Raw genomic sequence first — 55,939 nt, 5'->3', positions numbered from 1 at the left:
ACAGCGGCGCCAGTTGCTCACGCCAGACGACCTCGTCGATCACGCCGACGAACTTGTGGCGGATGACGCCGTCCTTGTCGATCAGGAAGGTCTCGGGGGCGCCGTAGACGCCCAGGTCCAGACCGAGGCTGCCCTGCTCGTCACGGATATCCAGCCGGTAGGGGTTGTGGAACTCCTTCAGCCATTTGAGGGCGGCGGCGTTGTCGTCCTTGTAGTTGACGCCGTAGATGGTCACGCCCATCTGCGACAGCTTGTTCAGCACCGGGTGCTCGACCCGGCAGGAGATGCACCAGGTGCCCCAGACATTGACCAGCGCGGGCTTGCCCTTGAGGTCGGCCTCGCTGAGGGTACGCGAGCCATCCACGGCCGGCAGGCTGAACGCGGGGAAGGGTTTGCCGATCAGCGCCGAGGGAAGCTCGGCGGGGTCGAGGAACAACCCGCGGTAGAGAAACACGGCCACGCCGAGGAAGATCGCCAGCGGCAGCAACAGGATCAGGCGTTTCATGCTTGAGCTCCAGCCAGGCCCAGGGCGTCACGCACCCGGGTCTTCACCTTGACCCGGTAGCGCGGGTCGAATGCCGCCAGAACGCCGCCCAGGCCCATCAGCAAGCCGCCGAGCCAGATCCAGCGGACGAACGGCTTGACGTGCACGCGCACGGCCCAGGCGCCATCCCCCAGGGGCTCGCCGAGGGCGACGTAGAGGTCGCGGGTGAAGCCGGCGTCGATGCCGGCCTCGGTCATCATCGACTGCTGCACGGTGTACAGGCGCTTTTCCGGGTGCAGCACGGCGATCTGGCGGTCACCGTCGATGACGCGGACAGTGCCTTTGTCAGAGGTGAAGTTGGGGCCTTCGTGGTGGGCAGCGCCCTCGAACACGAAGCGATAGCCCCCCAGCTCGACGGATTCGCCCGGGGCCAGGCGCAGGTCGCGCTCGGCGCTGTACTGGCTGGAAAGCACGACGCCGAGGGCACACACGGCGATGCCGGCATGGGCTAGCTGCATGCCCCAGTAGCTGCGGGTCAGGCTGCGGGCACCCTTGAACAGACCCTTGTGACGAGTCTTGTCGAGCAGGTCGCGGACGCCGGCCAGCAGCACCCAGGCGGACAGGCAGCCAACCGCCAGCACCGCCCAGTGGAAGTCACCCAGGACGAACGCTGCGAGCACGCCCAGCACCAGGCTGCCGATCAGCACCGGGCCGAGCATACCCATCAGCCATTTCACCGGGGTGTCCTTCCAGCGCACCAGCACACCCACGGCAATCACCACCATCAACAGGGCCATGAGCGGCAGGAACAGGGCGTTGAAGTACGGCGGGCCGACGGAGAGCTTGGCGCCGGACAGCGCGTCGAGCACCAGCGGGTAGAGGGTGCCGAGCAGGATCATGGCGGCAGCCACAATCAGCACCAGGTTATTGACCAGCAGCAGCGTCTCGCGGGACCAGAGGGCAAAGCCCACCTGGCTCTTGACCACCGGTGCGCGGATGGCGAACAGGGTCAGCGAACTGCCCACCACGGCCAGCAGGAAACCAAGGATGAACACGCCCCGCTCCGGGTCGGCGGCAAAGGCGTGCACCGAAGTGAGCACACCGGAACGGACCAGGAAGGTGCCCAGCAGGCTGAGGGAGAAGGCGGCGATGGCCAGCAGCACGGTCCAGCTCTTGAACACGCCGCGTTTCTCGGTGACGGCCAGGGAGTGGATCAACGCGGTGCCCACCAGCCAGGGCATGAAGGAGGCGTTCTCCACCGGGTCCCAGAACCACCAGCCACCCCAGCCGAGTTCGTAGTAGGCCCACCAGGAGCCAAGCACGATACCGACGGTGAGGAAGGCCCAGGCGATGATGGTCCACGGCCGCGACCAGCGCGCCCAGGCGGCATCCAGGCGGCCGCCGAGCAGCGCGGCAATGGCGAAGGCGAAGGCCACCGAGAAGCCGACGTAGCCCATGTAGAGCATCGGCGGATGGACGATCAGCCCGAAGTCCTGCAGCAGCGGGTTGAGGTCGTTGCCGTCGGCGGGCATGTTCGGCAGCAGGCGCTTGAAGGGGTTGGAGGTGATGATCAGGAACGACAGGAAGCCGATGCTGATCATGCCCATCACGCCCAGGACGCGGGCCAGCATCACTTCCGGCAGTTGCCGGGAGAACACCGAGACGGCGAAGGTCCAGCCGCCGAGAATCAGCGCCCAGAGCAGCAGCGAGCCCTCGTGGGCGCCCCACACAGCGCTGAATTTGTAGTACCAGGGCAGTGCGCTGTTGGAGTTGCTGGCGACGTAGGCGACCGAGAAATCGTCGCTCATGAAAGCCCAGGTGAGGCAGCCGAAGGAGAACGCCAGGAAGGCGAACTGCCCCCAGGCAGCCGGTTGCGCCAGGCTCATCCACTGCCGGTCGCCGCGCCAGGCGCCAATCATCGGCAGGGTGGCCTGCACGGCAGCCATGCACAGGGCGAGGATCAGGGCCAGGTGGCCGAGTTCGGGAATCATCGATCAGCCCTCTTTCTTCTCAGGCAGGTTGCCGCTTTCCTTGAGGGCTTTGGTGACCTCCGGCGGCATGTACTTCTCGTCGTGCTTGGCCAGCACCTCGTCAGCCACCAGCACGCCCTGCCCGTCCAGCTTGCCCAGGGCGACGATGCCCTGCCCTTCGCGGAACAGGTCGGGGAGGATGCCGTGATAGCGGATGGTGACGCTCTTGGCGAAGTCGGTGACCACGAACTCCACGTCGAGGGAGTCGCCGGTGCGCTTGACGGAGCCTTCGGCCACCATGCCGCCGGCGCGGATGCGGGTGTCCTGGGGGGCTTCGCCGTTGGCGATCTGGGTGGGGGTGTAGAACAGGTTGATGTTCTGCTGCAACGCCGACAACGCCAGCGCCACGGCGATCCCCACCCCGGCGAGGATGGCCAGGATGATGAACAGGCGCTTCTTGCGGATCGGATTCACTTGCCTTCCTCCCGGCGCAGACGGCGCGCCTCTTCTTTCAGGTAGCGACGCCGGGCTGCGACCGGCAGCGCGACATTGAGCGCCAGGACCAGCAGGCTGATGCCGTAGGCGCTCCAGACGTACAGGCCGTGGTGGCCCATGGCGAGGAACTCGCCGAACGATGCAAAACTCACGATGCCTTCTCCACCAGGGCCTTCACCTCGTTGCGCACCCAGGAGGCGCGAGCCTCGCGACGCAGGACTTCGAGGCGCATGCGCATCAGCACCACGGCGCCGAAGAAGCAGTAGAAGCCCAGCACCATCAGCAGCAGCGGCACCCACATCTCGGCGGGCATGGCCGGCTTCTCGGTGACGGTGAAGGTGGCCGGCTGGTGCAGGGTGTTCCACCACTCCACGGAGTACTTGATGATCGGGATGTTGATCACCCCGACGATGGCCAGCACCGCGCAGGCCTTGGCGGCGCTGTCACGATTGCTGATGGCCTGGCCCAGCGCAATCACACCGAAGTACAGGAACAGGAGGATGAGCATCGACGTCAGTCGGGCATCCCACACCCACCAGGCGCCCCAGGTGGGTTTGCCCCAGATGGCGCCGGTGAGCAGGGCGATGAAGGTCATCCAGGCGCCCACCGGCGCGGCGGCCTGCAGGGCAACGTCGGCCAGCTTCATCTTCCAGACCAGCCCGACCACGCCGCACACGGCGAGCATGACGTAGCAGGACTGGGCCAGGAAGGCGGCCGGTACATGGATGTAGATGATCCGGAAGCTATTGCCCTGCTGGTAGTCCGGCGGCGCGAAGGCCAGGCCCCAGATGGTGCCGACGGTAAGCAGCAAGCCGGCGCCGATGGCGAACCAGGGGAGCCAGCGACCGCTGATCTCGTAGAACCATTTCGGCGAACCCAGCTTGTGGAACCAGGTCCAGTTCATCGGGCCCACCTGCTGGGCACGGCGGCCTGTGCGGACATCGGCAGTTCTCTCATCAAGGCAACTCTTGTTCGTTATTCGCCGACGCTGATGGTCAGGCCAGCGGCTATGGCAAAGGGAGTCAGGGTCACCGCCAGGGCGGTGAGGCAGCCCAGCCACAACAGGTGGCCGACAGCCGGCAATCCTTGCAGGGCCGCTTGCAGGGCCCCGCTGCCGAGAATCAGCACGGGGATGTAAAGCGGCAATATCAGCAGCGCGAGAAGCAGGCCACCACGCTTGAGACCAACGGTCAGCGCGGCGCCCACCGCCCCCAGCAGGCTCAACACCGGCGTGCCCAGCAGCAGGGAGCCGAGCAGCACCGGCAGGCAGCGGGCGGGCAGGCCCAGCATCAGCGCCAGCAGCGGCGCCAGCAGGACCAGCGCCAATCCGGAGAAGAGCCAGTGTGCCAGCACCTTGGCCAGGACCAGAAGCGGCAGGGGGTGCGGCGAAACGACCCACTGTTCCAGCGAGCCGTCCTCGAAATCACTGCGGAAAAGCCCGTCCAGCGAGAGCAGGACGGCCAGCAGGGCCGCTACCCAGACCAGCCCCGGTGAAAGGGTTTGCAACAATTGGCTCTCGGGACCGACCGCCAGGGGGAACAGGGCAATCACGATGGCGAAGAACACCAGGGGGTTGGCCAGCTCGGCAGGGCGACGGAACAGCAGGCGCGCTTCGCGGGCCATGACCAGGGTGAAGACCGATCTCATGCCGCACGTCGTCCCAGATCCAGTTCACGGTAGCCCGCCGGCAGTTGGGTAGGGCTGTGGTGGGTGGTGAACACCACCAGGCCGCCACGCTCGCAGTGCCCGGCCAGGTGTGCCTCGAGTTGGGCGACGCCCTGCTTGTCGAGGGCGGTATAGGGTTCGTCAAGAATCCACAGCGGCGGCGGATCGAGGTAGAGCCGTGCCAGGGCGACGCGGCGCTGCTGACCGGCAGAGAGGGTGTGACTGGGAACGTCCTCGAACCCACGCAACCCGACGGCGGCCAGCGCCTCCCAGATCGCCTCGCGCTCGGCGCTCTGGTGCAGGGCGCAGAGCCAGGTCAGGTTCTCTTCCGGGGTGAGCAGGCCCTTGATGCCGGCGGCATGGCCGATCCACAGCAGCTCGCGGGCCAGTTCGGCACGTTGCTGACCAAGGGCGACGCCCTTCAGCAGGATCTCACCGGAGGTGGGTTGCATCAGGCCGCAGAGCAGGCGCAGCAGGCTGGTCTTGCCGCTGCCGTTGGGTCCGCTGATCTGCAGCATTTCCCCGGGTTCGAGCGCCAGGTCCAGCCCTTCGAAGAGCATCCGCCAATCACGCTCGCAGGCGAGATGGAGGGTCTGGAGGTAGGGACTGGTCACGTCAGCGGATACCCTGCGGGGAACTCAAGTGATGGGGTCGCCGGCCGCTATACTGGAAACGCGCTCCACCGCCAGCCCGGACGGGGCGGCATTATACATGTCATCCCCAGCCCCGAAGGGGGCTTTTTCAACAGGTTGTAACCCTTTGATGACCGAGATCAGCACTTCGCGCCCCGTCGCTTCTGCGCCCACCACCAATCGTGCGGCGCAGACCGTGGCGGATGCCGCGCTGAAGCTGCTGCAGCCTGCAAACGGCCTGCTGGCGGCCGGCGACAGCGCCGAGGCCGAGGTGGTCAGCGTCAAGGAAACCGCGCAGAACAGTTTCCAGGTGATGCTGCGCTTGAGCCTGGGCAGCGGCCAGCAGGCAACACTGGAGGCCACCAGCACGCGCCCCCTGAGCCAGGGTTCACTGGTGAACGTCACGGCCCTTTCGGACAGCCGTCTGATGGTGGCCGTGCAGCCGCCCGGCGCCCTGCCGCTGAACAGCCTGGACCTGGAGCAGGTGCCGGTCGGGACGCTGATCCAGGGCAAGGTGGTCGCCAGTGAGCAGCTCGCCGAGGCGAAGGCGACCGTCTATCGCACCCTGATCAACCTGATCAACACGCCGCTGGCAGGCCGCCAAATGGCTGTCGACAGCCCGCAACCGCTGCCGATCGGCAGCCTGCTCAGTGCCCAGGTCCAGGGCGACCAGTCTCTGCGCTTCATTCCACTGAGCAATCGCCTGGACCAGTTGGTCCTCAGCCAGCAGTTGAACAGCCAGGTGTCGCGCCAGGGCTCTCTGGAGGGTTTGTTCGGCGCCCTCGCCGAACTCGATCCGAACCTTCCGCCGAACCTGCGCAATGCCGTGGAGCGACTGCTGGGCTCGCTGCCAGACCCTGCTCAACTGAGCGACGCCAAGCAGCTCGCAAAGGCCATGGAGAACAGCGGTGCACTGCTGGAGGCGCGCCTGCTGGCCGGTCATGGCGTCGCAACCGGTCAGGACCTGAAGGGCAATCTGCTGCGCCTGATCGCCCAGTTGTTGCCCGATCTACCCAACGCACCTGCGGCGCTACCCACCGCAGGCGCCAGCAACGCCATGGCACAGGCCCTGCCGGCCTTCATCCGCAGCGCACTCGGCTCCCTCGGTCAGGCCAGCTCGCGCCTGCAGGCACTGAGTTTCCCCCTCCCCTCCCGCCTGGCTCAGGCCGCAGAGGAGGAAGGCGACCTGGAAACCCTGCTGAAGCTGGCGGCAGCAGCGGTCTCGCGCCTGCAGACCCACCAGCTCTCCAGCCTGGCGCAATCGCAGATGACCCCGGATGGAAACCTGCTTACCACCTGGCAATTGGAGCTGCCGATGCGCAACCAGCAGGAAATCGTCCCGCTGCAGATCAAGATCCAGCAGGAGGAGCGCCAGGCCCAGCAGCGCCGCAAGGACGAGCAGAAGGAAAACCTCTGGCGTATCGAACTGGCGTTCGACATCGCCCCTCTGGGCCCGCTGCAGGTCCAGGCGCAGTTGCTGCGCGGCGCTATCTCCAGCCAGCTATGGGCAGAGCGAGCCGCCACGGCGCGGTTCATCGACAGTGAACTGGGCAATCTGCGGGAGCGGCTGGTAGCCGCGGGCCTGGAAGTGGGTGAACTGGCCTGCCAGCAAGGCACTCCACCACAAGGCCCACGCACAACCTTGCAGCAACGCTGGGTGGATGAGACGGCATGAAACAGACCGAACGCCGCCAGGCGATTGCCCTGTCCTATGACGGGGTCAGCGCACCGAACCTGACCGCCAAGGGTGACGACGAGCTGGCCGAGGCGATCCTCGCCATCGCCCGCGAGTACGAGGTGCCGATCTACGAGAACGCGGAGCTGGTCCGCCTGCTGGCGCGGATGGAACTGGGCGAGGCCATCCCCGAGGCGCTGTATCGCACGCTGGCCGAGATCATCGCCTTTGCGTGGTACCTGAAGGGCAAGTGCCCAGCGGGCTTCGCCCCCGACGCTACTCGGGACGTGACGCCCGACCTGCCATTACTGGAAGGCCCTAGGGGTTGAGCGCCAGCACCTCACCCTCCATTCCTTTGCCCTGGGGGAAATCCAGCAACTGCCAGGCGAAATAGCCGTCACGGAAGTAGAAGACCTGGCGATACCCCCATCTCACCGCCAACTGCGCCGCCAGCGCACTGCGCGGGCAGACGTCGCTGTCGCAGTAGATCACCAGCGGCACATGCCGCGGCCACTGGGGCATGGCCAGGCCGGCGAATCGGTCGGTCAGGTCCAGGTGCACAGCGCCGTGCACATGCCCCCAGCTCCACTCCCGGTCCGGCCGGACATCGATGAACAAGGCGCCGTAGTCGAACAAGCGTTTGGCCTGCAGCACATTGACGGTCGTGGCCCCGGCTACGTGCAAGGGCGCCTCTTCAGCCTGAGCCAACGGCAACAGGAACAAGAGCAACAGGGGAGCCAGGCGCATGGGCAACTCCGCTCGGTGGGCCTGATTAGAGCCTAGTCCGGGACGGAATGCCGACTTGGAGTGATTGGTTAGATGGCAGGCGGGGCTTAGAACCGGGCGCGCGTCAGCTCTGGGCCTGCTTGCGTGCCAACTGGAGCTTGCTGACCAGCTCCGCCTCGGCCTTGCTGAGCCCACAGGAATGGGTGAGGTCGTCGACGCTCGCCCCCATGCCTGCCAGACGCGCGGCCTGGGTGAACGAGATACTGCTGGGGTCGCGCTGCTCGATCTGGCTGACCTTGTCGGGCAACGGCGCCACCACCCGGCGCAGCTCGTGCAACTCCTCCCCCATGCGGATACTGCCGCTGAGGTAGGCGTCGAGACGACGAGCCAGTTCCTTCAGCCGCTGGTCTCGAGCCGCCTCGCGCTTGGCCTGTTCCTCGGCGAGCTCCAGCTGCTGCCGGCGCAATCGCACGCAGGCGAAGGCGAGCGCCGCACAGGCGACCGCCAGGACCAGCAGCGCGATCTCGATCAGCACGTCAGATGCTCTCCAGCTCCGACCACTCTTCTTCGCTCATCATCTTGTCCAGCTCGACCAGGATCAGCAGCTCGCCGTTCTTGTTGCAGACGCCCTGGATGAACTTGGCCGACTCTTCGTTGCCCACGTTGGGCGCGGTCTCGACCTCGGACTGACGCAGGTAGACCACTTCGGCGACGCTGTCGACGAGAATGCCCACTACCTGCTTGTCCGCCTCGATGATGACGATGCGGGTGTTGTCGGTGACCGGCGCGGAATCCAGGCCGAAGCGCTGGCGGGTATCGATCACCGTCACCACGTTGCCACGCAGGTTGATGATGCCCAGAACGTAGCTGGGAGCCCCCGGCACCGGCGCGATCTCGGTGTAGCGCAGGACTTCCTGCACCTGCATCACGTTGATGCCGTAGGTTTCATTGTCCAGGCGGAAAGTCACCCACTGCAGGATGGGATCTTCGGAACCTTGCCCTGACGATTTCTTCATGTTCCCTAGCCTCTTCTTGTACCGCGCGGGGCGGCGAATGCGGGTTGACCGCCTTGTTGCGAATCCGGCGCCCCGGCGTGCAGGGCCTGCCTTTTCATTGTTCAGTTAAGCGACATGTTCTTGACAGCGCCACTGGCAATCAATTCGGCCAGCGCGGCGACGTCCAGCAGCGCACACATGTGCTCGATCACCGTGCCGGCCAACCAGGGACGCTGACTGCGCTGGCTGCGCCACTTGATCTCGTTCGGGTCCAGGCGGATGGAACGGCTCACCTGGTGCACGGCAAGGCCCCATTCGTAGCCCTGGACGGAAATAACGTACTGCAGCCCCTCGCGGAAATCATCGCGGTAACGGTCCGGCATTACCCATCGTGCCGTATCCAGCACCTTCAGGTTGCCTGCCTGGCACGGCAGGATACCGAGGAACCATTCTGGCTGGCCAAACAGGGGCGTCAGCTCCTGGCCGGTAAGCGGGTAGATGGAGCCCAGGCAAACCAGGGGTACAGCCAGGGTCAGCCCGGCAACGTCGAACAGCAGGCATTCAAAGGGCTCTTCGGCCCATTGAGGGCGCCCCTCAAAGCTGGGTGGCGAGGGTTCACGGGGCTCGTGGCTTGCGACCTGCAACTGGGCAACCGGCTCCACCAGTGCGGGCTCCAGCTCTGGCTCCGGGATCGCCGGCACCAGCACGGGCTCAGCGATCACCGGCGCAAGCTGTCGCACCCGGTGCTCCTCCAACTGGACCGCCACAGGGGCAGCGCGCACCACGCGCGGAGCCGCCTCCTGCGCCGCGACCAGCACCGGGCGCGCCTGGTTCAGCCGTGCATCGCGCACCTGCTCCTCGAGCACGGCCGCCTCGAACTCCTCCAGGCTCACGCTGTCGGCAAGTTCGATGGCCGCTTCCTGCAGGAGTGAGTCCAGGTAGGACTGCAACGCCAGTTGCGGTCGGGTGGTGGTGGCGAGGGTACGGCTCATGGGTGGGACCTGCGACGTTGGGCTCGACAGTCTATCGGCACTGGGCGTGCCGGACTTGAGGGCACCTGTAGCTCAGCATAGACGCTCATCTCAGGCGACCTGTGCGGCGAGCTGCTGACTCAGCAGGTGCTTGAGCAGCGCACGATAGGCAATCACGCCCCGGCTGTTGCCGTCGTACTGCGACGGGGTCACACCGGCACGACTGGCATCCCGCAGGCGGGTGTCCACGGGGATATAGGCCGGCCAGAGGTGCTCTGGGTAGGTATTGCGCAGCACACGCAGAGTATTCAGGGACGCCTGGGTGCGACGGTCGAACAGGGTCGGCACGATGGTGTAAGGCAGCGCCTGCTTGCGCGAGCGGTTGACCATGTTGAGGGTGCTGACCATGCGCTCCAGGCCCTTAACCGCCAGGAACTCGGTCTGCACAGGGATGACCAGTTGCTGGCTGGCGGCCAGCGCGTTGACCATCAACACGCCCAGCAGCGGTGGACTGTCGATGATCGCGTGGTCGAAGTCCTGCCACAGCTGCGCCAGGCTCTTGGCGATCACCAGCCCGAGCCCATTCTGCCCGGGCGACTGGCGCTCCAGGGTGGCCAGGGCGGTGCTGGAAGGCAGCAGCGACATGCGCTCGTGGCTGGTCTGCAGCAGCAGTTGCCGGGGAAGCCCTTCCGGCACGCCCCCCTGGTGAAGGAACAGGTCGAAGGAGCTGTGCTCCAGGGTATCGGGGTCGTGGCCGAAATAGCTGGTCATGGAACCGTGGGGATCGAGGTCCACGACCACGACGCGCTTGCCGGCGTCGGCCAGCAAGCCTGCCAGTGCGATGGAGGTGGTGGTCTTGCCGACACCACCCTTCTGATTGGCTACCGCCCAAACTCTCATGCTCTTCGTCCTCCCGGCGAAACCACAGCCTTGCCGAGGATCATTGTCCACCCGCTGGCGCGGGCGACGGGGAATTGACGGCCCCCGCTGCGGAGGGCCCCGGTGCAGGCGCTGGTGCAGTTTGCGTGCCAGCACGCCGCAATGCGTCGTCCGCCTTGGCTTTGCCCGCCCCTACCCCACTCACCGCTCGCCGCACGTCGAGGTTTCGCGAAACAACCAATACCACACGGCGGTTGCGTGCGCGCCCTTCCGCCGTCGAGTTGTCCGCCACCGGCTGGAATTCGCCGTACCCCACCGCGGCGAGGCGCGCCGGATTGACCCCATCCATGGAGAGCATCCTCACGATGCTGGATGCACGGGAGGCGGAAAGCTCCCAGTTGGAAGGATAGGCGGCGGTGCTGATGGGCAGGTTATCGGTGAAGCCTTCGACGTGCACGGGGTTTTCGTAGGGGGCGAGGATCTTCGCCACCTTCTCGATGATGGTGAACGCCTCGTTGGTGGGAATGGCATCGCCACTGGGGAACAGCAGGCTGGAATTCAGCTCGATCTCCACCCAGAGCTCGTTGCCGCGAACCGTCATCTGTTCGTTGGAAATCAGGTCGCCAAACGCTGCCTGCATGCTTTCGGTGATGCTTTGCAGGGGGTCGGCCTGGGCATCGCCAGGCCCGCCCTGCTCTGCAGACGTCTGCTCTGCCTCGGTGGTACGAGGCCGCTCTTCACCGATCGGGATCGGCTTGATGGAGCGTTCCGGCTGATTGAATACGCCGGTCAGGGTATCCGAGAGAATCTTGTACTTGCCCTCGTTGATCGAGGAGATCGAGTACATGACCACGAAGAACGCGAACAGCAGCGTAATGAAATCAGCGTATGAAACGAGCCAACGCTCGTGGTTCTCATGCTCTTCGTGCTGACGCCTGCGAGCCATGCCATACCTCCATCAATCCACGAAGCCTTGCAGCTTCAATTCGATGGAGCGGGGGTTCTCACCCTCGCCGATGGAGAGGATACCCTCCAGCAGCATTTCCCGATAACGCGACTGGCGCATGGCGATGGCCTTCAGCTTGCTGCTCACTGGCAACAGGAGCAGGTTGGCGAAACTCACACCGTAGATGGTGGCAACAAAGGCAACCGCAATGCCGCCCCCTAACTGACTGGGATCGGCCAGGTTGCCCATGACGTGGATCAGCCCCATCACCGCACCGATGATGCCGATGGTGGGGGCATAGCCACCCATGCTCTCGAACACCTTGGCAGCCTGCAGATCGCGGGCTTCCTGGGTGTAGAGATCCACTTCGAGAATGCTGCGGATGGACTCCGGCTCAGCGCCGTCGACCAAAAGCTGCAAACCCTTGCGGGCATAGGGGTCTGGCTCAGCGTCGGCAATGGGCTCCAGGCCCAGAAGCCCTTCCTTGCGTGCAGCCATGCTCCAACCCACCACACTGCTGATGCCACCGTTAAGGTCGATTCTGGGCGGGAAGATGATCCAGCGGAGGATCGCCATAGCCCGCTTGAGCACATTCATGGGCGTCTGGAGCAAAGCGGCACCCACAGTACCACCGATGACGATCAGGGCAGCCGGGCCATTCAGAAGGGCACCGGCATGCCCTCCTTCGAGGTAATTGCCTCCAACGATGGCGACCAGTGCAAGGATGATCCCTACGATGCTCAACGCATCCATTTACCGCACTACTCCCATCACAGGCACGCTTCGGCGATGTGCCTGCCAATGTCATCGAGACCGTAGACCGCGTCCGCCAAGTTGGCCTTCACGATCGCCATCGGCATACCGTAGATCACGCAACTGGCCTCATCCTGCGCCCACACCTGGCTACCGCTCTGCTTGAGCAGGCGTGCGCCTTCGCGCCCATCGGCGCCCATGCCGGTCAGCACCACGGCCAAAACCTTGTCGTTGAAGGCCTTGGCAGCAGAGCCGAAGGTGATGTCCACGCAGGGCTTGTAGTTGAGGCGCTCATCGCCGGGGAGAATACGCACGGTGCCGCGCGGGTCCACCATCATCTGCTTGCCGCCCGGTGCCAGCAAAGCAAGACCAGGGCGAAGCTGGTCACCGTCCTCGGCTTCCTTGACGGAAATTCGGCAGAGCTTGTCCAGGCGCTCGGCGAATGCCTTGGTGAACGCCGCCGGCATATGCTGGATCAGCACCAACGGCGCCGGAAAATTGGCGGGCAACTGGGTCAACACACGCTGCAGCGCGACGGGACCACCCGTCGAAGTACCAATGGCCACCAGACGATAGGACTTGCGCTTGGGCGCAGGCCCGCTGCTGGAGCTCGCGCTGGAAGAGGAAGTCGGCGCTGGGGCGGGCGCAGCCGCTGAACGAGACAGGCTCGACGGCCCGGAACTGCTGGGAGTCGGCGCGGCAGGCGGCGGGGTGTAGCTGCTATAGCGGCGGTTGCTCCGCGCGATGCTGTGCACCTTCTCGCAGAGCAGTTGCTTGACCTTCTCCGGATTCCGGGAGATGTCCTCGAAGTTCTTCGGCAGGAAGTCGACCGCGCCGGCATCCAGCGCATCGAGGGTTACCCGGGCGCCTTCGTGAGTCAGGGAGGAGAACATCAGGACCGGAGTCGGGCAGCGCTGCATGATGTGTCGCACGGCGGTGATGCCGTCCATCATGGGCATTTCGTAATCCATGGTGATGACGTCGGGCTTGAGCGCCAACGCCTGGTCGATGGCCTCCCGACCGTTCGTGGCGGTCCCTACTACCTGAATGTTGGTGTCGGCGGACAGAATCTCCGAAACGCGACGACGGAAGAAGCCGGAGTCATCAACCACCAGAACCTTGACTGCCATAAACACTCCTAACAGGCGGCCCCCAACGGGCCGCCTAAACGATCAACCGCGGCGCGCGTAGCGCTTGAGCATGCTCGGTACGTCGAGGATGAGGGCGATTCGCCCATCGCCGGTAATGGTGGCACCGGACATGCCGGGCGTCCCCTGCAACATCTTGCCAAGCGGCTTGATCACCACCTCTTCCTGGCCGACCAGTTGGTCCACCACGAAGCCGATGCGCTGGGTCCCCACGGAGAGGATCACCACATGTCCTTCGCCCTGCTCCTCGTATGAAGCACCACGAACCAGCCAGCGCTTGAGGTAGAACAGCGGCAGGGCCTTGTCGCGGACGATCACCACTTCCTGGCCATCCACGACATTGGTGCGGGACAGGTCGAGGTGGAAGATCTCGTTGACGTTGACCAGCGGGAAGGCGAAGGCCTGATTGCCCAGCATCACCATCAGCGTAGGCATGATTGCCAGGGTCAGTGGCACCTTGATGACGATCTTGGAGCCTTGCCCTTTCTGCGAGAACACGTTAACCGTGCCGTTGAGCTGGGAAATCTTGGTCTTCACCACGTCCATGCCGACACCACGGCCGGATACGTCGGAAATCTCGGTCTTGGTCGAGAAGCCCGGAGCGAAGATCAGGTTGTAGCACTCCAGTTCGGTCAGGCGGTCGGCAGCATCCTTGTCCAGCAGGCCCTTCTCGACGGCTTTGGCACGAAGGATGTTCGCGTCCATGCCCTTGCCGTCGTCGGTGATCATCAGGAGGATGTGGTCACCTTCCTGCTCGGCGGACAACACGACACGACCGGTACGCGCCTTGCCGGCGGCCTCGCGCTCCTCGGGCGTTTCGATGCCATGGTCCACGGCGTTGCGCACCAAGTGGACCAACGGGTCGGCGAGCGCCTCGACGAGGTTCTTGTCGAGGTCGGTTTCTTCACCCACCAGTTCGAGGTTGATCTCTTTCTTCAGGTTGCGAGCCAGATCACGAACAAGACGCGGGAAACGCCCGAAGACCTTCTTGATGGGCTGCATGCGGGTCTTCATGACCGCTGTTTGCAGGTCAGCGGTCACCACGTCGAGGTTCGACACGGCCTTGGCCATGGTCTCGTCACCACTGTTGGCACCGAGGCGCACCAGGCGGTTACGCACCAGTACCAGCTCGCCCACCATGTTCATGATCTCGTCGAGGCGAGCGGTGTCCACCCGTACGGTGGTCTCGGCCTCGCTGGCTGCGGCAGGCGCAGCCTTGTCCCCGGTAGCCGCCGGCGCAACAGGACGGGCAGCTGCAACGGCGGGTTTGGCAGGTTCGGGCTTGGCTGCGGGCTTGGCCGGCTCGGGTGCTTTCGCAGTCGCTGCGGCCGCAGGCTTGGCAGCTGCAGCAGCGGGCTTGGCAGGCGCTGCAGGCTTGTTGGCCGGAGCAGGCGAAGCGGCTGGCGCTTCTGCAACGAACTTGCCCTTGCCATGAAGCTGATCCAGCAAAGCCTCAAACTCGTCATCGGTGATGTTGTCACCACCCGGTGCGGCCGGTGCCGATGCCTCAGGCTCAGGCACTGCGACAGCCGGTGCTACGGCCTCCACAGCAGGCGCGACAAACTTGCCCTTGCCATGAAGCTGGTCCAGCAGGGCCTCGAATTCGTCATCGGTGATGTCGTCCCCCCCTGTCGGAGCAGGGGGTGGGGCAACCGGCTCGGGAGCCTTGGACGCACTGGCAGTCGGTTCAGCATCCCCGACGAACTTGCCCTTGCCGTGGAGCTGATCCAGAAGAGCCTCGAACTCGTCATCGGTGATGTCATCCGACGAGGCGACTCCGCCATTGGCAGCAGCTTCGGCAGCCGAACCGGCAGGCTCGTCCAGTGCCGTCAACAGTTGCTCGAACTCGCTATCGGTAATATCACCCGATGCCTGAACGACAGGTGCTTCCGCCTCTGGCTCGGGTTCGGGTTCGAAGGCCTCGGCAACCGGCTCAGGCTCGGGCGCTTCAGCTCCTGCGGGCTCGGCCAGACGAGACAATGCCGCCAGCAGTTCAGGCGTGGCGGGCGTCGGCTCGGAGCGCTCGCGCACCTGGCTGAACATCTCGTTAACGGTATCCAGCGCCTGGAGCACCACATCCATCAGCTCGGCATCGACTCGACGCGCACCCTTGCGGAGGATGTCGAACACGTTTTCGGCGATGTGGCAGCATTCCACGAGGGCGTTTAGCTGGAGGAAACCAGCTCCGCCCTTGACCGTGTGGAAACCCCGGAAAATGGCATTGAGCAGATCCATATCGTCCGGGCGGCTCTCCAGCTCAACGAGCTGTTCGGACAATTGCTCCAGTATTTCGCCGGCCTCTACCAGGAAGTCCTGGAGGATTTCTTCATCGGCGTCGAAGCTCATTAGGCGGCTCCCCTAGAAACCAAGGCTGGATAACAGATCATCGACGTCGACCTGGTCGGCCACGACGTCATCACGCTTATCGGCATTGATCTGCGGACCTTCACCCCTAGATGGATCTTTTAGTTTTTCTTTCTCGACAGCCATTGCTTCGCGGTCATGCTGGATGCCTGCGAAACGGTCCACGTCACTGGCCATCAGCACCAGTTTCACCAGATTGTGCTCAACTTCGGTCACCAACTGCGTGACACGCTTGATCACTTGCCCAGTCAGGTCCTGATAGTCCTGTGCCAGCAGGATGTCGTTCATATGGGAGGATAGCTGCTCGGTATCGCGCTGGCTGCGCGCCAGGAACGATTCGATGCGCTTGGCAAGCTCCCGGAACGCATCCGCTCCGATCTCACGCCGCATGAAACGACCCCACTCCTCGGAAAGACTCTGAGCTTCATCGCCCAGGCCGTTGAGCAGCGGTGCACTCTCCTCCACCAGATCCATGGTGCGGTTGGCCGCCTTCTCCGTCATGTGCACGACGTAGGAGAGGCGATCCGTCGCATCCGCGATCTGGGACATTTCCTTGGCGTGCGGCAGGTGCGGATCGATCTGGAAGTTGACGATCGCGTTGTGCAGCTCGCGGGTGAGCTTGCCGACTTCCTGGTACAAGCCGCGATCGCGGACCTTGTTCAGTTCGTGGATCAGTTGCACCGCATCGCCGAAGTTGCCCCGTTCAAGGGTTTCCACCAGCTCGCGTGCATGATTTTTCAGGGTCGACTCGAGGTCTCCCGACTGGGAATCTTTATCCATGGCGTCCTCGCGACTGGCATCAGCCGTTGACCCGCTCGAAGATCTTTTCAATCTTCTCTTTGAGCACCTGGGCCGTGAACGGCTTGACCACGTACCCGTTCACGCCGGCCTGGGCGGCTTCGATGATCTGATCGCGCTTGGCCTCGGCGGTCACCATCAGCACCGGCAGATGCTTCAGGCGCTCGTCGGCACGCACGGCACGCAGCAGGTCGATGCCGGTCATGCCGGGCATGTTCCAGTCGGTAACCAGAAAATCGAAGTTACCGCTATGCAGCATCGGCAAGGCGGTCGTGCCGTCGTCGGCCTCTGCGGTGTTGGTGAAGCCCAAATCACGCAGGAGGTTCTTGATGATGCGTCTCATCGTAGAGAAATCGTCCACGATGAGGATTTTCATGTTCTTGTCCAAATCGACCTCCGTACAGTCCTGAACGCCCCCGGGTCACGGGGGCGTCGTTAAATCGAAAAACCGGTATGCTTCAGGCACGCCACTCACCCAGCCGGGCCCGCAAACGCGCGGCGCACTGGCTGTGCAACTGACTGACTCGGGATTCACTGACTCCCAGCACTTCACCGATTTCCTTCAAATTCAGCTCTTCGTCGTAATACAGCGCCAGCACCAGGCGCTCTCGTTCCGGCAGATTGGCGATGGCATCGGCCAGCGCCGCCTGGAAGCGCTCGTCTTCCAGGTCATTCGAAGGTTCGAGATGGGTGACTCCGGTGTCTTCGTGCGCCGTGCCATGCTCCCCGCCTTCCAGAAGGTCGTCGAAGCTGAACAGCCGGCTGCCCAAAGTGTCGCTCAGGATGCCGTAGTAATCTTCGAGACTCAATCCAAGTTCGGCCGCAACCTCCTGATCTTTAGCGTCACGTCCGGTTCTTGCCTCGACTTTGCGGATGGCGTCGCTGACCATCCGGGTGTTGCGGTGGACCGAGCGCGGCGCCCAGTCACCCTTGCGGACCTCGTCCAGCATCGCACCGCGGATACGGATGCCGGCGTAGGTCTCAAAACTTGCGCCTTTGCTGGAGTCATACTTCTTCGACGCTTCCAGCAGGCCGATCATCCCTGCCTGCATGAGGTCTTCAACCTGCACGTTCGCCGGTAGGCGCGCCAGCAGGTGGTAGGCAATCCGCTTGACCAGAGGCGCGTAGCGCTCGATCAGCTGGTGCTGGGAGTCCCCAGCCTGAGCCTTGTTGTACATGCGAAGTCCACTTGCGGGTGGTGTCATACGGTCGAATCCGCGATGGGTTGCTGCACCAGTCGCTCGACGAAGAACTCAAGATGGCCGCGTGGATTCGCCGGTAACGGCCAACTGTCGACCTTCTGAGCAATCGCCTTGAAAGCAAGGGCACATTTCGAACGCGGAAACGCTTCGTAAACCGCTCGCTGCTTCTGCACCGCCTTGCGCACGGACTCGTCGTAGGGCACGGCACCGACGTACTGCAGGGCAACATCGAGGAAACGATCGGTCACCTTGGTCAGCTTAGCAAAGAGGTTGCGACCTTCCTGCGGGCTGTGGGCCATATTGGCCAGCACCCGGAAACGGCTCATGCCGAAGTCGCGATTGAGCAGCTTGATCAGCGCGTAGGCGTCGGTGATGGACGTGGGCTCGTCGCAAACGACCACGATCACTTCCTGCGCTGCACGAACGAAGCTGACAACCGCATCGCCGATGCCGGCGGCGGTATCGATCACCAGCACGTCCAGGTTGTCGCTGATCTCGCTGAAAGCCTGAATCAGGCCGGCGTGCTGCATGGGCGAGAGCTGGACCATGCTTTGCGTACCGGACGCCGCCGGCACGATGCGGACCCCCCCCGGCCCCTGCAGCAGCACGTCACGCAGATCGCACTCGCCTGCGATCACGTCCGCCAGGGTACGCTTCGGCGTCAGCCCGAGCAGCACATCGACGTTGGCCAGGCCGAGGTCGGCGTCCAGCAGCATCACGCGGCGCCCCAGGTCGGCCAGCGCCAGCGAGAGGTTCACGGACACGTTGGTCTTGCCGACACCGCCCTTGCCACCGGTTACAGCAATCACCTGTACGGGATGCAAACTACCCATTTATCACACACCTTGTTCACGTCGACTGGGCCACTTGGCGCATTCACGCCACCCGTCCCGGGCGGCTTCGGGTTTCTATCCAACCTGGCGAGTAGGCGCCTGGTACAAACCTGCGAACAGGTCGGCCATGGCTTCCTCGCTGGGGTCCTCCGGCGCCTGAAGGCTCACTGCACGGCTCACCAGTTGGTGGCTGCGCGGAAGCTGGAGGTCATCCGGAATCCGAGGCCCATCAGCGAGATAGGCTACCGGCAGATGCTGGCCGATAGCCAGTCCCAACACTTCGCCCAGGCTCGCGGCTTCATCGAGCTTGGTCAGGATGCAGCCCGAAAGGCCACACCGCTTGTAACTATGGTAGGCCGCTTTCAGCACCTGGCTTTGACTGGTTGCAGCCAAAACGAGGAAATTGCGCGCTTTCACGCTGCGACTGGCCAATGTCTCGAGCTGCATTTTAAGCGCCGGATCGTTCGCCGGCAGCCCCGCCGTATCAATCAACACCACTCGTTTGCGTTCAAGGGGGGCGAGGGCCTGGGTCAGCGACTGGCCCGGATCGACGTGAGTGACGGACACACCGAGGATGCGGCCCAGGGTCTTCAACTGTTCCTGGGCACCGATCCGGTAGCTGTCCATGCTCACGAGAGCAATCTGCTGGGCACCGTACTTAAGCACATAGCGGGCGGCCAGTTTGGCCAGGGTGGTGGTCTTGCCCATGCCGGCAGGGCCGACCAAGGCGATCACGCCGCCCTCTTCCAACGGTTCCTCGACAGGGGTGCGGATGGCGTGGGCCAGATGAGCCAGCACCATGCGCCAGGCCTGGCGCGGATCCTTGACGCTGCTGACGCGCTCCAGCAACGCGCGGGACAGTTCGACCGGCAGCCCCATCCGCTGCAGGCGGCGCCACAGGTTGGCCTGCTGCGGGCGGCGGTTCTGCATCTGGCTCCAGGCGATGGAGCCGAGCTGGACTTCGATCAGCTCGCGCAGCCCGTTGAGTTCGAAACGCATGGCATCCAGCGCGCGCTGGTCGGCCACTGGCGCAGCAGCCGGGGTGACCGGAACGGCTGCGACGGCTGCCGGTGCCACGACAGGACGAGTCGGACGCATGGCGGCCTCAAGGGCCTCGGGTGAGGGCTCGGAGCGATCCGGGACCAGTTGCCGGTTGCGCCCCGAATCCGCGCGAGCGGCGCGATTGGACAGCTCGGCATGGGCCTCGGCGATGCGTGCCTGAGTGCGGCGCAGCTCCGCTTCCAGGGCCGGGTTCGGCTTGCTGGGGGCCGGTGCAGGCATGGGGTAGTCGAGCGCAGCCGTGATCTCGACACCACCGGCCACGCGCCGGGTACCGATGATGGAAGCATCGGCGCCCAGTTCGTCCCGCACCAGTTTCATGGCCTGGCGCATATCCGCAGCGAAGAAGCGTTTGACCTGCATGGCCTGTGACCTCGGTTAGTTCTGCCCCACAGTCGCAACTATGGTGACCTGCTTGTTGTCCGGTATTTCCTGGTAGGCCAGTACGCTCATGGTGGGTACAGCCAGCCGGGCGAAGCGCGACATCATGGATCGGATCGGGCCTGCCACCAGGAGGATCGCCGGCTTGCCGAGCATCTCCTGGCGCTGCGCCGCGTCCACCAGGGAACGTTGCAGCTTCTCGGCCATGCCCGGTTCGAGGAGGATGCCATCCTCCGCGCCCTGACCGGCCTTCTGCATACTGTTCAGCAAAATCTGTTCCAACCTGGGCTCCAGGGTGATCACAGGCAGCTCCGGCTCTAGTCCCACAATGCCTTGGACGATTGCGCGAGAAAGTGCGACGCGAACCGCTGCCACCATAGCGGCGGGATCTTGACTCTTCGGCGCCACGTTCGCGATGGCTTCGGCAATGGTGCGGATGTCGCGTACCGGCACCTGTTCCTGCAGCAGGTTCTGCAGCACCTTGAGCAGCGTCGACAGGGATACCAGGCCCGGCACCAGCTCCTCAGCCAGCTTCGGCGAGCTCTTGGCCAGCAGTTGCATGAGCTGCTGGACCTCTTCGTGCCCCAGCAGCTCGTGGGCATGCTTGTGCAGGATCTGGTTGAGGTGGGTGGCCACCACCGTGCTCGCATCCACTACCGTGTAACCCAGGGATTGCGCCTGGTCGCGCTGGCTGGCATCGATCCAGACGGCCTCCAGGCCAAACGCCGGATCCTTGGCGGCAATGCCGTTGAGCGTGCCGAATACCTGGCCAGGATTGATCGCCAACTCGCGATCCGGGTAGACCTCCGCTTCCGCCACGCTCACGCCCATCAGCGTCAGCCGATAGGCGTTGGGCAGCAGGTCGAGGTTGTCGCGGATATGCACCGACGGCATGAGGAAGCCCATCTCCTGGGAGAGCTTCTTGCGCACACCCTTGATCCGCGCCAGCAACTGGCCGCCCTGGTTGCGGTCCACCAGCGGGATCAGCCGGTAGCCAACCTCCAGCCCCACCATGTCCACTGGGGTGACGTCGTCCCAACCCAGCTCCTTGGTTTCCTGAGGACGCTGGGCCGGCAGCAGCTCCTGCTGACGCTGAACCTCCTGGGCCGCCGCTTCCTGGGCCTTTTTCGACTTGTGCCAGATCCACCAGGCACCGCCGGCACAAATCGCCCCCAGACCGATGAACGAGACATGCGGCATACCCGGCACCAAGCCCATCGCAACAAGGATGGCCGCGGAAACGGCCAGCGCCTTGGGCGAGGTGAACATCTGGCGATTGACCTGCTGGCCCATGTCTTCGGAGCTGGACACGCGGGTCACCATGATCGCCGCAGCAGTAGAGAGCAGCAGCGAGGGGATCTGCGCCACCAGGCCGTCACCGATGGTCAGCAGCGAATAGATGCGCCCGGCCTCGCCGAAGGTCAGCCCATGCTGGACGATACCGATGGCCATTCCGCCGATGAGGTTGATGAACAGGATCAGCAGCCCGGCAATGGCATCGCCACGCACGAACTTGCTGGCGCCGTCCATGGAGCCGTAGAAGTCCGCCTCCTGAGACACCTCGGCACGGCGCTTCTTGGCCTCGTTCTGGTCGATCAGGCCGGCATTGAGGTCAGCGTCGATAGCCATCTGCTTGCCCGGCATCGCGTCCAGGGTGAAGCGCGCACTCACTTCGGAGATGCGCCCGGCACCCTTGGTGACCACCACGAAGTTGATGATCATCAAGATCGCGAAGATCACCGCACCAACCACGTAGTTGCCGCCGATCACCACCTCACCGAAGGCCTGGATCACCTTGCCCGCCGCGTCATGCCCCTCCTGACCATGCAGCAGCACCACACGACTGGAGGCCACGTTGAGCGCCAGGCGCAACAAGGTGGCAACCAGCAGGATGGTGGGGAAGACCGCGAAGTCCAGCGGGCGCAGCGCATAGACACTGACCAGCAGGACGACGATGGACAGCGCGATGTTGAACGTGAAGAACACGTCCAGCAGGAAGGGCGGCACCGGCAGGGTCATCATCCCCAGCATCACCAGCACCAGCAGCGGCACCCCCAGGTTGCCCCGGGAGAGGCTGGCGACGTTGCCGCGCAGGTTGCCCATCAGTTGCGTGCGATCCACATCGAGGTCCTCGAGCACTGGCGGGCAAGCCTGCCCAGCCATTCAAAATCTTGACGCGCGAAGCCGCGCACAAGCACTGGTGCAAGAACCCTTCCAACTTCGTGAAACCCTGGCAGAACAGCGCGTTATGGCGACGCGAACAGGTTCGCGACCTATTCGTCGCGCCGCAGATCGGCAGGGATGGGCGGCTCGGACAGCGGCGGCGGTCGCTTGGCCTTGCCCGCCCGGAACTGCTTGAGCTGGTAGACGTATGCCAGCACCTGGGCAACCGCCAGGTAGAGACCTGCCGGAATCTCGTGGTCCAGCTCGGTGGAATAGAACACCGCCCGCGCCAGTGCCGGCGATTCCAGGACGGTGACCTTGTGCTCCTGGGCGATCTCGCGAATCTTCAGCGCGGTGAAATCGTTGCCCTTGGCCAGCAATACCGGCGCGGTGCCCTTGGCGGGGTCGTACTTGAGCGCCACGGCGAAGTGGGTCGGGTTGGTGATGACCACGTCGGCCTGGGGCACAGCCGCCATCATGCGGCGCTCGGCCATCTCCCGCTGCATGCGGCGGATGCGCGCCTTTACCTCGGGCTTACCCTCGGAGTCCTTGTATTCGTCGCGGACCTCCTGCTTGGTCATCATCAGCTTCTGCTTGTTGTCCCAGAGCTGGAAAGGCACGTCGATCCCAGCGATGAGGATCAACCCGCAGGCCAGCCAGACCGCACTCCAGCCCACCACGTAAACGCTGTGCAGGATGGCCTGGTCCAGCGGCTCATGGGCGATTGCCAGCAGATCGTCGGCATCGGCAGAGAGCACCATGAGCGCCACTATCAGCACCAGCGCGAACTTGCCCAGGGCCTTGAGCAACTCCACCAGCGCGTGAGTGGAAAACATGCGCTTGAGACCGGACAACGGGTTCATCCGGCTGAACTTGGGCGCCATCGCCTCCAGAGAGAACAGCCAGCCCCCAAGTGCCGTCGGTGCTGCGAGGGAGATGATCAGCAGAGTCACCATCAGCGGCATCGTCGCTGAGAGCGCCATCTGCCCGGCATGCAAGAGGAACAGGCCCATGCTGCGCTCGTCCAGCAACACCTCGCGGGAGAAGTCGAAGCTGCTGCGCATCATCTTCATCATCATGTCCGCCAGCCCCCCACCGGTGGCCAGCAGCCCCCCTGCCCCACCCAGGGTAATGGCCAGGGTGTTCAGCTCCCGGGATCGAGCGATCTGCCCCTTCTCGCGTGCCTCCTGCTGGCGTTTCGCTGTGGGTTCTTCGCTCTTGTCCGCCCCGCTCTCACTCTCCGCCATGGCGCACCTCGGCAGCAGGCCCGGTTGACCGACCGGGACGGGTAGTGGGTTGAAGGAGCATCAGCGCGCCCTCACCAGCTCGCGCAGCAGTTGCAGTGCGTCGGTAGCCAGCACCTGGTACTGGGACAGGATGTCGGCCATGCCGATCCAGATGATCACCAGGCCCATGGCCACAGTGAGCGGAAAACCGATGGAGAAGATGTTCAACTGCGGCGCGGCGCGGGTCATCACGCCGAAGGCGATGTTCACCACCAGCAGCGCCGTGATCGCCGGCAATGCCAGCAGAAGGCCAGCCCCCAGCACCCAGCCCAACCGCGTGGCCAGCTCCCAGAAGTGTGCGGTCATCAGCCCCCCACCCACCGGCAGGGTCACGAAGCTCTCGGCCAGCACCTCGAAGACCACCAGATGGCCGTTCATGGCCAGGAACAGCAGCGTCACCAGCATGGTGAAGAACTGGCCGATGACCGGCACCGACACCCCGTTGGTGGGGTCGACCATGGAAGCAAAGCCCAGACCCATCTGTACCGCCAGGATCTGGCCGGCCACCACGAAGGCGTGGAAGAACAACTGCAGGGCAAAGCCCATCACAGCCCCGATCAGTACCTGCTCCAGCACCAACAGGAAGGCCCGCAGGCTTATGGCATCCAACTCGGGCATCGGCGGCAGGTTGGGTGCCAGCACCACGGTGATGGCGAGGGCGAGGTAGAGCCGCACGCGATTCGGCACCAACTGGGTCCCGAACAGCGGCATGGTCATCAACAAGGAAGCGATGCGGAACAGCGGCAGCACCAGGCTGGCGACCCAGCCACCGATCTGCGAGGAGGTAAGCTCCAGCATCTCAGCCGATCAGCATGGGGATGTTGTGGTAGAGCGTGGTGATGTACTCCATCAGCTCACGGGTCAGCCAAGGGCCGGCCACCATCAACGTCAACAGCATCACCAGCAGGCGCGGCAGGAAGCTCAGAGTCTGTTCGTTGATCTGGGTCGCGGCCTGGAACATCGCCACGATCAGGCCCACCACCAGGCTCGGCACCACCAGGATTCCGACGATGACGCAGGTCAGCCACAGCGCCTCGCGGAACAGGTCGACGGCAATCTCGGGTGTCATCGCTAGACGCCTCCGAAGCTTCCGGCCAGGGTGCCGATGATCAGCGCCCAGCCATCCACCAGCACGAACAGCATGATCTTGAACGGCAACGAGATGATCAGCGGCGAGAGCATCATCATGCCCATCGCCATCAACACGCTCGCCACCACCAGGTCGATGATCAGGAACGGAATGAAGATCATGAAGCCGATCTGGAACGCGGTCTTCAGCTCGGACGTGACGAAAGCCGGCACCAGAATGGTCAACGGCGTGGCGTCGGCGCTGGGGATGTCGGTGCGCTTGGACAGCCGCACGAACAGCTCCAGGTCACTGGAGCGGGTTTGCGCCAGCATGAAGTTCTTCACCGGTACTTCGGCCCGCTTGATCGCCTCTTGGGCCGGCAGTTGCCCATTCAGGTAAGGCTGCAAGGCATCGCGGTTCACCTGATCGAACACCGGCGCCATGATGAACATCGTCAGGAACAGCGCCATCCCCGTGAGGATCTGGTTCGACGGGGTCTGCTGCAGACCCAGCGCCTGGCGAAGGATGGAGAAGACGATGATGATCCGGGTGAAGCTGGTCATCAGCATGACGAACGCCGGAATGAAACTCAGCGCCGTCATGATCAGCAGGATCTGCAGGCTGACCGAGTACTCCTGCTGACCCTGGGCGTCGGTGGTCAGGGTGATGGCAGAGACCGACAACGGGTCGTCGGCGCCCAGCGCAAAGGGGGCTGCCACCGCCAGCAGCAGGGCGAGGAGGATGCGCCAGAAGGCCATCAGTGCTTGTCCTTGTCCTTGCCCAACAACTCCATCAAGCGCTGGGCGAATTCGGGCTGGGCAGGTTGCGAGTCAGGCAGATGCACCGGCTCCTTGAGCACATGGAGCGGGGTGATACGGCCCGGCGTGAGCCCGAGCAGAACCTGCTCGTTGCCTACCTGGACCAGCACCAGCCGATCCCGCGGGCTGAGGGCCTGGCTGGCGATCAGGCGGATCGCCCGGTCACTGCCGCGCGGCCCCATCTGCTGCACCCGGCGCAACAACCAGGCGAGCAGGAAGATCACGCCCACTACCAGCAGCAAGCCCAGAGTGAGCTGGCCGAGCTGAGCGGCCACACCGCTGCCGCCGGCCACCGCAGACGCGACCGTGGCACTGGCCGCAGCAGGCACCTGGACGACCGCTGCCGGCTCGGCGGCCAAAGCGACCGTCGGCGCGAAGATGAGAGCGAGCAGTAGGCGGCCCATGGTCAGCGCAGTTTCTTGATGCGTTCGCTGGGGCTGATCACGTCGGTCAGGCGGATGCCGAACTTCTCGTTCACCACCACCACCTCGCCGTGAGCGATCAGGGTGCCGTTGACCAGCACGTCCAGCGGCTCACCGGCCAGACGGTCCAGCTCGATCACCGAGCCCTGGTTCAACTGCAACAGGTTGCGGATGGTGATGTCGGTATTGCCCACTTCCATGGAGATGGATACGGGAATATCGAGGATCACATCCAGGTTCGGGCCATCCAGGCTCACCGGCGCGTTGGAACGCGGCACGCTGCCGAACTCCTCCATGGGCGCACGGGGGTTGGCAGCAGGGGCCTCCGGGGCGGCGCCCTGGTTCATCAGTGCGTCGATATCGTCCTGGCCGGGGCTTTCGCCGGCCTCCTCCAGCGCGGCCGCCCACTCGTCGGCAAGCGCCTGTTCCTCGGGCGTGGTGTTTTCTTCTTCGTCTGCCATCTCGACCTCTTGGGCTTACGTAATGAGAGCGACCGTCCGTCAGCGGGGACGGTCGATAGGATCCAGTATCTGCAGCGACAGGTTGCCCTTGTGGGCCCCCAGCTTGGCCTTGAAGGCCGGCACGCCGTTGGCGCGCATGATCATGTACTCGGGCATGTCCACCGGGATCACGTCCCCCGGCTGCATGTGCAGGATGTCCCGCAGGCGCAACTGACGGCGCACCACGGTGGCGGCCACCGGCACGCTGACATCGAGGATGTCTTCGCGCAGGGCCTTGATCCAGCGCTCGTCCTGGTCGTCGACGTCGGACTGGAAGCCGGCATCGAGCATCTCGCGGATCGGCTCGATCATCGAATAGGGCATGGTGATGTGCAGGTCACCGCCGCCGCCGTCCAGCTCGATGTGGAAGGTGGACACCACCACCACTTCGCTGGGACTGACGATATTGGCGAGTGCCGGGTTCACCTCGGAGTTGATGTACTCGAAGTGCACGTCCATCACCGCATGCCAGGCCTCCTTCAAGTCGACGAAGGCCTGGTCGATGACCATGCGCACGACCCGCAGTTCAGTCGGGGTGAATTCGCGGCCTTCGATCTTGGCGTGGCGGCCATCGCCGCCGAAGAAGTTGTCCACCAGCTTGAACACCAGCTTGGCGTCGAGGATGAACAGCCCGGTGCCACGCAACGGCTTCATCTTCACCAGGTTGAGGCTGGTGGGGACGTACAAGGAGTGAACGTACTCGCCGAACTTCATCACCTGCACGCCACCCACGGCAACGTCGGCGGAGCGGCGCAGCAGGTTGAACATGCTGATACGGGTGTAACGGGCGAAGCGCTCGTTGATCATTTCGAGGGTGGGCATGCGCCCGCGAACGATTCGGTCCTGGCTGGTCAGGTCATAGCTTTTGACACTGCCAGGCTCGGCGTCGCTCTCGGTCTCTACGAGGCCATCGTCGACGCCGTGCAACAGGGCATCGATCTCGTCCTGGGAAAGGAGGTCTTGTACAGCCATGGTTGAACCCGCCTACTGCAATACGAAATTGGTGAACAGGACCTGCTCGATCACGACCTTCCCGGTTTCCTGCTTGGCAAGTTCCTGGACGGTCGCGGTGGCCTGCTGGCGCAGCATTTCCTTGCCCACGGCAGTCACCAGGCTGTCGAAGTTCTGGCCGGAAAAGAGCATGACGAGCTTGTTGCGCAGCACCGGCATGTGAACTTTCAGGGCGTCCATCTCACCCTTGTCGCGGGCCATCAGCGCCAAGCTGACCTGCATGTAACGCTGCCGGCCGTTCTGGTTGAAGTTGACCACGAAGGCGGGGGCCAGCGGCTCGTAGATGGCCATTTTCTTGACCGGAGCAGCTTGCTCGGCGGCCGCCTCCTCCTTCTTGCCCTCGTCCTTCTTGTCCCCGCCCTTGCTGAGGAAGAACCAGGTGGCTCCGACGGAAAGCCCGATCGCCAGCAACAGCGCCACCACGATCAGGATGATCAGTTTGAGCTTGCTCTTGCCCGCCGGCTTCTCTTCCCCGGCCGCTGCTTCTTTCTTCGCCATGCCAATATTCCGTCGCTGAGCGGCTTTCCGTCCGCATTCAATGGGTTGTGAGCAAGTGCTATGCCAGGCTCTCAACAATCGCGCTGGGTATACCAGTGTCGCCCGCGCCTGTCATCCAAGAAAAAGCGCCCGGTACGTTCTCGTACCGGGCGCTCTAAGTCTAGAACAGGACGGCGTCGGCTCGACGGATCAGGCGTAGTAGTCCACCAGCCCCCGGGCGACGCCGACCGCAGCAGGTCGCAGTTCGCTGACGCCTGCCAGCGTTTCGTCATCGCCGGAACCGCCCAGCAAGCCGCCATTGCCATTGCCGCCGCCACGCCGCTCACCCTCGCCACCCTGCTGGCCCTGCCAACTGCGTGCCAGGGACTGGTCGGAGACGTTGACGTCAAGCTGGGTCATGCCCTGCTGGTTGAACATGTCGCGCAGGCGGTGCATCTGCCCTTCCAGCGCATCCCGCACGCCGGCGTTGGGGCTGGCGAAGGTGACCTGGGTCTGGTCCTGGTTCACATGGATGCGCACCTCCAGCCGCCCCAGTTCCTGCGGGTCGAGCTGGATCTCGGCGGACTTCAGATTCTGGCTGGACAGCCACATCACCCGATCCACTACGGCTTCGCTCCAGCCGTTCTGGTTGATGGCCACCGGTTGGCCGGGCACCACGGCCGGGGCTCGCTGGGCCATGGCCGATTGCTGGGTCACGGCCTGGTTGAGGGCATTCAGGCGGCTGTCCAGCACCTCACTGCGGATCTCCGCCTTGTTCTCGCCGAGCCCCTTAGCCAGTTGTTCGGAGAGCTCACCGGCTGGCAGCTCGGCCTCGGGCAGCGTCTCGCTCACCTCGGCATCCTTCTCGGAGAAGGCTGCCATGGCGCTGGCGAAGTTATGGCTGCCGCTGGCGGAATTCTGGCTGTTCACTGTGGCAGTGGTGGCCGCCTGGACCGGGTCGCCCTCAGTGCTGGCCTGCAGTGTCTGAGGCAGGCCGACAACCCCCTGGAGCGGGTCGGCTTCCTCTGCCGCGGACTGGACTGCCTGGGCCTGGGCCGTCGCAAGCGGCGTGGTCACCACCAGCGCCGGCACTTCGGGCTGCACCTCGGCCGGCTGTACCTGCGGCTCGGCGGGCACTGGCGGCGTCTGGCCGTTCATGGCCATCAGCAGCAGCGGATCGAGCGTCGAACTGCCGTCGCTGGACGTGGTATCCGTCGAATCGTCGCTGGCGGTGGTGACGGCTGCATCCGACGGCAAGGCGTTGCCGCTATCGGCAACGGTGGTCGGCTTGTCTGCCGGTGCGGCAGCCGGTTTGTCGGCTGGCTCTTCATTCTTGCGGTTGTCGACGGGCTTGTCCCGTGCCTGCTTGGGCGCGGGTTCACTTCGTTCTGCAGGCTTGGCTTGCCGTTCCTTCGCATACATCTGGGCGAAGCTGGGAGCCCCGCCGTTGCTGGGCTCGGGCGTCCTCACCTGGGACTTTGCCGCCTGAAAGTTCGGCTTCACCTCAGGCTTGGCCTGCAGAAGCATATCGGGGGCAACGGGCATGGGCACTCTCCGCTGGGGGTTGGATTCGTGCCTGGGCATTTGCAAGTGGCGGGCCAAGTCCGCCGTCAGAGACGGTACCGCTGCCGCTCGGAGCGCATGAGGATGCGCACGATGGCGAATTCACGTTCGATCTGCTCCACCAGCGAGGGCACTTCGTCGAGTTGCTCACGACGCCCAGCTTCTTCCAATTGCTTGCACAGCGACGACAGCAAGGGCGCCCCCATGTTGCTGCAGCTGCCCTTGAAGCTGTGAGCCGCCAGGCGCAGCCCCTGGGCGTCACCTTGGTCGCAGGCCTGGTGCAGCAGGCGCAGTCGCTCCTCGGAGTCCACCAGGAAGGTATCCAGCAAGACGGGATACTCGTCCTCCATGACCTCCTGCAAGGCAGCGAGCACAGTGGTATCGATATGCAGATCAGACAACCCGGTTACCCCCGGTAGAACACAGTGAACATCAGGATGGGCGCGGCCAGACGAACTCCACGCGAATGCCCTTGCCATCCTCCGGCAAGTCGCAGCGTGCGGCAAGCTGCCTGACGAGATTCAGGCCGCGCCCGCTGAGCAGCACCTTGCCGCCCTGGGCGGCAGGCAATTGCCGTGCGTCGAATCCCTTGCCGCTGTCCTCCACCTGGATGCGCAGGCGACCGCCCTCTCCCTCTGGCATCAATGCCAGGTGGATGCGCACATGCCCCTCCTCCAACCGCTCCAGGCGGGCGCTGCGCTCGCGGTAGTACTCGGCGAACCCCTTGGCATCACGCTTGAGGGCGGAGTCCAACCCCAGCACGCCGTGCTCCAGGGCATTGGAATACAGCTCCGCCAGCACGGTGTACAGCGCGCCGCCCTGCTCCCTGAGCCCCTGCACTTCCAGTAGCAGTTGCAACAGGAACGGCAACGGATTGAAGCGTTTGAGCGTCTGGGCGCGGAATTCGAAGCTGGCCGACCACTCCAGGGGGCTGAGCTGGCCACTGTCGGTGAAGTCCAGTTGCGGCCATTGTTCCAGGCCGTCCACCACGCCGACTTCGATCATGCTGACGTCGTCCTGGGCCTCACCACTGAACGCTGTCAGGGACTGCTGGATGGCATCGAACAGGTGCTCGGAGCGTCGGCAACGGGCGAACACCCCCTTCAACCGCTCGTCGCCGTACAGCTCACCGGCCTCGTTACGCGTCTCCAGCACGCCGTCGGACCAGAGGAAGATGCGATCCCCCGGTTCCACGGGGTAGACCTCATAGGCCGCATCGAATGCTGCCGGCTCCAGTACGCCCAGCGGCAGGTGCCGGGACACCAGCGGCACCACGCTGCCATCGGCGCTGCGATGCAGGTAGCCCTCCGGCAGGCCACCGTTCCACACCTCCAGGACCCGCTGCTGGAAACTGAGGTTCAGCAATGTGGCGCAGCAGAACACGCCCACCGGCAGGATGCGCTTCAGCTTGGCGTTCATCTCGCGGAGGATGTCGGACATGGCATAGCCCTTGGCTGTCATGCCGTAGAACACTTCGGCGAGGGGCATCGCCCCGATGGCCGCCGGCAAGCCGTGGCCGGTGAAGTCACCCAGCAGCACATGCATGCCGCCCGAGGGCTTGAAGGCGGCCAGCAGCAGATCGCCGTTGAACAGCGCATAGGGCGACTGCAGGTAGCGGATGTTCTTGGCCTTGAGGCAGCCGGAGTGGGCCACCTTGTCGAACACCGCCTTGGCCACCCGCTGCTCGTTCAGCAGGTGTTCATGGTGCCGCGCGATCAGGTCGCGCTGGTGCAGCACCGTCTCCTGCAGGCGGCGCAGGCGGTCCATGGCGTTGATCTTGGCTTCGAGGATGACCCGGTTGTAGGGCTTGGCGAGAAAGTCGTCGCCGCCGGCCTCCAGGCAACGCACCAGGGCCTCGTTCTCGGTCAGGGAGGTGAGGAAGATGATCGGAACCAGTTCCTCCCCCGCCAATTGCTTGATGCGCCGCGCGGCTTCGAAACCGTCCATCTCCGGCATCAGCGCATCCATCAGCACCAGGTTCGGCCGCTCCTGCTGGAACAGCACCACCGCCTCCACGCCGTTGCCGGCAGTCAGGGCGCGATGCCCCTGGCGGCTGACAATGGTGGACAGCAGCATGCGGTCGGCCGCGTTGTCCTCGGCGATGAGGATCGACAGACGGCCAGGCACAGGCACCTCAGGCAATCTGGAACAGTTGCTCGAAGTTGGAAATGGCGAGGATCTTGCGGACGTCCGGGTTGCAGTTGGCCAGGCGGATCTGGGCGCTGTCGCCTCCCGCATGGTCACGCAACAGCAAGAGCATGCCGAGGGCGGAGCTGTCGAGGTAGGTGGTGCCCTTCAGGTCGACGACATAGCGCTGGGGAGAAATGCTGACGCGCTCGTAGGCGTCGCGAAATTCCTGGTGGGCCCCGAAGTCGAAACGTCCCTGAATGACGATGGTCAACTCTTGCCCGTCGCTCGAAGGCATCGAGGTGATGGCCATGCAAGACTCCTTGGTCAGATTAAAAGGCGCGTGCTGAGAAGATGTAGCACCCGCCCGAGACCTCGGCAACCCGCGCCTCACTCCTGCACGGGACGATTCAGACGCTGGGAGAGCTCATCCAGCAGGCGCTGCTCACGCTTGTCCTCTGCCAACCGTGCCTCGTCACGGTAGCGCTGCACCAGCTTTCTCAGGCCTTCCAGCCGTGCGTAGCGCTGCTGCCAGGTGTCCCGCGCACGGTTCAGGTTCTCCCGGTGCCAGGCCACGCTCTGGCTCTGCTGGCTCACCGCCGCCTCCAATTGCGAGAGGAAGCGCTGGTAGTTGGTCAGCCACTGGCCGCTGACGCCCTGGCTGCCCTGGGTGATCCACTGCTGCTGGTAATCGCCCCGGTAGCGTTCGAGGTCGCCGAGCTTGCCCTCGGCCTGGGCCAGTTGGGCCTGGCACTGGCCCATCAGCCGCGCGGCTTCGCGCTCGGCCTTCTGGGCCATCTCCACCACTGGCGCGAGGCGCGCCGCCCGGTCATTGGCCATGACTCATCAACCCGCGTTGCCGTTGGCCAATACGCCCCCCAGGCGCATGACACTGCCGGCCAGCGGCTCGCTCTCGTCCAACCCCTGTTGCAGGAAAGCGGCCATGGACGGCTGGCGGGCAATGGCCAGGTCGGTGTCCGGGTCACCACCGGCAACGTAGGCGCCGACGCTGATGAGATCGCGACTCTGCTGGTAGCGCGACCACAACTGCTTGAAGCGCTGGGCCATCTTGAGGTGCTCGGGGCTCACCACCTGGGGCATCACCCGGCTGATGGACGCCTCGATGTCGATGGCCGGGTAATGCCCCTCCTCCGCCAGTCGACGTGACAGCACGAAGTGCCCGTCGAGCACGCCCCGCGCCGAGTCGGCGATGGGGTCCTGCTGGTCGTCGCCCTCGGAGAGCACGGTGTAGAAGGCGGTGATCGAACCGCCACCCTTCTCGCCATTGCCAGCACGCTCCACCAGCTTGGGCAGTTTGGCAAAGACCGACGGCGGATAGCCCTTGGTCGCCGGCGGCTCACCGATGGCCAGGGCGATCTCCCGCTGGGCCTGAGCGAAACGGGTCAGGGAGTCCATCAGCAGCAGGACGTTCTTGCCCTTGTCACGGAAGTATTCGGCGATGCGGGTGCAGTACATGGCCGCCCGCAGGCGCATCAACGGTGCATCGTCGGCAGGTGATGCCACCACCACAGAGCGCTTGAGCCCCTCCTCGCCGAGGATGTGCTCGATGAACTCCTTCACCTCGCGGCCCCGTTCACCGATCAGGCCGACCACGATGATCTCCGCCTCGGTGAAGCGGGTCATCATGCCCAACAGCACCGACTTACCGACGCCGGTGCCGGCGAAAAGGCCCAGGCGCTGGCCACGACCGACGGTGAGCAGGCCATTGATGGAACGGATGCCGACATCCAGGGGAACGGAAATGGGGTCACGGTTCAGCGGGTTGATCACCGGACCGTCCATCGCCACCCAGTCCTCGGCCTTCATCCCGCCCTTGCCATCCAACGCACGGCCGGCGCCATCGAGCACCCGACCAAGCATGGACATGCCCATGGGCAGACGACCGGTATCCGGCAGAGGCACGACCCGCGCACCGGGTGCGATGCCGGCCAGGCTGCCGACCGGCATCAGGTACAGCTTGCCGCTGGCGAAGCCCATGACTTCCGCCTCGACCTGCACGGGGTGGTAGCTGTCGTCGTTGATCACCAGGCAGCGGCTGCCGATGGCCGCACGCAGGCCCTCGGCCTCCAGGGTCAGGCCGACCATGCGCAGCAGGCGACCTTCCACCACGGGCTGGTTGGGCAGGCTGACCGCGTCGGCATACCCGGCCAGGCGGCGGGCAAAGCTGACCCGATCAAGACGCATGGCCGTCCTCGAGGTCGATGGAAAGGTCGGCAGCCGGTGGGTGCACCTTCTGGTCCCGCTGCTGGTCGAAGAGCTGCTTGAGGGCCTGGGCCAGGCGCGTCTCCACGCTGGCATCGATGCGGCTGTGCTCGGTTTCGATCCGGCACCCGCCGGGCAGCAGGCCGTCGTCCTCGAGGATGCGCCAGGACTCCTCATGGCGTTCGCGCAGGGCCTTCACCAATTCGAAGTCCTGTGGGTTGACGTGGATGCGCACGTTGCTCGCACCCATGGGCAGCAACTTGAGGGCTTCCCGCAGGATGTGGCGCAACTGGGAGGAGTCGGTGGACAGCTCGCGCTGTACCACCTGTCGGGCCATGTGCCCCACCAGGTGAATGACGGCCTCTTCCAGTTGCTGGTCCTGCTCGGCGATGGGGTCCATCAGTTGGCCCATCAACTGCTCCAGCGCGTCGAGGCGGGCATTGAGTGCGACCTCCGCTTCCTGCTTGGCCTTGAGCTGGCCAGCGTGGAAGCCGTCCTTCTCGCCGGTGGCGAAGCCTTCGTTGTAGGCGTCCTGGCGGATGGCCTCCAGCTCTTCCAGCGTCAGTGGTTTGACGTCTTCCGGCGGGACTTCTTCGATCGTCTCCAGCCCTGGTTCCGGCTGCGCCTCGTCGATCGCCGCTGCCGGCTCCTCGCTCGGCAGCGGCTCCGGCTCGACCTCCGGGGCCGGCACCTCGGGGTCGAAGCTGGGCAGCGACCAGCGGTCGAAGGTGTTGACATCCTTGGCGCGGATCAGCTCGCTCTGCGCATCCTTGTTGGCCATGGAATGCGCCTCAGATCATTTCTTCGCCGCCCTTGCCACCGAGGACGATCTCCCCGGCTTCGGCCATCCGGCGGGCGATGGTGAGGATTTCCTTCTGCGCGGCTTCCACGTCGCTGACGCGCACCGGGCCCTTGGCCTCGAGGTCGTCGCGCAGCAGTTCGGCGGCACGCTTGGACATGTTCTTGAAGACTTTCTCCTTGATCGCGTCGTCGGCGCCCTTGAGCGCCACCACCAACACCTCGGAGGACACCTCACGCATAAGCGCCTGAATGCCCCGATCGTCCACGTCGGCCAGGTTGTCGAAGACGAACATGAGGTCTTCGATCTGTCCGGACAGGTCGGCATCCACTTCGCGGATGGAGTCCATCAGCGCGCCTTCGACCGAGCTGTCGAGGTAGTTCATGATGTCTGCCGCACGCTTGACGCCGCCCATGGTGGTGCGGGTCGAGCTGGCGTTGCCGGCGAACTGCTTCTCGAGGATCTGGTTCAGCTCCTTCAACGCGGACGGCTGCACGGTGTTGAGCGACGACACCCGCAGGATGATGTCGAGGCGGACCTTGTGGTCGAAGTGGCTGAGCACCTCACCGGCCTGATCGGGGTCAAGGTAGGCGACGACGATGGCCTGGATCTGCGGGTGCTCGTAGCGGATCACGTCGGCCACGGCGCGTGGCTCCATCCACTTCAGGCTGTCCAGGCCGCTGGTGCTGCCACCCAGCAGGATACGGTCGATGAGGTTGTTCGCCTTGTCCTCGCCCAGAGCCTGGGTGAGCATTTTGCGGATGTAGCCGTCGGCACCGACGCCCAGGCTGGTCTGGTCGCCGACGATCTCGACGAACTCGCCCATCACCTGCTCCACCTGCTCGCGGTGGACGTTGCGCATTTGCGCCATGGCCACGCCGACCTTCTGGACCTCCTTCGGGCCCATGTGGCGCAGCACCTGTGCGGCATCGGTCTCGCCAAGGGACAGGAGCAGGATGGCTGCCTTGTCTACCTTGGTCAGCTTGGCTGGGGGGCGATTGTCACTCATCGGAGTTGATCCACTCTTTGACTACCAAAGCCACGCGACCCGGGTCTTCAGCCACCAGGCTCTTGATCGCGTTCAGTTGCGCATCATACCCCTCGCTCGGGCTGGGCAGGAGGATGCTCTGCGGTCCGCCGAGACTGACCCGATCGTCGGCCAGCTCACCGGACAGCCCACCACCCAGCTCGCCAAGCTCGCGATCGGCCGCCAGGGCTGCCTCGCGCTCCCTGTCCTTGGCGCCGGAGATGTTGTTCAGCACCGGACGCAGCACGAACCACACCAGAATCAGGATCAGCAGCGCCGGGAACAGTTGCTTCAGCGCAGACATCAGCATCTGGAACCAGACCTGCTCGTACCACGGCAGTTCGATCACATCATCCTGGCCGCCATGGAACGGCGTGTTGATCACGCTGACGCTGTCGCCACGACTGGCATCGAAGCCCACCGCGTCCTGCACCAGGCGAGTGAAGCGGGCGAGCTCGTCAGCGGTCCAGGGTACGTGGGTGGTCTCGCCCTGGGCGTTGACCTTGACCTGGTCGTCCAGCACCACGGCCACGGACAGGCGGCGCAGGCGGCCTTGCTGCTGCTTGGTGTAGCTCACCGAACGGTCCAGCTCGTAGTTGCGGGTGCTCTGGTCGCGCTTGTCGGTCGGGTACGGCGCCAGCAGCGGCTTGCCGGTGGCCTGGTCGATGATCTGCTGGCCGTTGTCGTCGAGGATCGGCTGGCCAGGCTGCACGCCAGGGGCTGCAGCGGCGGTGGCCTGTTGCGGGGCATTGGCCGGGCCGGGCGGCTGGTTGGACAGCGCACCGGGTACGCCCTGGGGCCCGGAGCCCGCCTGGCGCTCCTCGGCGAGCTTCTGCTCGCTGCGCAGGGCCGGCTGGTCGGGGTTGAACATTTCGGAGGTGGATTCGACGGCGCTGAAGTCGACGTCTGCCGACACTTCGGCCTTGTAGCGGCCGCTGCCCAGCACCGGCTGCAGGATGCTGTGCACGCGCTGGGTGAACAGGCTCTCCATCCGGCGGGTGTAGTCGTACTGCTTGCCCGCCATGGTCAGTTCGGACAGCTCCTGCTGGTCGGACAGCAGGGTGCCCTTCTGGTCGACCACGGTGACTTGCCCTTTCTCCAGTTCGGGAACGCTGGTAGCCACCAGGTTGACGATGGCCATCACCTGGCTCGGCTCGAGATTGCGGCCCGGGTACAGCTCAACCAGCACGGAGGCGCTGGGCTTGCGCTCATCACGGACGAATACCGAGCTTTTCGGGATGGCCAGGTGGACGCGCGCGCCCTTGACGTTGTTCAGGCTGGAGATGGTGCGAGCCAGTTCGCCCTCAAGGCCCCGGCGGTAGCGAGTGGCCTCCATGAACTGGCTGGTGCCCAGGCCCTGGTCCTTGTCGAGGATCTCGAAGCCCACGTTGCCGTCGCTGGGGGCAAGGCCGGCGCCAGCGAGCTTGATGCGGGCACGCGCCACGTCATCTGCCTTGACCAGCAGCGCGCCGGAGTTGGGCTCGATCTTGTAGGGAATGTCGGCGCCGTTCAGCGTCTCCATCACCTGGTTCGCATCCATGCCGGTGAGGCTGCCATACAGCGGGCGGTAATCCGGCTGCTGGGACCAAAGCACCACGGCGAAGCCGATAGCAACGCTGGCAGCCAGGCCGACCATGAGGCCGATCTGGCGCAGCATGGACATCTGCGACAGGTTTTCCAGGAAGGCCAGCCCGAACAGGGGCTTCTTCTCACCCGGCTCGGTGGAGGGTGCCGGTACGTTGGCGGTCGCTGCGTCTGCCATTTCTCACCTCACCCCTTAAACCGGCATCTGCATGATGTCTTGGTAGGCCTGGACCAGCTTGTTGCGCACCTGGGTCAAAGCCTGGAAGGAAACGCTGGCCTTCTGCGAGGCGATCATCACGTCAGTGATGTCGACGCCGCTCTTGCCCATCTCGAAGGCGGTGGCCAACTGGCTGGACGCCTGCTGAACCTCGCTCACCTTGTTGACGGCCTGACCGAGCATCTCGGAAAAGCTCGGCACAGCAGCAGCCTCGGGCGCAGCTTGGGTGGTGGGTTTGGGTCGTGCCATCGCCTCCATTTGCATGGAGCGCATTTCCAGCATCAGGCGATTGAATTCGACACCCTGGCTCATCACATTCCTCCGCGGCCGCAGATTTTTGACGCAGGAGCGGCCTTTGAAGGGGTATTTGCAACAAGGGTGCCAGAACTGGCGAAGACGTTTCGGAGGGAGCTGAAACGCAGGCAGAACAAGGAGTTAGCGCAGCCTGGGCAGGCTGGCCAACCCCGTCATCAGTGGTTAGACAGGCGCGTGGCCCTTGTCAGCTGGCGTAGAGGTAGGCCTCGACGTCCATGCCGGCATCGCGCATCTGCGCCAGCTTGTAACGCAGGGTGCGGGGGCTGATGCCAAGCCGCTCGGCCGCCTCCTTCCGGCGACCCCGCTCCAGGCGCAGCGTCTCGATGATCATCTGGAACTCGTGGCGGCGCAGGTCCTCACCCAGCGCGCTGGCAGCGTCGGCCGCCGCCGGCGGAGTAGGCACTGGCAATGCGGAGGACACGGGCACCGGCTGCAGCGCCAAAGAACCGACACCCATGCCGATAGGGGCATCCAGGCACAGGTCATGGGGCTGGACGATGCCGCCCTGCTGGAGAATCAGCGCCCGCTGGATGGCGTTGTCCAGCTCCCGCACATTGCCCGGCCAGGGATGGTGCAACAAAGCATCGCGCGCCTCGCGGGAGAGGCTGACAGGGGCGTGGTTCATCTTGCGTACGTGCTTGGCCAGCAGGCGCTCGGCCAAGGGCAGAATGTCCGCCGGGCGCTCGCGCAAGGCGCGCCAGGCCAGGGGGAAAACCGAGAGCCGGTAGTAGAGGTCTTCACGGAAACGCCCGGCCGCCACCTCCCCTGCCAGGTCACGGTTAGTGGTAGCGAGCACGCGAATATCCAGGTCGATGGGCTTGCGCGCGCCGACGCGCTCCACCTCACGCTCCTGCAGTACCCGCAGGAGCTTGGCCTGCAGCGCCAGCGGCATCTCGGAAATCTCGTCCAGCAGGATGGTGCCGCCGTTGGCCAGCTCGAACTTGCCGGGCTGGGCAGCGATGGCGCCGGTGAATGCCCCTTTCTCGTGACCGAAGAGCGTGGCTTCCAGCATGTTGTCCGGGATGGCCGCACAGTTGATGGCGATGAAGGGCTTGTCCGCACGGGACGACTGCAGATGGATGTAGCGCGCCAGGACCTCCTTGCCGGTGCCGGACTCGCCGGAGATCAGCACCGTGGAATCGCTGCGGGCGACCCGCGCCGCCAGCTCAAGCAACTGGCGGCTGGCCGGGTCCTCGGCGATGGGGCCTTCAGCTTCGCCACGGGCGACATGGCCCAGGGCATGGCGCCCGACCAGATCAAGCAGCACGCGAGGCTCAAAGGGCTTGACCAGGTAATCCGCCGCGCCCTGGCGGATCGCATCCACGGCACGCTCGACAGCGCCGTAGGCAGTCATCAGCAGGACAGGGAGCTGCGGATAACGGGGGCGGATCAGGGCCAGCAACTGGTGCCCGTCCATGCCCGGCATGTTCACGTCGCTGATGACCATGCCGAAGGGCTCCTCGCCCAGGGCCACCAGGGCGGCCTCGGCGCAATCGGCCTCACGGTAAGCGTAGCCGCCGAGGGCCAAGGTATCGGCCAGGGCTTCGCGCAGGGCGCGGTCGTCTTCGACCAGCAGGATCTTGACGCTCATGGAATCACTCCTGTTTAGCCGGCTGTGCCGCCAGCAGCGGCAGAACCAGGGTGGCGCAGGTGCCCAGCCCCACGCGCGAGCGCAACGTCAGCTCGCCCTGGTGGGCACGTGCCACGGCCTTGACCACGGCCAGGCCGAGGCCGGTTCCGGTGGTCTTGGTGGTGAAGAAAGGCTCGCCCAGACGTGCCAGGGTGGCGGGCTCGATGCCGGGGCCGTTATCGCTGACGGACAGGTGCAGGGCGTTGCCACGGGCAAAGATATGCACCTTCAGACGCAGCCGCGAGCCGGCGGCCTGGGTGGCGTTTTCGATCAGGTTCAACAGTGCACCGACGAGGGTGTCGCGGTTGCACAGCACCTCACCCCCACTGATGTCGCACTGCCAACGCACCTGGGCGCCGGCGAGGTGGGGTTCGGCGGCCGAGCGCAACGCGGCGAACAGCATCACCGGCGCGAGGCGATCCGGCAACGGCAGGTCGCCCCGGGCGAAGACCAGCATGTCACGCACCTGGTGCTCCAGCTCATGGAGGCGCTCCTTGAGGCGACTGGCAAAGCGTTGTTGCTGTTCGGTGGGCAGTACCTGCTCGGCCAAATGGCTGGCATAGAGCAAGGCGGCGGACAGCGGCGTGCGGATCTGATGAGCCAGGGAGGCGACCATGCGACCCAGCGAGGACAGGCGCTCATGGCGGGCCAGTTCGTCCTGTAAGCGGCGGGTTTCCGTCAGGTCGGCCAGCAGCACCAACTGACCAGGCTCACCATCGAGGGATCGGGTGGCGATGGAGACGCGACGGCCATCCTTGAGGGAAATCTCATGGCCGTCGTCCTTGCGGGGAGCGAAATTGCGCGCGATGACCTCGCGCCAGAGCATACCGACCAGGGGGCGCCCGAGCAGGCTACAGGCCACCGGGTTGGCCTCGCGGACGACACCCTGTCCGTCGAGGACGATGACGCCACCGGGCAGCAGGTCCAACAGACTCTGCAGGCGCTGGGCCAGGCGTTCCTTTTCCGCCAGTTCCTGCATGCGTTGAGCGCTGACCAGTGCCAACTGCCCTTTGAGCTCAGTGACACGCGCTTCGAGCACGTTGTACGACTCACTGAGCTGAGACGACATCTGGTTGAACATGGCGAAGGTCTTTTCGAGGCTGGCGCGGCCGGCCTCTTCGACATTCACCTGGGTGTTCTCGTCGTCTTGCTGTGCGGGGTTGGCTCTTGCGGTCATTTCGGTCTCTCGCTCGGCAAACCGTCATCCAACGGTCGTTTCACAAGAGACTTAGCAATACCCGTGCCTAAAAATTAATCCATTTAAATCAGTAAGTTAGCAAAAGTACGTCAATCTTCCGCCATATCTTCGTCGCGACGGCTCATGCCGTACTTGCGCATCTTCTCCACCAGGGTGGTGCGGCGGATGCGCAGGCGTTCGGCGGCACGGGCCACCACACCAGCCGCATCGTCCAGCGCCTGCTGGATCAGCTCCTGTTCGAGGTTGCCCAGGTAATCCTTCAGGTCCAGGCCTTCGGGCGGCAACATCGCCGGAGCACTGACGCCGGGCAGGCCGGCGCCGATGGCGGAACGCTCCTCCAACTCTTCGCGCAGGCTGGCGGCGAGTTGCTCGTCCTCGTCATCCACATGGCGGAACTTCTTCGGCAGCTCGCTGACGCCGATGACGCCGTAGGGATGCATGATCGCCATGCGCTCCACCAGGTTGGCCAGCTCACGGACGTTGCCCGGCCAGTCGTGGTTGCACAGCGACATAATGGCGGCGGAGTTGAAGCGGATGGAGCCGCGCTTTTCGTGCTCCATGCGGGAGATGAGCTCGTTCATCAGCAACGGGATGTCCTCCACGCGCTCACGCAGCGGGGCCATCTCGATGGGGAAGACGTTGAGGCGGTAGTAAAGGTCCTCGCGGAAGCTGCCGGTCTCGATCATCTGCTCGAGGTTCTTGTGAGTCGCAGCAATGATGCGCACGTCGACATTCTGGGTCTTGTTGCTGCCAACCCGCTCGAAAGTACGTTCCTGTAGCACACGCAGCAGCTTGACCTGCATGGGCAGCGGCATGTCGCCGATCTCGTCGAGGAACAACGTGCCGCCGTTGGCCAGTTCGAAACGACCAGCACGGCTGGTGATGGCACCGGTGAAGGCACCCTTCTCGTGACCGAAGAGCTCGCTCTCGAGCAACTCGGCAGGAATCGCACCGCAGTTGACCGGCACGAAGGGCGCTTCGCGGCGCTTGGAATGGTAGTGAAGGTTGCGCGCCACCACTTCCTTGCCGGTGCCGGACTCGCCGAGGATGAGAACGCTGGCATCGGTATCGGCGACCTGCTGCATCATCTGCCGCACCTGCTGAATCGCACGACTCGTGCCTACCAGGCTGCGGAACAGGTTCGGCTCGCGCTGGCGGCCACGCTCGCGGGCCTGGTCGTACATCTCGCGGTAAACCTGGGCGCGGTGCAGCGAATCGAGGAGCTTGTTGTAGCTGGGCGGCATCTCCAAGGAGGCCAGCACGCGACGGCGGATATCTTCCGACCACTCGACCGGGGCCACCTGGTCGATCAGCAGCACAGGCAGAAACTCGTCCCAGCTGCCGATCTGCTTGAGCAGCTCCAGCACTCCACCCTTGGACTGAACCTCGCCAAGCAGCACACAGAGCACGTCGCGGCTGGCACTGCTGGCATCCGCCAGGGCACGCCAGTCGGCGCTGCCGCAGGCCAGGTGGTCTTCGCCGAGGAAGTTCAGAATGACTGTCAGGTCTCGACGCCGATCAGCGTTGTCGTCGATCAGCAGAATCTTGGTTTCACGCCACATCGGTCTGTTCTTACTCGAAAGCGGGCGCCACTGGAACGCGGCAAGAAAAACCGACGTACCTCAAGGGGTTCCGCCGGCAATTGGCCAGTAGTAAAGTCAAAAACGCCGACCGAGTCAAATTTATGGCGTGTATTTTTCGGGAGCCCCGATAGCCTCGCGAAAGGCCACGAAAGCTGCACCGAGGGGCATCGATGCAGCCCTGGTTCACTCAACCGAAGAGTTGGTACAGCTTGGCACCCTGGCTGGCACGGACAATCTGGCTGAGCTCCGCCGCCACCTCGTCGCGTTGGCGCGCACAGGATTCGGTCAACTGACGATAGACCTCGATCAGCGCTTCGAGCTGGGCACGCAGCCCCTCCTCGATGTCGCTGCAGTCCAGCATCGCCACGTTCACCTGCTCCCGGCACTGGAGGTCCAGACGCCCGACAGCCTCCCAGTCCTGGCTTTCGAACGCCGAGACGAGTGCCTCACGGGTCTCTTCGATCTGCTTGAGCATGGTCTGGCTCATGATGCACTCCTCAAACGGGCGCGATGGCGTCCCAGCCGGATTTCACTTCGCGCAGCAGCCCTGCCACTTCGTTGACGAGCGCAGGGTCGTTGGCCTTATTGGCCTCGATCAGGCGAGCAATCATGTATTCGTAGAGGCGATCAAGGTTGCTGGCAATCTCACCGCCCTGAGTAGGGTCAAGCGCTTCGCGCAGCCCGCCGATGATGGCGATGGACTTGCTGATCAGCTCGCCCTTGAGCGACGCCTGGTCGCGCATCATCGCGCCCTGGGCCTGCGCCATGCGCTCCAGACCACCTTCCATGAGCATCTGGATAAGGCGGTGGGGACTGGCTTCGGCAACCTGGGCCTGGACATTGACCCGCTGATACTGCTGCATGGCCATCATCGCGTTCATTTGCGCAACTCCTTGTGAACCGGTGTTTCGTCGATGTTCATCTTATCGGCCGGTCCTGCAAGAGCTTAAGCCTCCGTCCATCTTTTTTCGCTATCAGGAGGCTTGCGCTTCAAACTCCAGATCAACTGCTGCTGGCAACACCCGGGAGATTCTTGAGTTGGGAAGTCAGATTGGAGCTGGTGCTCTGCATCTGGCTCAACAGGCTGTCCAGGGTGGTGAACTGCTTGAAGAGGCGAGCCTGGAGCACCGTCATCCGCGCATCCAACGCTTCCTGCTGCTTGTCGACACTTTTGATGGTGTCGCGCAGGACCGAACTGCGCTGCTCGATCACACCGCCCGACGAGGTGAAGGGCTTGGCGCGGTTGGTCAGACGATTGGCCAAGCCGTTGTCGCCGGTGAAGAAGTCGGAAATACCCTGGACATCCGACGCTATTGCCTTGTCGAGCTTGGCGTTGTCCAGTTCGAGGGTGCCATCGGTCTTGGTCGCAATGCCCAAGGTAGCCAGGGCCTTGACGGTCCCACCATCGCCGCTCTGGGTAACCAATTCGGTGCGCAAGTTTGCCAGCAGACTGCGAGCGGAGGAGTCACCAGCAAGGGCCGCTACAACGGGCTTGCTGCCCTCCACTGCTGTGACCTTGGTCAGGCTGTTGATGGTGGACACCATCTTGTTATAGGCCGTGACGAAGTTCTGGACGTTGGTTTTCACAGCACTGTTGTTTTGGGACACCGTGAGCGTCAGCGGCTTGCCGGCCTCGGTCGCGGCGGTGAGATTCAGGGTAAGCCCTTCGATAGCCGTGGACACGCTGTTGGAATCGCTGACCACATTCAATCCGTCAACGGTCAGCTTGGCGCTTTGCGCCGTATTCAAGGTCTTTCCGGCAGCGGCCACAGCAGCGTCGTACTCGGCAGGTGTAGCAAAGTCAGACGCATTCAGGGCTGCGCCAGGGAAAGTCAGCTTGCTCAGGTCGGTGGCGCTACCCGAGGTGCTGGTACCGGTCATGGTGATGTCCTTGCCATCACCCATCTTGCTGCTGCTCAGGACGAGGCGGGAACCCTGGCTATCGGTGACGATGGTGGCACTCAGCCCCTTGGCCGCACCCTGTTTGTTGATGGCGTCACGGATGCCGGTGAGTGTGTTGTTGGTGCTGTCGATGGAGAGGTTGAGAGCATCCTCACCGCCGATCTTGATATCCAGGGTTCCTGAATTGAATGCAGTCGTCGAACCATCGGCGAAAGCCGCAGACGCAATCTTGCTGCCCTGGGCAAGCTGGGTGACGTTGATGCTGTAGGTGCCCGCTATGGCACTTGCGGTACCGGTTGCGTTCAGTGCGGCGGTATTGGAGGAGACCACGCTACGCGACAGGAAGCTGCTCGGGCTGTTGAGCAGGGCCATTGCAGTCTGGAAATCGCTGACGGCACTCTTGAGGCTGCCCAAGGCAGTGAGCTTGGTGGTGGTCTTGGACTCAAGCGCGTCCAGTTGGTTCTGCTTAGGCGCCCTGGCGTTGTTCACCAGCGTCTTGACTGTCGTATCGATGTCGATCAGTCCCGAACCGACTGTGCCGATCGTTGTGGCCATTTCACACCTCCGTCAAAAAAACGTCCCGAATCCCCTTCCTGGAAGGATTGGCAGCTAAGCAAACAAGAATCGCGCCAACTCAGGCCTTGGCTTCGAACATCAGACTGCGGATGTCGTCGAGACGTTCGGCAAGCTTGAGCAGCTCCTCCGACGGAATCTGGCGTATCAGCTTGCCCGAGTCGGTATCGATGACCTTCACCACCACATCGCCAGTCGAGTCATCAACGCTGAACTCCAGCCCGCGCTTGACGGCCTGAACGAACGACTGGATATCAGACACAGCCGACTCCAGGTCGGCGCCCTGACCTTTCCGTGCATCCTTGTCGTCTTGTGTAGCCGCGCCGCTGGCCACCGGGACCGTGGTGGGCGTATTCGGGGTGACAACGCCCTGGGCAGGCGTCGCTCCGTTGGAGTCCTTCACCAACCGAGGGATGGCGCTGACCGACGAAATGCTTGAGATATCCATTTTTTACATACCTCACAATGGCCAAATGGGAGGAAGGGTAAGTCCCTTCCTCCCATCAGTGACTAGGCGCTCTGCCTCACTTACCTCAGCAAGCTGAGGACCGACTGCGGCAGCTGGTTGGCCTGGGCCAGGATCGCCGTGCCAGCCTGTTGCAGAACTTGGTTCTTGGACAGCGTAGCGGTTTCGGCCGCGAAGTCAGTGTCCTTGATCCGGCTCCGAGCGGCAGATGCGTTCTCGGAGATGTTCTGCAGGTTGGAGATGGTGTTGTCGAAGCGGTTCTGCACAGCACCGAGGTCGGCACGCTGGGAGTCGATCGCCGCCAGGGCGCTATCGATTACCGCAATCGCGCGCTGGGCACCATCGGCGGTGGAGATGTCCACGTTGGCCACGGTGTTCAGGGTCGATGCGCTCTGCGAGAACACCTCGGTGGTGGAGCCGGTCACCGCGAAGGAGGTCGGGGAGTCCAGCTGCACGTAACCGAAGGCCTTGCCGCCGGCAGCCTTGACATCTGCTGCAGCCCCGAAGGTCCCATCGTTACCTTGTACAGCCACATCAATAGTGCCTGCCGAAGAACCAGTCGCAGTGCCGAACTGGATGGTCTCACCGGTAGACGAGGTGATGGTGATCTTGTCGCTCTGCTTGTCGTAGTTGGCAGTCAGACCCAACTTGCCGGCGTTGGAGTTGATCTGGTTGGTCAGGTCCTCGTTGGAGGTCACACCTACCATCTGCACGGTATTGCTGCCCACGGTGATGTTGAAGGTAGCGGCACCGGAGGTGAAGTTCACGTCGGCCTGAACCACGGTACGGGCAGTGGCGGACAGACCAGAGATGGAGCCGTCGAACTTCTGGGCGATGCTCTTCGCGCTGTCAGTCGCGGTGATGGCGATGTCCTTGGTCTGGCCATTACCCACCACGGTTACGGTGCCGGAGCCGAAGGCGCCGCCGCTACCGGTGATCAGGGTACCGGTCTTGGTGGTGGCGGCCGCGGAAGCACCAGCGGTATTGGTAGAGGCGCCGCCGCCGACCTGGTAGGAACCCAGTTTGCTGGAGGAGGCATCGCGCAGGGTCACGTCGATGGTCTCGTAGGCCTTGGAACCCACCTGGAAGCTGGTGGTGCCGAAGGAGCCGTCCAGCAGCTTGCGACCACCGAAGGTGGTGGTTTCGGCGATACGGGACAGTTCGGCCTGCTGGGCAGTCACTTCTTTCTGCAGGGCGGCACGGTCGTCAGCACTGTTGGAGCCAGTGGCGGCCTGGATGGACAGGTCACGGATACGTTGCAGGATCGCGGTGGACTGCTGCAGGGCACCTTCAGCGGTTTGCGCCAGGGAGATGCCGTCGTTGGCGTTACGGGTTGCCTGGTTCAGGCCGCTGATCTGGTTGGTCAGACGGTTGGAGATCTGCAGGCCGGCGGCATCGTCCTTGGCGCTGTTGATGCGGGCACCAGTGGAGAGACGCTGCAGCGAGGTGTTCAGCGAGTTGGACGATGCGTTCAGGTTACGCTGAGTGTTGAGCGAAGCGATGTTTGTGTTGACTGTAAGTGCCATGGTGGCGTCTCCCGAAGTACCTAGTATTTGCCTGAGCCTGCGACCTTCAGGACCTGCTGCTCAGGTGCCCCTAGAATTCGCATTCGAACTGTTTATCGGCGCTTGTCGTTGGACCTTTAGGGGAGATTTGAAATTTTTTCTCCCGGGGCTTGCTCAACAAGCACGAACTGTGTCCGTACCGGGGTTATCGGCGGGCATGACGAAGCTTTAGGATTTCGCCATACCGTTCGTCGGCTCCTGAGAAACTCAGTCCGGCAGCCACGCCGAACGCCAGCGCTGCAGATTCTCGCCCTTCAGCATCCACTCGCCGAGCACACGCTCGCGCAGCGCATCGCCCTGCCGAGCAGTGGCGTCCAGGTCATCCAGGTGCATGCGCACTGCGTCCAGCCAGTCCTTGAAGCGGTTCTTCACCCGGGTCACCGGCAGGTCGCCTCGGTAGCAGACCGCATCGGTACAGATCACCGGGAAACCGCACGCGCCATATTCCAGCAGGCGCAGGTTGCTCTTGCACTCGTTGAACAGGTTCGGCTCCAGTGGCGCCAGCGCCAGGTCCAGGTCCAGGCTCGCCAGCAGCGCCGGGTACTGCTCGATGGGTACGCCGCCGTGGAACTCATGGATGTAGGGACGGATACGCTCCGGGCACATGCCGAAGAAGACCCACTCCACCTCGTCCTTCAGCGCCTTGACCAGGTCGGTGATCAGCTCCAGGTCGCCCAGATGGCTGCTCCCTCCGGCCCAGCCGACACGCGGTTTGCGGCCTCGACGGCGTTGGCTGCGCAGATTGCCCCACCAGTGTTCGGGGAGGAAGTTGGGCACCACCCGAATGTCCCCGTGCAGGTCGCGCAAGGCCTCGGCCAGCGGCTCGGTGGAGACAACGAAGCGATCGGTCAGTGCCACCGCCTGGCGCAGCGAGCGCAGGATGTCCTTCGGCATGGTGTCGCGGTGTACGCTCTTCAGCGGCAGATTGGGCAGGTAGTCGTCCAGCTCGTAGACCTTGAACACACCGGACAACGCCTTCACTTCACGGATGCCCTCGATCTGCGGCTCCATGATCTGCCGCTGCAGGATGAGGCTCGTGGCCCCCGCCCGCTCCAGTTCCACCACGGGCAGATGCACACCGCTGATCAGCCCATCGACCATGCCAACCTGCCGCAAGGCCGCGAAAGGCTGTCGGACGCGGTAGTGACCGCAACCGGTGATATCGGCGGGGTAACAGACCACCTGGGGCAGCAGCGGGTGGTGCACGCGACGAGTCGGGTACTCGAAGCTGAAACCGCTTCCCTTCAACGACAGATTCGGATTGTAGGCAGGGTCCCGAGCCAGCACCGGCAGCCATCGCCGCAGCATCTCCTGGCGCTCCCCACGGAACGCCGCCTGCCGCTCCAGCGCCCCAGGGATGGCCAGTACCGGCAAATCCAGGCCCTCGCGCTGCACGACACAATGCGGCGTCCACACATTCAGCAGGCCGGCAGCCCGCAAGCGCAGGCAGAGGTCGGTATCGGCATAGAAGGCATTGATGCTGTCGGCGTCGAAGCCGCCCACCTCGATGAAGGACGCGCGACGCACCATCATGCAGGCGAGCCCCACCGCCGTGTAATTCTGTGCGACCTGCAAGCGGCTCATGTACCCCGGAGCATCGCCAGGTTCCCCAACAAAGGTGCGTCCTGCACATTCATGCAGCCCCAGCACCATGCCGGCCTGCTCGATGCCGCCCTGAGTGTCCAGTACCTTGGCCCCCACCGCACCGACCTCCGGCCGCTGGGCATGGTTGAGCAGCTGCTCCAGCCATTCCGGCTGAATGATGCGCACGTCATGACTCAGCAGAAGGAGGTACTCCGCCTCCACCGTCATCGCGACGGCATTCACCATCGCGGCCTGATTGAACGGCCCGTCGAAGTTCCAGACCTTCACCTGCTCGCTCTGCAGCGCATCGACGCCCTGCAACCAGTCCTGGGTGGCGGACTCAACGCTGCCGCAGTCCACCAGCAGCAATTGGTAGTTGGAGTAGGTGGTGTATTCCAGCAGACTCTCGACGCACCGCTGCACCAGACCCAGGTTGTCCTGCACCGCCACCACGATGGCGACCTGGGGCGCCTCCGGATGACCGTAGTCGATGTAGTAACGCCTTGGCAGGAAAGCCTGGACCCGCGCGGCATCGTAGCCCCGCGCCGCAAGATGACGCTCGATGGCAACCTGCTCCGCAGGTGCGACCTCCATGACCGGAGCATCCGCCGCCAGCAGAACTTCCGGCATATGCAGCACGCCATTGCCTCCGCTGCCATGGACCAGGCGCAATGCCAGATCCAGCAGGGACGAAGAGCCGAATACCGTATCCAGCCCCCCCAATTCCACGACACTGCGCTGACGAAACACCCAATGCCGACCGACGAGCGCCGGGAAGCCAAGCAGCAGGTCCAGATTGAAATCCGGCTTGAACAACGGCCCCAGAGCGCCGGAAGGTGCTCGCTGCAACTCATCCGCGTAGCAGGCGTGTGCCATCACCCCCTCCTCCGCTTCCGCGCGAAGGGCCTCGGCCAACTCCAGGCACAGCAGCAAGGGGCCGGCCCGGGTGAACTCAACACCGGCCTCCACCACCAGTTGCCAGGGACTGGCATCCGGTGCACTCAAAAACTGCTCGTTCAGCACGTCCAGACGCTGCGGCCCCTCGACGCAGAACGTTTCGACCCCGGCAACGGGCTCGGTGTCATAGACCCGTAACCGGAACGGCGCCGACAATGCCTGTTCCAGGCTGGCCAGGGTCGCGGCCAACGCATCAGGTTGCTCCGAGCCCAGTACATGGATGTCCAGCAGAGGGCCAGCCACTCCCACGGCCCGTATCTTCGCCTCGATCAGCGAGCGCTCAGCCTCGCTGGGCAGGCGGGCTTCCAGCCACGCCACCAGCTTCGGCACCAGGCCCCTGGCCATCTCGCCCATCAGCTCGACCACCCGCTCGGTGGCCAGGCCATCGACCCCCAGGTTCAGGTAGGGCAAGCCCTGCTCCGCCTTCGCGTGCAGGGACTCGCGGAAGTCAGCATCGCCCAGCAGACGCAGCAGTGCCTCGGCCAGCTCATCCATCTCCACATCCAGCACGCCGGCATCTGCACCGTAGCAAGGGCCGAACAGGGTGTTGGCCGGATGCTGCAGGTTGATCGCCGGGGTCCCGCACAGCAGGGCCTCGACGCAATAGTTGGAGTCCACCGCAATCAGTACATCCGACGCGGCAGCCCAGAGCTGCGCGTCTTCCACCGTGTAGAGATAGCTCGCCGGATCAGCACCGTGCTCGAGCAACAGCTCGCGGAACCGTCGCTCACCAAAGTGATAGTTCGGAGGCCGGTCCTTGATCACCGGGTTGATCGCCAGGCCGCTGCGCCGCACCGCCTCACAAGCGGCAATGAAGGCGCCCAGGGTCTGTCCGAAGATGCCCTCATCGCCATGGGCGGTAAGGCTGCTGGTCCAGGTGGTGCCGAACACCACGATCGGCCCGCCCTCGCGTAGGTGATGACGCTGGCGAAGGCTCTGCTCATGCCGCGCTCGCTCGCCGCGCAGCGGCACCAGGCGGTCCCAGGCCGGGTTGCCGGTGACCCGCATGCGCTCAGCGGGGATGCCGTAATCCAGGTAGCCCTCCAGGCCCCGCTGGCCGTAGACCGCATGGATGTCCGCCACCAGTTGCGCATGCACCGTATGCGGATCGTTCAGCGCCAGGGCGTGGGACAGGTGCAACGACGGAATGCCCTGGGTCCGTGCCCAGTGCATCGCCACCTTGGCGGCGGGCAGGACATCCTCGCTACCGATCATCAGGCTTAGCTGGAACTCGCGCTGAGCGAGCTCCAGTCCATGCAACAGCGTGGTCAGCAAGGGCAGCTCAGCATCCAGTCGCGCACGGATGACCGGCGCCACTTCCTCCACACGCTCCCCCGCCAGTGCCTCCGGAAGCGCACGCAGCAGGCCGTCGAGGCGCTCACGCAGCGGCTCGTATTCGGCCTGCACCGCCAAGGCGCCAGCGTCGCCCAGCTCATGGTCCACCACAAAGAGCCGGCTGCCCGATTGCTCGATGATCGTAGTCAGGGTGTCGGTGACGTAGGGCGACAGAGTCACCACCGTCATTGGCCCATGGCGGTTGAAGAAGGCACGCAGCACACCCAGCTGCGACTCCCAGAGAAAGCTGACAATCGCAGGTGACTTCACGAACTGACTCCGCTGTGGGTCTTGAAGTAATCGCGCAGCAGCGCGGCGGACAGGTGGTATTCCAGCCCGGAGACCATATCCACGCCCTGGCGCATGCGCTCCAGCGCGCCGGGCGCGACCCAGCCGTGGACCAGGGCCATGTTGCGGGTGTCGATGGCCTCGGCACGGAACCAGGCATCCAGCTGCGCAGCAACGGCATCCGGGAGCCACGGTCCGACCTGGAAAGCCGGCCGGGCAAGGCGCAGCGCACGCACCAGGATGAACAGCAGGTGGCGCGCCCTGAGGCGTGTGGAGTCGCTCTCCAGGGCGGCGGCGAACACTTCGGGGGAGGTCTGCAGCACATCCTGCAAGCCATCCAGGCCGTCACTCGCCCGCATCTGCCGCGCCTGCTGCTGGCGCAAGCTCCACTCCGGTGACGCCTCTACCGGCGCACTCTTCTCCAAGGCCACCAGGTAGCGCCCCGTCGCCTGGCAATCCAGCCGGGACACGACCTGCTGCTCCAGCAACAGCGCCAGGCGCAGCAACGAACCGTCCGTCTCCAGCCAGGAAAGCAGGCGCAGCCACTTGAACGGGTGCGGCAGGCTGGCAAGGAGGAATGCGTTGTCCCAGAGGCCTCCATAGGGTTCGAGCGCAACCAGGGAAAGACCATGGCGCGACGCAAGTGCAGCCAGATCGGCCGGTTCACAGGCTGCAGTGCCCCGTTCCGCCGGCACGTCCGCCAGCCTGGCGCCGTCGCCCGATGCGGATTGCCAATGGGCGACGGAGCGCATGCCCAGCACCAGGCGCTGGCCCTCAGCCAGCGCGCTGGCGTGCTTCGCCAGCAGGTCATCCAGCCCCTCCGCTTCGGAAAACGCACCGAACAAACGCAGCCCGCCAGACGCGAGCTGCCGGGCGGCGAAGTCCTCTTCCACGGCCGCGCGCAAGCGACGTACACCCGCGTTATCAAAAAGCTGCCCGCCGCTGGACCGACGCAGGTCGGTACTTGTCCAGTCCTGCATGTGATGGGTTTGATCGCTCATGGAATCGTCTCGGCGCCAGGCGCCCTCAGAAGGAATTGAGTCGACGGCCGAGGACGAATGCCTCGGCCGCCTGCATGCCGACACTGGCGCCACGCCAGCGTGCCAGGTGCTCCACCGCACGCAGCGAACGAGGATGCGGCCAGGCACGCATCTCCATGGCATAGATGTCCAGCGCCTGGAGCTTTGCCTCCAGGGTGTCCTCGATGTCGTTGAACCAGGTCGGCCAGAACTGCGGAGCACTCTGGCTCACCTGCCACTCGGTGGATGAAGGGATTTCGAAGAACAGCAGGGTATGGACCGGGTGACCGGGTTGCGGACGGCATGCCGTCACCACCGCCTCGTGCAGGCGTCGGTGATCGATGTTCACATCGCCGCTCCAGTGGGTGTAGACGATGCCGGGCTGGATACGGTCGACCAGTGCTTCGACGGGCTTGATGACGTCCAGCCGATCGAGCCCATCCAGGCGGTTGTCCGGCAGGTCGCAGCGCTCCAGCCCGGCTACGCCAAGATGACGGTTGGCCTGGGTACAGGCATCGCGCAGGGCCTGCTGCTCCGCCTCTTCCGGCGTACCGCGGCTGAAAAGTCCCTGAGCCATGATCGCCACATGCACCTCATCGCCCCGCGCCACATGCCGCGCGATGCTGCCGCCGCAGCCCAGCACCTCGTCATCCGGGTGGGCCGCTATCACCAGAACCCGCTCAGTTCCCATGGATGCCTCCCTGCTCAAGGTCCGGCTGGCCGAAACGCGACGCCAACTGCACCGCGGTATCCAGCAACGTATCAGTGGTGAAAAAGGTCTCCGCCGCATTGCGTCCGCACAGCAACAAGGCCGGGAAGCGGCGTAGCAGACGCTCGCGCAGCTCGCGGCTGGCGGCCTCCTGCGCCACGGTGATCTCCGGAAAACCGTTGGCCACCGGTTGCTCAAGGACCAACCGGGCCTGACAGCCCGCCCCCAGCACTCCGCAGCGCCGCAGCTCATCGAGGATGGCGCGAGCCTGCTGCTCGGGTTCCACGCCTACGGTATCCACGGCCTCCACCGTCATGCGCCGGCTGCTGCCCTGTGCAGGCAAGAAGTTCTCGTAAAGCGTGATGCGGAACGTCTTGACATCGGCATCGTTCAAGTAGAGGTAGTGGCAGTCGCAGGCCGGCGGCTGGTCCAGCACGAAGTGGAACAGTCGCAACGGCAGGAAGCGCGGCGGTGCTCCGTCCACCCGCTCCCCCATCGCGCGAGCCAGGTGAGCCAGCGGCGCGCTCCAGATCAGGTGCTCGAAGGGAATGTCCTGCCCGTCGGCCAGGCGCAACGAACGAGCATCCACCTCCATACGCTCCACCTGGGCGCTGGTCAGCAGGCGTCCGCCTCGGGCCTCGAAACGGCGGCACAGCGCGTCGATCCATGCCCCCATGCCCCCTTCGGCTGGATAGCGGTGCCGCACCGCACTGCGCCCTTCCAGGTAGTCGCGGAACGCCACCTTGCGGTCGTAGAGCGGCGAGCGCTTCAGCTCACGGCACACCTCGGCCGAGCCGACGATCACACGGCCATACCCGAGGAAACGGTGACTGTTGGCGCTCAGCTCGTTGAACGGCGCCTGATAGAGGCGCCGCAGCAGCGGAAAGAACACCGTTTCCGCCAGTGCATCCCCGAAATGCCGGCGCAGGGCTGCTTCGAGGTCAGGCGCCCCCTGGTCGCTGGACAGGGTATTGAGCAGCCCCGCCAGGCACGCCTGGTAGGCGGCCTCGGGCAGCCGGGTGATATCGATGAACTGGCTGCGGGTGTCGAGCACACCGGCAAACGCATTGCCCACCTGCAGCACCGGCACCTCATGCCAGGCAAGCCCAGGCACCTCGAACAGCAGGCCATCGACGACCGCATCGCCCGTCATTGCCGGGATGTGCGTGCCGATGTCGAAGACCTGCCCGCTGGCATCACGAAACGAGCGCAACAGGCCACCGCAAGCCGGCGCGCGCTCCAGCAACGTCACGGGCAAGCCGCAGGCCTGAGCCCAGGCCGCCGCCAGCAAACCGGCGATACCGCCCCCCACCACGACGACCGGACGCTGTGCGGTCATGGCTGCTCTCCCGGCTTGCGTGCCACCAGATTCCACGAGGCGAAGCGATGGCCATCGGCCGGCTCATGCCGGAGCGCCTGCTTCTCCTCCAGAAACACCAGTTCGAAACCGGCAAAGAGGTCCCGCAGGTGGGCCTCATCGGAAAAATGCACACGCCCCGTACCGGCAAACGAGCCCTGGGTGATGTTGGTACGGGTGCGACCGTCCTCGGCCATGTCCCCCAGTTGCGCATCCGAGTGCCGCGAGGAGTACCAGTCGATGCCGATGAACAGCCCTCCCGGTCGCAACGACTCCAGCACCAGGGACAGGCAGCGACGAATCGCCGACTCGCCGTTGCAGGTGAGCGAGGCGCGATCCAGCACCAGGTCGAAGCCGACCGGGAATGGCAACGCCTGAGTGAAATCCCCGTTAACGATGCACCCATTCAGCCCTGTGAAGCGCTGATGCAGCTGACCAACGATGGTCGGGCTGCCCTCCACCGCGTGGTAATCCACCCCCAGGGACTGGAAGAACGGAATATTGGCGCCCGCGCCGCAACCCAGCTCCAGCACTCGCTTCCCAGGGCCCAGATCGCGGCAGTGGCGCTTGGTCAGACTGACCACATCAGACCAGGGCCAGATGGAAAGGTGAGTGCTGGCGGCGTAGCGCTGTTCCCACTCGATGGAAAAACTCATGTCAGCTCCCTGAATCCAGCGCGGCTGTCGCCGCAATTCATCCACCAGTCCAGCACACCAAGACCGGGCACGAACGTGCCCCAGAGCTGGGGATAGGTGGGCGGCGTGAAGGCCTGGTACTGCACGGCAATGCCCTGCTCGGCAAAGGCGGCCTCGTCGAGGTAGTGGCGACCGAGGGCGCCTGAGAGGTAGGCGTCGGCCCCGAGGTCCAGGCAGATGTCCAGCACCAGCTGAGACTTGCGGCTGTCGATGGCCAGCTCGCTGGCCCGCACCACGGGCGTGTCGATACCCAACTGGTCCAGCCAGAAGCCCAACTGACGCCAGCAGAGTTCGGCGAGGTTGTCCTGCCGCTCGCCATAGAGCTGCTCCAACTGCGCGTAGCGTTCGGCGAAGCGTGGCGCCCGGCGGTAGTTCATGGCCACTGCCTTGAGGTGGTCACGGCGCCAATCACGGCTTTCATCAATGCGTGTCTCGCGCAGAGTGCTGGCCAGGTGGCCACGGCTGAGCACCGGTATGGTCAGCCACTGCGCGCCCTGGGGGGTTTTGATGCGGTTGCGGTTGATGAAGCTGTTCTTCTCGAACTGCACCGTGTCGAGGAAGACGAAGCGGTCGACCCGGGCGATGCGGTCAAAGTAGCCCAGCCACGGCAGGTAGGCCGGCTGGTGGATGGCGATCCGCAAAGGGTTAGCCTCCACCGAAGAGCCCCTCTGCAATCTGGTCGCGACAGGCGTGCCAGTGGTCCGCGAATAACGCCAACACCACAACATCGAAGAGGCCATCATCACGCTGCACATGCTGGCGTAACAGGCCCTCCTCTGAGAAGCCGAAGCGCTTGTGCAGCTTGGTCACCCGCTCATTGAAGGACAGCACCTCGCAGCAGAGCTTACGGATACCCAGTTCGTCGAAGATGTATTCCAGCGCCAGATACTCCATGACGGCACCAATACCCTTGGGCAAGCCATCGCGCTCGTCGGAGAGGTTGAAGGCCCAACAGCAACGCTGGTGTCGGCGCTCGATCAGAGAGACGGCTACGTAGCCGGCTGGCTTCCCGCGATACAGAAAGATCAAGTGACGGGCGTCTGGGTTCTGCAACTCGTAATGCAGCCACTCCTGGTGCTCTTCCCAAGCGATGACACGGTTGTTGTACATGCAAGAGCGGATTGATTCCTCATTGCGCCAGCGCAGGATGGCCGCCGAGTCACCCTCGGTAAGTGGGCGCAGACTGAAGTCCTTCCGACTGAAACCAAGACCCCTCATGATGCATCCCCCTTCTGGAAGTCCCCGAGAGCAAGCCATTCGCCCGCCCCGATGTCCCTGCTCGCACGACAGCCCAGAGCCAGGTCGAAATAGGCCGGAGACAGCCCGGTGCCGGGCCTGCGCAAGCCGATGTTGCCCTCCCCTAGCAACTCGCCAGCCGCGATGGGGCGCAAGGCTACGAGGCTGCGTCGAGCGAGCATTCGCATGTCCTCTTCGGCGCGGGTCGGGCGCAGGTAGGGCGAACCGATGATGACGTCAGCGCGGTGAATGCTGCCGATCCACT

The 55,939-nt window shown here is 64.3% G+C and carries 58 protein-coding genes (2 of these 58 only partly in view); 2 read left to right on the top strand and 56 right to left on the bottom strand.

What is annotated here, in order from left to right:
- The 7 genes from A9G05_RS07635 to ccmA form a co-directional block, all read right to left on the bottom strand.
- Window positions 1-505, bottom strand: the 5' portion of a protein-coding gene (locus A9G05_RS07635; protein ID WP_069560396.1) for a DsbE family thiol:disulfide interchange protein. The gene continues 32 nt to the left of window position 1, outside the view; only the first 505 of its 537 coding nucleotides appear in the window; its start codon is at window positions 503-505; the stop codon falls past the left edge of the window.
- The gene (locus tag A9G05_RS07630) at window positions 502-2,475 is read right to left on the bottom strand and encodes a heme lyase CcmF/NrfE family subunit (protein ID WP_069560395.1); all 1,974 of its coding nucleotides are present in this window, start codon (window positions 2,473-2,475) and stop codon (window positions 502-504) included. The genes A9G05_RS07635 and A9G05_RS07630 overlap by 4 nt, the downstream gene beginning before the upstream one ends.
- Before the next feature lie 3 nt (window positions 2,476-2,478).
- Window positions 2,479-2,928 carry a cytochrome c maturation protein CcmE gene (ccmE, locus tag A9G05_RS07625; protein ID WP_044408035.1) on the bottom strand — a complete coding sequence of 150 codons (450 nt, stop codon included), beginning with the start codon at window positions 2,926-2,928 and terminating at the stop codon, window positions 2,479-2,481.
- A complete protein-coding gene (ccmD, locus tag A9G05_RS07620) occupies window positions 2,925-3,101 on the bottom strand; it encodes a heme exporter protein CcmD (protein ID WP_044408038.1) in 177 nt (58 codons plus the stop codon). The genes ccmE and ccmD overlap by 4 nt, the downstream gene beginning before the upstream one ends.
- Window positions 3,098-3,853, bottom strand: a complete 756-nt coding sequence (locus A9G05_RS07615) for a heme ABC transporter permease (RefSeq protein WP_069560394.1) — start codon at window positions 3,851-3,853, stop codon at window positions 3,098-3,100. The genes ccmD and A9G05_RS07615 overlap by 4 nt, the downstream gene beginning before the upstream one ends.
- A gap of 71 nt (window positions 3,854-3,924) precedes the next feature.
- Window positions 3,925-4,596 carry a heme exporter protein CcmB gene (gene ccmB / locus A9G05_RS07610; RefSeq protein ID WP_044408044.1) on the bottom strand — a complete coding sequence of 224 codons (672 nt, stop codon included), beginning with the start codon at window positions 4,594-4,596 and terminating at the stop codon, window positions 3,925-3,927.
- Window positions 4,593-5,228 (bottom strand): cytochrome c biogenesis heme-transporting ATPase CcmA, encoded by a 636-nt coding sequence (ccmA, locus tag A9G05_RS07605; RefSeq protein ID WP_069560393.1) that lies wholly within the window; start codon window positions 5,226-5,228, stop codon window positions 4,593-4,595. The genes ccmB and ccmA overlap by 4 nt, the downstream gene beginning before the upstream one ends.
- 148 nt (window positions 5,229-5,376) lie before the next feature.
- Here ccmA and A9G05_RS07600 point away from each other — a divergent pair, with 148 nt between their 5' ends.
- Window positions 5,377-6,921 (top strand): flagellar hook-length control protein FliK, encoded by a 1,545-nt coding sequence (locus A9G05_RS07600; protein ID WP_069560392.1) that lies wholly within the window; start codon window positions 5,377-5,379, stop codon window positions 6,919-6,921.
- Entirely contained in the window at window positions 6,918-7,250 is a 333-nt protein-coding gene (locus A9G05_RS07595) for an EscU/YscU/HrcU family type III secretion system export apparatus switch protein (RefSeq protein ID WP_069560391.1), read from the top strand. Before A9G05_RS07600 ends, A9G05_RS07595 begins: the two co-directional genes overlap by 4 nt.
- Here A9G05_RS07595 and A9G05_RS07590 read toward each other — a convergent pair.
- The 49 genes from A9G05_RS07590 to A9G05_RS07350 all read right to left on the bottom strand — a co-directional run.
- Window positions 7,240-7,668 (bottom strand): rhodanese-like domain-containing protein, encoded by a 429-nt coding sequence (locus A9G05_RS07590; RefSeq protein WP_069560390.1) that lies wholly within the window; start codon window positions 7,666-7,668, stop codon window positions 7,240-7,242. The two genes, A9G05_RS07595 and A9G05_RS07590, sit on opposite strands and share 11 nt — an antisense overlap.
- A gap of 103 nt (window positions 7,669-7,771) precedes the next feature.
- Entirely contained in the window at window positions 7,772-8,179 is a 408-nt protein-coding gene (locus tag A9G05_RS07585; RefSeq protein WP_083265561.1) for a DUF2802 domain-containing protein, read from the bottom strand.
- A gap of 4 nt (window positions 8,180-8,183) precedes the next feature.
- Window positions 8,184-8,663, bottom strand: coding sequence for a chemotaxis protein CheW (locus A9G05_RS07580; RefSeq protein WP_044408061.1), 480 nt, complete (start codon window positions 8,661-8,663; stop codon window positions 8,184-8,186).
- A gap of 101 nt (window positions 8,664-8,764) precedes the next feature.
- A complete protein-coding gene (locus A9G05_RS07575) occupies window positions 8,765-9,634 on the bottom strand; it encodes a CheW domain-containing protein (RefSeq protein WP_069560388.1) in 870 nt (289 codons plus the stop codon).
- Between the two features lie 90 nt (window positions 9,635-9,724).
- Complete coding sequence (locus tag A9G05_RS07570; protein ID WP_069560387.1) at window positions 9,725-10,513, bottom strand: ParA family protein; 789 nt, start codon at window positions 10,511-10,513, stop codon at window positions 9,725-9,727.
- Window positions 10,514-10,553: 40 nt separating this feature from the next.
- Window positions 10,554-11,438: a flagellar motor protein MotD gene (gene motD / locus A9G05_RS07565; protein WP_069560386.1), complete on the bottom strand. Its 885-nt coding sequence runs from the start codon at window positions 11,436-11,438 to the stop codon at window positions 10,554-10,556.
- 12 nt (window positions 11,439-11,450) lie between these two features.
- Window positions 11,451-12,191: a flagellar motor protein gene (locus A9G05_RS07560; RefSeq protein WP_069560385.1), complete on the bottom strand. Its 741-nt coding sequence runs from the start codon at window positions 12,189-12,191 to the stop codon at window positions 11,451-11,453.
- Between the two features lie 17 nt (window positions 12,192-12,208).
- Entirely contained in the window at window positions 12,209-13,321 is a 1,113-nt protein-coding gene (locus A9G05_RS07555; protein ID WP_069560384.1) for a chemotaxis response regulator protein-glutamate methylesterase, read from the bottom strand.
- 42 nt (window positions 13,322-13,363) lie between these two features.
- Window positions 13,364-15,685, bottom strand: a complete 2,322-nt coding sequence (locus tag A9G05_RS07550; RefSeq protein WP_069560383.1) for a chemotaxis protein CheA — start codon at window positions 15,683-15,685, stop codon at window positions 13,364-13,366.
- Window positions 15,686-15,697: 12 nt separating this feature from the next.
- The gene (locus tag A9G05_RS07545) at window positions 15,698-16,483 is read right to left on the bottom strand and encodes a protein phosphatase CheZ (RefSeq protein WP_069560382.1); all 786 of its coding nucleotides are present in this window, start codon (window positions 16,481-16,483) and stop codon (window positions 15,698-15,700) included.
- A gap of 19 nt (window positions 16,484-16,502) precedes the next feature.
- On the bottom strand, window positions 16,503-16,877 hold the full coding sequence (locus A9G05_RS07540; RefSeq protein ID WP_003083073.1) for a chemotaxis response regulator CheY: 375 nt from the start codon (window positions 16,875-16,877) through the stop codon (window positions 16,503-16,505).
- A gap of 82 nt (window positions 16,878-16,959) precedes the next feature.
- Window positions 16,960-17,706 carry an RNA polymerase sigma factor FliA gene (gene fliA / locus A9G05_RS07535; protein WP_044408109.1) on the bottom strand — a complete coding sequence of 249 codons (747 nt, stop codon included), beginning with the start codon at window positions 17,704-17,706 and terminating at the stop codon, window positions 16,960-16,962.
- Window positions 17,703-18,536 (bottom strand): flagellar synthesis regulator FleN, encoded by an 834-nt coding sequence (gene fleN, locus A9G05_RS07530; RefSeq protein ID WP_069560381.1) that lies wholly within the window; start codon window positions 18,534-18,536, stop codon window positions 17,703-17,705. The genes fliA and fleN overlap by 4 nt, the downstream gene beginning before the upstream one ends.
- 75 nt (window positions 18,537-18,611) lie before the next feature.
- The gene (flhF, locus tag A9G05_RS07525; RefSeq protein ID WP_069560380.1) at window positions 18,612-19,958 is read right to left on the bottom strand and encodes a flagellar biosynthesis protein FlhF; all 1,347 of its coding nucleotides are present in this window, start codon (window positions 19,956-19,958) and stop codon (window positions 18,612-18,614) included.
- A gap of 15 nt (window positions 19,959-19,973) precedes the next feature.
- Window positions 19,974-22,097: a flagellar biosynthesis protein FlhA gene (gene flhA, locus A9G05_RS07520; protein WP_069560420.1), complete on the bottom strand. Its 2,124-nt coding sequence runs from the start codon at window positions 22,095-22,097 to the stop codon at window positions 19,974-19,976.
- A gap of 152 nt (window positions 22,098-22,249) precedes the next feature.
- Complete coding sequence (flhB, locus tag A9G05_RS07515; RefSeq protein ID WP_069560379.1) at window positions 22,250-23,386, bottom strand: flagellar biosynthesis protein FlhB; 1,137 nt, start codon at window positions 23,384-23,386, stop codon at window positions 22,250-22,252.
- A 60-nt stretch (window positions 23,387-23,446) separates the two neighbouring features.
- Window positions 23,447-24,223: a flagellar biosynthetic protein FliR gene (gene fliR / locus A9G05_RS07510; RefSeq protein ID WP_069560378.1), complete on the bottom strand. Its 777-nt coding sequence runs from the start codon at window positions 24,221-24,223 to the stop codon at window positions 23,447-23,449.
- A 1-nt stretch (window position 24,224) separates the two neighbouring features.
- On the bottom strand, window positions 24,225-24,494 hold the full coding sequence (gene fliQ / locus A9G05_RS07505) for a flagellar biosynthesis protein FliQ (RefSeq protein WP_069560377.1): 270 nt from the start codon (window positions 24,492-24,494) through the stop codon (window positions 24,225-24,227).
- Window positions 24,495-24,496: 2 nt separating this feature from the next.
- Complete coding sequence (gene fliP, locus A9G05_RS07500) at window positions 24,497-25,252, bottom strand: flagellar type III secretion system pore protein FliP (protein WP_069560376.1); 756 nt, start codon at window positions 25,250-25,252, stop codon at window positions 24,497-24,499.
- Entirely contained in the window at window positions 25,252-25,716 is a 465-nt protein-coding gene (gene fliO / locus A9G05_RS07495; RefSeq protein WP_069560375.1) for a flagellar biosynthetic protein FliO, read from the bottom strand. The genes fliP and fliO overlap by 1 nt, the downstream gene beginning before the upstream one ends.
- Window positions 25,717-25,718: 2 nt before the next feature.
- Complete coding sequence (gene fliN / locus A9G05_RS07490) at window positions 25,719-26,195, bottom strand: flagellar motor switch protein FliN (protein ID WP_069560374.1); 477 nt, start codon at window positions 26,193-26,195, stop codon at window positions 25,719-25,721.
- 39 nt (window positions 26,196-26,234) lie between these two features.
- Complete coding sequence (gene fliM, locus A9G05_RS07485) at window positions 26,235-27,206, bottom strand: flagellar motor switch protein FliM (RefSeq protein WP_069560373.1); 972 nt, start codon at window positions 27,204-27,206, stop codon at window positions 26,235-26,237.
- A gap of 12 nt (window positions 27,207-27,218) precedes the next feature.
- A complete protein-coding gene (gene fliL, locus A9G05_RS07480) occupies window positions 27,219-27,743 on the bottom strand; it encodes a flagellar basal body-associated protein FliL (protein WP_069560372.1) in 525 nt (174 codons plus the stop codon).
- A gap of 189 nt (window positions 27,744-27,932) precedes the next feature.
- On the bottom strand, window positions 27,933-29,267 hold the full coding sequence (locus A9G05_RS07475; protein WP_069560371.1) for a flagellar hook-length control protein FliK: 1,335 nt from the start codon (window positions 29,265-29,267) through the stop codon (window positions 27,933-27,935).
- Window positions 29,268-29,332: 65 nt separating this feature from the next.
- Window positions 29,333-29,686 carry an Hpt domain-containing protein gene (locus A9G05_RS07470; protein WP_069560370.1) on the bottom strand — a complete coding sequence of 118 codons (354 nt, stop codon included), beginning with the start codon at window positions 29,684-29,686 and terminating at the stop codon, window positions 29,333-29,335.
- A 31-nt stretch (window positions 29,687-29,717) separates the two neighbouring features.
- Complete coding sequence (locus A9G05_RS07465; protein WP_139131099.1) at window positions 29,718-31,412, bottom strand: fused response regulator/phosphatase; 1,695 nt, start codon at window positions 31,410-31,412, stop codon at window positions 29,718-29,720.
- 7 nt (window positions 31,413-31,419) lie between these two features.
- Window positions 31,420-31,725 carry an STAS domain-containing protein gene (locus A9G05_RS07460; RefSeq protein WP_069560369.1) on the bottom strand — a complete coding sequence of 102 codons (306 nt, stop codon included), beginning with the start codon at window positions 31,723-31,725 and terminating at the stop codon, window positions 31,420-31,422.
- 77 nt (window positions 31,726-31,802) lie between these two features.
- Window positions 31,803-32,252, bottom strand: a complete 450-nt coding sequence (fliJ, locus tag A9G05_RS07455) for a flagellar export protein FliJ (RefSeq protein WP_069560368.1) — start codon at window positions 32,250-32,252, stop codon at window positions 31,803-31,805.
- A gap of 6 nt (window positions 32,253-32,258) precedes the next feature.
- Window positions 32,259-33,617 carry a flagellar protein export ATPase FliI gene (gene fliI / locus A9G05_RS07450; protein ID WP_069560367.1) on the bottom strand — a complete coding sequence of 453 codons (1,359 nt, stop codon included), beginning with the start codon at window positions 33,615-33,617 and terminating at the stop codon, window positions 32,259-32,261.
- The gene (gene fliH / locus A9G05_RS07445; protein WP_069560366.1) at window positions 33,607-34,416 is read right to left on the bottom strand and encodes a flagellar assembly protein FliH; all 810 of its coding nucleotides are present in this window, start codon (window positions 34,414-34,416) and stop codon (window positions 33,607-33,609) included. Before fliH ends, fliI begins: the two co-directional genes overlap by 11 nt.
- Window positions 34,417-34,426: 10 nt before the next feature.
- Window positions 34,427-35,443, bottom strand: a complete 1,017-nt coding sequence (gene fliG, locus A9G05_RS07440) for a flagellar motor switch protein FliG (RefSeq protein ID WP_069560365.1) — start codon at window positions 35,441-35,443, stop codon at window positions 34,427-34,429.
- Window positions 35,436-37,223, bottom strand: a complete 1,788-nt coding sequence (gene fliF, locus A9G05_RS07435; protein WP_069560364.1) for a flagellar basal-body MS-ring/collar protein FliF — start codon at window positions 37,221-37,223, stop codon at window positions 35,436-35,438. Before fliF ends, fliG begins: the two co-directional genes overlap by 8 nt.
- Window positions 37,224-37,238: 15 nt before the next feature.
- Complete coding sequence (gene fliE / locus A9G05_RS07430; RefSeq protein ID WP_069560363.1) at window positions 37,239-37,574, bottom strand: flagellar hook-basal body complex protein FliE; 336 nt, start codon at window positions 37,572-37,574, stop codon at window positions 37,239-37,241.
- A gap of 187 nt (window positions 37,575-37,761) precedes the next feature.
- Window positions 37,762-39,168, bottom strand: coding sequence for a sigma-54 dependent transcriptional regulator (locus A9G05_RS07425; protein WP_069560362.1), 1,407 nt, complete (start codon window positions 39,166-39,168; stop codon window positions 37,762-37,764).
- A 4-nt stretch (window positions 39,169-39,172) separates the two neighbouring features.
- Window positions 39,173-40,384, bottom strand: coding sequence for a PAS domain-containing sensor histidine kinase (locus A9G05_RS07420; protein ID WP_069560361.1), 1,212 nt, complete (start codon window positions 40,382-40,384; stop codon window positions 39,173-39,175).
- Window positions 40,385-40,494: 110 nt separating this feature from the next.
- Window positions 40,495-41,967: a sigma-54 dependent transcriptional regulator gene (locus A9G05_RS07415; RefSeq protein WP_069560360.1), complete on the bottom strand. Its 1,473-nt coding sequence runs from the start codon at window positions 41,965-41,967 to the stop codon at window positions 40,495-40,497.
- Window positions 41,968-42,175: 208 nt separating this feature from the next.
- Entirely contained in the window at window positions 42,176-42,475 is a 300-nt protein-coding gene (locus tag A9G05_RS07410) for a flagellar assembly protein FliT (protein WP_069560359.1), read from the bottom strand.
- A gap of 10 nt (window positions 42,476-42,485) precedes the next feature.
- On the bottom strand, window positions 42,486-42,869 hold the full coding sequence (gene fliS / locus A9G05_RS07405; RefSeq protein WP_069560358.1) for a flagellar export chaperone FliS: 384 nt from the start codon (window positions 42,867-42,869) through the stop codon (window positions 42,486-42,488).
- A gap of 121 nt (window positions 42,870-42,990) precedes the next feature.
- Entirely contained in the window at window positions 42,991-44,445 is a 1,455-nt protein-coding gene (gene fliD / locus A9G05_RS07400) for a flagellar filament capping protein FliD (protein WP_069560357.1), read from the bottom strand.
- Between the two features lie 79 nt (window positions 44,446-44,524).
- Window positions 44,525-44,911: a flagellar protein FlaG gene (locus A9G05_RS07395; RefSeq protein WP_083265556.1), complete on the bottom strand. Its 387-nt coding sequence runs from the start codon at window positions 44,909-44,911 to the stop codon at window positions 44,525-44,527.
- Window positions 44,912-44,991: 80 nt separating this feature from the next.
- A complete protein-coding gene (locus A9G05_RS07390; protein ID WP_069560356.1) occupies window positions 44,992-46,455 on the bottom strand; it encodes a flagellin in 1,464 nt (487 codons plus the stop codon).
- A gap of 246 nt (window positions 46,456-46,701) precedes the next feature.
- Window positions 46,702-50,640 (bottom strand): glycosyltransferase, encoded by a 3,939-nt coding sequence (locus A9G05_RS07385; protein ID WP_069560355.1) that lies wholly within the window; start codon window positions 50,638-50,640, stop codon window positions 46,702-46,704.
- On the bottom strand, window positions 50,637-51,659 hold the full coding sequence (locus A9G05_RS07380; RefSeq protein WP_139131098.1) for a hypothetical protein: 1,023 nt from the start codon (window positions 51,657-51,659) through the stop codon (window positions 50,637-50,639). Before A9G05_RS07380 ends, A9G05_RS07385 begins: the two co-directional genes overlap by 4 nt.
- 25 nt (window positions 51,660-51,684) lie before the next feature.
- Window positions 51,685-52,368 carry a PIG-L deacetylase family protein gene (locus tag A9G05_RS07375; RefSeq protein ID WP_069560353.1) on the bottom strand — a complete coding sequence of 228 codons (684 nt, stop codon included), beginning with the start codon at window positions 52,366-52,368 and terminating at the stop codon, window positions 51,685-51,687.
- Window positions 52,358-53,725, bottom strand: a complete 1,368-nt coding sequence (locus A9G05_RS07370) for an FAD-dependent oxidoreductase (RefSeq protein WP_069560352.1) — start codon at window positions 53,723-53,725, stop codon at window positions 52,358-52,360. Before A9G05_RS07370 ends, A9G05_RS07375 begins: the two co-directional genes overlap by 11 nt.
- Window positions 53,722-54,399: a class I SAM-dependent methyltransferase gene (locus A9G05_RS07365; RefSeq protein ID WP_069560351.1), complete on the bottom strand. Its 678-nt coding sequence runs from the start codon at window positions 54,397-54,399 to the stop codon at window positions 53,722-53,724. Before A9G05_RS07365 ends, A9G05_RS07370 begins: the two co-directional genes overlap by 4 nt.
- Window positions 54,396-55,079: a WbqC family protein gene (locus A9G05_RS07360; protein WP_171902702.1), complete on the bottom strand. Its 684-nt coding sequence runs from the start codon at window positions 55,077-55,079 to the stop codon at window positions 54,396-54,398. The genes A9G05_RS07365 and A9G05_RS07360 overlap by 4 nt, the downstream gene beginning before the upstream one ends.
- Before the next feature lie 4 nt (window positions 55,080-55,083).
- Window positions 55,084-55,656 (bottom strand): UDP-4-amino-4,6-dideoxy-N-acetyl-beta-L-altrosamine N-acetyltransferase, encoded by a 573-nt coding sequence (gene pseH, locus A9G05_RS07355; protein ID WP_069560349.1) that lies wholly within the window; start codon window positions 55,654-55,656, stop codon window positions 55,084-55,086.
- On the bottom strand, window positions 55,653-55,939 hold the final stretch of the coding sequence (locus A9G05_RS07350; RefSeq protein ID WP_069560348.1) for an N-acetylneuraminate synthase family protein. The gene runs 787 nt beyond the window's last position; only the last 287 of its 1,074 coding nucleotides appear in the window; its start codon lies off the right edge, out of view — the gene reads right to left on this strand; its stop codon occupies window positions 55,653-55,655. The genes pseH and A9G05_RS07350 overlap by 4 nt, the downstream gene beginning before the upstream one ends.

Origin of the sequence: Pseudomonas sp. ENNP23 (assembly GCF_001728945.1) — a bacterium.
In the GTDB taxonomy this organism is placed as follows: Bacteria; Pseudomonadota; Gammaproteobacteria; order Pseudomonadales; family Pseudomonadaceae; genus Metapseudomonas; species Metapseudomonas otitidis.
This window is presented reverse-complemented; position numbering and strand designations above follow the sequence as displayed.

What these genes read in the sequence shown, in the direction of transcription:
- A9G05_RS07550 (WP_069560383.1), bottom strand. Translation starts at nt 15,685, where the DNA reads ATGAGCTTCGACGCCGATGAAGAAATCCTCCAGGACTTCCTGGTAGAG.
- A9G05_RS07545 (WP_069560382.1), bottom strand. Translation starts at nt 16,483, where the DNA reads ATGGATAAAGATTCCCAGTCGGGAGACCTCGAGTCGACCCTGAAAAAT.
- fliJ (WP_069560368.1), bottom strand. Translation starts at nt 32,252, where the DNA reads ATGGCCAATGACCGGGCGGCGCGCCTCGCGCCAGTGGTGGAGATGGCC.
- A9G05_RS07390 (WP_069560356.1), bottom strand. Translation starts at nt 46,455, where the DNA reads ATGGCACTTACAGTCAACACAAACATCGCTTCGCTCAACACTCAGCGT.
- fliM (WP_069560373.1), bottom strand. Translation starts at nt 27,206, where the DNA reads ATGGCTGTACAAGACCTCCTTTCCCAGGACGAGATCGATGCCCTGTTG.
- fliL (WP_069560372.1), bottom strand. Translation starts at nt 27,743, where the DNA reads ATGGCGAAGAAAGAAGCAGCGGCCGGGGAAGAGAAGCCGGCGGGCAAG.
- A9G05_RS07615 (WP_069560394.1), bottom strand. Translation starts at nt 3,853, where the DNA reads ATGAACTGGACCTGGTTCCACAAGCTGGGTTCGCCGAAATGGTTCTAC.
- A9G05_RS07415 (WP_069560360.1), bottom strand. Translation starts at nt 41,967, where the DNA reads ATGTGGCGTGAAACCAAGATTCTGCTGATCGACGACAACGCTGATCGG.
- ccmB (WP_044408044.1), bottom strand. Translation starts at nt 4,596, where the DNA reads ATGAGATCGGTCTTCACCCTGGTCATGGCCCGCGAAGCGCGCCTGCTG.
- fliF (WP_069560364.1), bottom strand. Translation starts at nt 37,223, where the DNA reads ATGGCAGACGCAGCGACCGCCAACGTACCGGCACCCTCCACCGAGCCG.
- fliG (WP_069560365.1), bottom strand. Translation starts at nt 35,443, where the DNA reads ATGAGTGACAATCGCCCCCCAGCCAAGCTGACCAAGGTAGACAAGGCA.
- A9G05_RS07560 (WP_069560385.1), bottom strand. Translation starts at nt 12,191, where the DNA reads ATGGATGCGTTGAGCATCGTAGGGATCATCCTTGCACTGGTCGCCATC.
- A9G05_RS07630 (WP_069560395.1), bottom strand. Translation starts at nt 2,475, where the DNA reads ATGATTCCCGAACTCGGCCACCTGGCCCTGATCCTCGCCCTGTGCATG.
- A9G05_RS07375 (WP_069560353.1), bottom strand. Translation starts at nt 52,368, where the DNA reads ATGGGAACTGAGCGGGTTCTGGTGATAGCGGCCCACCCGGATGACGAG.
- flhB (WP_069560379.1), bottom strand. Translation starts at nt 23,386, where the DNA reads ATGGCGGAGAGTGAGAGCGGGGCGGACAAGAGCGAAGAACCCACAGCG.
- A9G05_RS07420 (WP_069560361.1), bottom strand. Translation starts at nt 40,384, where the DNA reads ATGACCGCAAGAGCCAACCCCGCACAGCAAGACGACGAGAACACCCAG.
- fliS (WP_069560358.1), bottom strand. Translation starts at nt 42,869, where the DNA reads ATGAACGCGATGATGGCCATGCAGCAGTATCAGCGGGTCAATGTCCAG.
- A9G05_RS07600 (WP_069560392.1), top strand. Translation starts at nt 5,377, where the DNA reads ATGACCGAGATCAGCACTTCGCGCCCCGTCGCTTCTGCGCCCACCACC.
- fliD (WP_069560357.1), bottom strand. Translation starts at nt 44,445, where the DNA reads ATGGCCACAACGATCGGCACAGTCGGTTCGGGACTGATCGACATCGAT.
- fliN (WP_069560374.1), bottom strand. Translation starts at nt 26,195, where the DNA reads ATGGCAGACGAAGAAGAAAACACCACGCCCGAGGAACAGGCGCTTGCC.
- A9G05_RS07580 (WP_044408061.1), bottom strand. Translation starts at nt 8,663, where the DNA reads ATGAAGAAATCGTCAGGGCAAGGTTCCGAAGATCCCATCCTGCAGTGG.
- motD (WP_069560386.1), bottom strand. Translation starts at nt 11,438, where the DNA reads ATGGCTCGCAGGCGTCAGCACGAAGAGCATGAGAACCACGAGCGTTGG.
- A9G05_RS07590 (WP_069560390.1), bottom strand. Translation starts at nt 7,668, where the DNA reads ATGCGCCTGGCTCCCCTGTTGCTCTTGTTCCTGTTGCCGTTGGCTCAG.
- A9G05_RS07425 (WP_069560362.1), bottom strand. Translation starts at nt 39,168, where the DNA reads ATGAGCGTCAAGATCCTGCTGGTCGAAGACGACCGCGCCCTGCGCGAA.
- A9G05_RS07570 (WP_069560387.1), bottom strand. Translation starts at nt 10,513, where the DNA reads ATGAGAGTTTGGGCGGTAGCCAATCAGAAGGGTGGTGTCGGCAAGACC.
- flhF (WP_069560380.1), bottom strand. Translation starts at nt 19,958, where the DNA reads ATGCAGGTCAAACGCTTCTTCGCTGCGGATATGCGCCAGGCCATGAAA.
- A9G05_RS07370 (WP_069560352.1), bottom strand. Translation starts at nt 53,725, where the DNA reads ATGACCGCACAGCGTCCGGTCGTCGTGGTGGGGGGCGGTATCGCCGGT.
- fliQ (WP_069560377.1), bottom strand. Translation starts at nt 24,494, where the DNA reads ATGACACCCGAGATTGCCGTCGACCTGTTCCGCGAGGCGCTGTGGCTG.
- fliH (WP_069560366.1), bottom strand. Translation starts at nt 34,416, where the DNA reads ATGGCCAACAAGGATGCGCAGAGCGAGCTGATCCGCGCCAAGGATGTC.
- A9G05_RS07460 (WP_069560369.1), bottom strand. Translation starts at nt 31,725, where the DNA reads ATGGCCATCACCTCGATGCCTTCGAGCGACGGGCAAGAGTTGACCATC.
- A9G05_RS07540 (WP_003083073.1), bottom strand. Translation starts at nt 16,877, where the DNA reads ATGAAAATCCTCATCGTGGACGATTTCTCTACGATGAGACGCATCATC.
- fliE (WP_069560363.1), bottom strand. Translation starts at nt 37,574, where the DNA reads ATGAGCCAGGGTGTCGAATTCAATCGCCTGATGCTGGAAATGCGCTCC.
- A9G05_RS07395 (WP_083265556.1), bottom strand. Translation starts at nt 44,911, where the DNA reads ATGGATATCTCAAGCATTTCGTCGGTCAGCGCCATCCCTCGGTTGGTG.
- A9G05_RS07365 (WP_069560351.1), bottom strand. Translation starts at nt 54,399, where the DNA reads ATGAGTTTTTCCATCGAGTGGGAACAGCGCTACGCCGCCAGCACTCAC.
- fliO (WP_069560375.1), bottom strand. Translation starts at nt 25,716, where the DNA reads ATGGGCCGCCTACTGCTCGCTCTCATCTTCGCGCCGACGGTCGCTTTG.
- A9G05_RS07380 (WP_139131098.1), bottom strand. Translation starts at nt 51,659, where the DNA reads ATGAGCGATCAAACCCATCACATGCAGGACTGGACAAGTACCGACCTG.
- A9G05_RS07575 (WP_069560388.1), bottom strand. Translation starts at nt 9,634, where the DNA reads ATGAGCCGTACCCTCGCCACCACCACCCGACCGCAACTGGCGTTGCAG.
- fleN (WP_069560381.1), bottom strand. Translation starts at nt 18,536, where the DNA reads ATGGGTAGTTTGCATCCCGTACAGGTGATTGCTGTAACCGGTGGCAAG.
- fliA (WP_044408109.1), bottom strand. Translation starts at nt 17,706, where the DNA reads ATGACACCACCCGCAAGTGGACTTCGCATGTACAACAAGGCTCAGGCT.
- fliP (WP_069560376.1), bottom strand. Translation starts at nt 25,252, where the DNA reads ATGGCCTTCTGGCGCATCCTCCTCGCCCTGCTGCTGGCGGTGGCAGCC.
- A9G05_RS07555 (WP_069560384.1), bottom strand. Translation starts at nt 13,321, where the DNA reads ATGGCAGTCAAGGTTCTGGTGGTTGATGACTCCGGCTTCTTCCGTCGT.
- pseH (WP_069560349.1), bottom strand. Translation starts at nt 55,656, where the DNA reads ATGAGGGGTCTTGGTTTCAGTCGGAAGGACTTCAGTCTGCGCCCACTT.
- fliR (WP_069560378.1), bottom strand. Translation starts at nt 24,223, where the DNA reads ATGCTGGAGCTTACCTCCTCGCAGATCGGTGGCTGGGTCGCCAGCCTG.
- A9G05_RS07410 (WP_069560359.1), bottom strand. Translation starts at nt 42,475, where the DNA reads ATGAGCCAGACCATGCTCAAGCAGATCGAAGAGACCCGTGAGGCACTC.
- fliI (WP_069560367.1), bottom strand. Translation starts at nt 33,617, where the DNA reads ATGCGTCTTGATCGGGTCAGCTTTGCCCGCCGCCTGGCCGGGTATGCC.
- A9G05_RS07595 (WP_069560391.1), top strand. Translation starts at nt 6,918, where the DNA reads ATGAAACAGACCGAACGCCGCCAGGCGATTGCCCTGTCCTATGACGGG.
- A9G05_RS07475 (WP_069560371.1), bottom strand. Translation starts at nt 29,267, where the DNA reads ATGCCCGTTGCCCCCGATATGCTTCTGCAGGCCAAGCCTGAGGTGAAG.